This is a genomic window from uncultured Paracoccus sp., from assembly GCF_937873615.1.
In the GTDB taxonomy this organism is placed as follows: Bacteria; Pseudomonadota; Alphaproteobacteria; order Rhodobacterales; family Rhodobacteraceae; genus Paracoccus.
Map to the genome: position 1 here is coordinate 1 of NZ_CALMYP010000022.1, position 56974 is coordinate 56974.

A 56974-nucleotide genomic window follows, 5' to 3' on the forward strand; every position below is an offset into this window, starting at 1 on the left:
ACTACTACACGCTGACCATCCGCGACCACGGCTTCAACGCCAACCTCGGCAAGGCTGCGAACCAGGACGATCTGTCCCTGCAGGCCGTCATCCCCTGGGGTCCCAAAGACGCCGCTTAAGCCAACGGCCAGACCGCTCCGGCGGTCTGGCTTTTTCTCGTTCCGGGGAACTAGGCCTCGGCCAGCGAAATACCGGTATCCGAAGGATGCCGCATATTTCGGACGCGCACGCAGAGGCGGATAGTCAGACTGGATAGGTCGCTAACGCGGCTCTAATCGTTCTGTTGAGGGACAGCGCGGATCGCGCGAACCCTAGTCGGAACAGAATGTCCGCAGGGAGAGCTGGCAGCCCGCCGAGCGAGGCAAGCGCACCCCTTCTCTCATTCGAGCAACCCGCGCCTGGGTCGTGTTGGCGAAGCTGCCGGGGCGCCGAACTCACCTTGTGTCGCGAGGGTGGAAACCGCAGATCAACGTCATGCGTCCGCGGGGCAATGTCTCACGTAAGGGTCACCGCCGCGCGCCTTTCCGTCGACCTGTTGGCCTATCAGATCGCTAGCCCGGGGTCGAGCGGCCGGCAACGCCGGGGGCAGGTTTCTGGACGGCTGGCGCCTTGAGCGCTGCCGAGGCATCGCTCACAACAAACCTGCCCCCGGCGTGCTCCATTTCATTCCGCCCCGTGCCGGGTGCAGCCCGCTCTCATGCCCCCGGTCTTTTCCACGATCCGTCCAACGACGATCAACGGAAAGGATCACACCATGACACTCGAACAATCCATCGACCTCGCCGAGCTGCAAGCCGACATGGCCTTCGAGGCCTACCTCGCCGCCTTCGATGAAGACGCCCATCCCGAGACCCTCGACAGCCTCGAGACCGAGGCGCTGATCGCCCGCAGCCGCTACGACGATCTGCGCAATCAGGGACTGGGTCACTGACCCAGACACCCCTGCGGGTCTTCGGATCCGCAGGGGTCTGACGTCGACTCTCAGAAGCATCGTGCCGCCGTCAGAGGGTGTGACCCGCGCTAGCTCGCGGGCCGTTTTCGTGTTCCTGGTGGCCAATCCGTGGTTGGTTCGGGCGCTCGGACTGCTCGTCGTCGCGTGCTGCTTGAGCGCAAGTTTCGGAAGATTTTTCGACCTGGTTGTCCTGCATCGATGAGGGCGGGACCCTTTCCATGTCGTGCCGCCACGCGGGGTCTTGATGGCGCCCAATGTCCGCAAAAAAACACAACGGGCAAAACGTATTATTGCACAATGTGACGTATTGAAGTATAAGCGAAGGAGAGAAGGAAGACGTTGGCAGGATATGGCCAATGTTTGCACATTTTGTCTGAGGGGTCTGTCATGGGCGTTTACCGCAAAGTTGAATGCTCCGCCGCACGCGAACGCGATTGCGGGCAATCGCTGCCTCGCGCGCGTCTGCGCATGCATCCTTTTCTGGGGAGCGGGAGAACGTCCTAGTGCCGAGGCCAGCAAAAAACCTGAAGCTTGAAGAGCGCATCGAAGTGGCGCGGCGCTTCGCGGCGGGCGAGAGCGCGAAGGAGCTGGCGGCGGTGTTTGGCATCTCTCCGCGCCACGTGAACCGGCTCGCGAAAGAGGAGGCGGGCGAGGGCATCGCGGTGCGCGATCCGAGCGAGACGGTGGCGTTCCGGGCCAGTCAGACTGAGCTTGCAGCGTTCGATGCGGAGTGGCGTGAGCGGGGCTTTGCCAACCGATCCCAGGCACTCAACGCGGTGCTCCGCGGGCGGTGCGGATTTCTTGATGTGCCCCGTGACCTGATTGCGGAGTTCTGCGCCGCATGGCGTCAAGCGAAGGATGTGAGCGACGCTGGACTGGTGCTCGCCAAGGCGGTCCATCGCGGTCGATTGGAGGTCTCGGAGGCGGACCGCGCGGTGTTGATCGAACTGCTCGATCTGGCGCAATCGATGAGCCGTGAATTGGGCCGGATGAAGGATGCGGCGCAGGCGCTGCGTCATCAGGAGTGGCCGCAAAAGGAAGAAGGGCAGGGGGCGGAGAGCGCGGTTCTGGAGGATGGTCCGCGCACGATTGAACGCGGATTGAGGCTGGTGCGCAATGGCTGACCCTCTCGCCCTCTATGCCTCGGTCATGGGCCGGCTCTGGGAGGATGAGCGCATCCGGGGTCAGGCTGCGGCGCGGATCGACGCGCGGCTGGCGGGGCGTCGCCAAGGGCGGAGTTTCGCGCGCGTCGGATCCTTGTCGGCGCGCAACGCGCTGAAGGCGGCGTCGGGTCAGAGCCGGGCGGCGGTGTTCAAACGGATCCGGGCCGGGGGCTGCAAGACGCGCGCCTCGCTCGGGGCGCAGATCTCCTACATCAACGACAAAGCCGTCTACTCCTACTCGACGATGACCAACGCCCTGACCGATGCGGCGGTGCTTTCTGAAGAGCAAAAAGAGGACATCATCGAGGATTGGGCCGGGACCTGGCGCGGCTCGACCAAGCTGGGGTTCACCTCGCACATGCTGCTCTCCTTCCCGATCGACGTAACGGTCGACCAGGTGCGCGACATCGCCATGGACTGGACGGAGCATTTCTTCGAGAGCGGCGAATATGGCGATCAGTGGGACTATGTCCTCGCGGTCCATGACGACCGGGCGCATAAGCATGCCCACATCATCCTGAACAATCGCGGCGTCGAGAAGGGCACCTGGTTCTCCTGCTGGGCCGAGGGCGTGATGTCGCCGCAGCTCATGCGCGAGAAGCAGGCTGAGATCGCGGAACGCTACGGCGTGATGCTTGACGCCACCACCCGGCTCGAGCGCGGCATCTTCGAGAAGCCCGCCGGGATCGAGGAGATTTACCGTGCCAAGGAAGAGGCCCGCCTGCCGCGCGAGATCGTCATGACGGCCCAGGAATCCGCCATCGCGCAGGCGCAGGTGGTGGGCTTCGCCAAGGACTACAAGAACCTCGCCGACCTGCTGGACCGGATGGACCAACGCCACATGGCGCGCGCCGTCCGCGGCATGGCGGACGGGCTTGGATCCGGCACGCCGTGGAACTTCACCGAAGGAGAGATAGACATGAAGGACATCAAGACCGTCGGTGACGCGATCGACTATTCCGAGCGCACGATCGAGGCGCTGCGGCTCAAGGCCGAGGAACTGGACCCGGCCGACCGGGCCGCCTTCGAGGCCAAGGCCGCGCCGATCATCGCGGACCTCTCGCAGATGGTGCCGGACCCGGAACTTCGTGCGCGTTTCGGCAAGCAGCTCGAAGAACCCTATCCGCCGGGGGCGGGCAGTGAGGTTCTGATCGCCGCGCTGCAGTCCGGCAATGACGAAGGGCTGCGTGACGTGCTCGAGCGGGCCGAGGAGGTCGGGATGGATAGCGAAGAGTTGGTGGCGCGGATCAGTGCCGGCGGCACGAGGAACTACGGCATGGCGCAGGACTGGGTCGAGCGGGACATGAACGCGGTGCTGGCGAAGGACGGTCTCAGCGTCGAAACCGCGGGCGACGACCAGCTCGATGCCGCGCTGGAAAAGGTCGACGGGGTGCTGGACGCGCTGATGGAACGCGCGAAGGAGATGGGGGTCGAGATCGGTCGGACCCTTGCGGAAGAGGAACAGGAAATCCTGCCGCTCATCGACGAAGACGACAGGACGCCCAATCCCTACCTGCAGGACCTCGCCGACATGTTGCGGGACGGCAAGCTCACCGAGGAGCAGGAAGAGATTGTCGAGCGGACCCTGCAATCCGAGCTCTTCAAGGAACTGGGCGAAGAAGGCTTGGCCGAACTTCGCCGCGGCAACTACGAGGTGCTGGATGCGGCCCTGCCGAGCAAGCTCGATCAGATCACCGTAACGCAGGAGTTCCTTGAGATGACCTTTGAGGAAACGGGTGACCAGGTCTTCACCGATCGCGCCGCCGGATTGCAGCAGGACAAGGCGACGGAGGTTGTACGACTGCGCGGCCAGCAAGAGGCGCAGGAGTTGGGGCGCGATCTGGGCCGTGACCGCGGTCTCGATGACGAAATGGAATTCTGAGGGAGATGACCACCATGACCAAGACACTTCCCCTCTGGGCCGCGCTCCTCTTCGGTGTGACCTGTGGCGCCGTCATCGGCACCATCGTTGCCGCCTTCTACCTGACCCTTGCCCTGAAAACCGGATTTCAGAGCTTCGACATGCTGGCGCTTTGGAAGGCGAGCGCCGGCACCCGCGCGGCGCATCCCGAGGCCTTTAAAGTCGGCTTTGGCGCTGTCGGCTTCGGGGCTATCGGGCTCGGCACCCTGGCGCTCGCATGGACCTGGAAGAAGGAGCGGGACGATTATGGCTCGGCGCACTGGCAGACAAAGGCCGAGCTGAAGAAGAACGACATGCTGCTGGCCCCGGGCAAGGGTTTCGTCTGCGGCAAGCTGGGCGCGCCGACCTCGAAGGCCGAGTTCATCTCTTCGACCACGATCCCGCATGTGATGATGGTGGCGCCCACCCGCGCCGGTAAGGGTGTGGGTTTCGTGATCCCAAACCTTCTGAGCTTTGCGGGCTCGGTCGTGGTGCTCGACGTGAAGGGCGAGAACTTCGAGAAGACCGCGCGGCTTCGGACGCTCAACGGCGACGAGGTCTATCGGTTCAGCCCCTTCGACTGGGCCAATGCCACGCACCGCTACAATCCGCTCGCGCGGATCGCCAAGGCCCCGACATTTGCGCAGCGCTTCACCGAGGTCTCGATCTTGGCCGACCTCTTCCTCGACAAGGACAACAAGACGCTCGATACCTTTTCAGAGGCTGGCAAGTCGATCTTCGTCGCTGCCTGCCTGCTGGCGATCCAGCGCGGCGCCCCGAACCTTGGCGCGGTGAACCAGATCGTCGCCGGGGGTGAATACAAGAACGCCCAGTACAAGACCTATTCCGACGAGGCTGAGGAAGACATTCTGCGCGAACTCTGGACCAACGCGGCCTCGGCCTCTTCGCGGCTGCTGACCTCGAACATCCAGGCGCTGATGACCGCCGGCCTCAAGCAATGGGACAACCCGGCGGTGCGCTCGGCCACGCAAGACAGCGACTTTGATTTCTCGACCTTCCGAAAGACCCCGCAGTCGCTCTACATTGCGGTGTCCGAAGATCACATCTCCACCCTCGCCCCGCTCCTGCGCCTGATGTTCGCGGATCTCATCGCTTCGATCCGGCTGAACGAGCCGGGTCCGGACGAACCCTGGCCCGTCATGATGATGATCGACGAATTCCAGCAGATGGGCGCGATGCCCTATCTCGAACGCGCGATCCACTCGCTGGCGAGCTATGGCGGCCGCGTCGCGATGATCGCGCAGTCGCTGGCCTCGCTCGACCGAATCTACGGGCCGGAGGGCCGCGAGAGCCTCGAGAACGGGGCAGGGCTCAAGCTCTACATCACACCGCGCGACCAGCGCACGGTGAAGGAGGTCTCCGCAGCCGTCGGCAGCACGACCCGCGAGGCGGTGACCCGCATGTATGGCCGCAACAAGGGTTTCCTTGGTGCGACCTCGACCTCGACGCGCCTGGAAGAGCGGCCGCTCCTGTCGGAAACTGAAGCACGCCTGATGGACCCCGACGAGGTCATCATCCTCGCCTCGCCGCAGCATCCGATCAAAGCGAGCCGGATCAAGTATTATGACGATCCCTTCTTCAAGGCGAAGTTGATCCGCCAGGAGGGCAAGCCGTTCCCCTATCCTCCGAGTGTGCAGGGTGCGGGGCCTTGGGGTTGCGACGGTGGTGATGAGGCCGGCGGAGACGAGCAGGCGAAACCAGCCGGGCGCGCGCCTGTCCGGGATCGCTCGCAGCGTCGCGAAGCGCGCGCTATGAGCTTGAGGACGATGGAGGCCGGGCGCGGGCAGCCCGGGCCCGAGACGCTCGAGCGGGAAGCCGCCGTGCCGAAGGAATGGGAGGCGGCGCTCGACCGGCAGGAGGATTTCATCGAGGAGTTGTTGGGCGGGTGAGCGCCGTCGATTCGTCCCTATGCGTCGTAGTAGAATTTCAAGTCGCGTCGCTCTTTCAATTGGGCAGGTCGGTAAGGCTTGACCTCGCCACACTGGGCGACGGCCTTGGCTCGCATGCGCTCTTCGACTGAAGGATGGAGTGGGAAGTCGTCGCCAACTGCGCGAATTCCCTTCTTCCAGCGGATGCGGAGGGGTCCAAAGGCTACCATCGCGTCTTCGCGGTGCTGCAAACCCAGAGGGTCAGGGGCGCGGTTCAAGACGTTCTCGTTGATCTGGATCGACGGAACGCAGTCTTTCAATTCGTCGACCATCCAATCGAGGGCGATGTCGCTCAGGCGGGACTCTGCCTCTGGATAGCTTCCGCCAATGTCGCTATGGCAGCCTGGGAACCAGACCTGCTTCAGCCATTTCGGCTTTCGATCTTTGGTCTCAATCGCGGCCGCCTTGGATGCCCATCCGACCCTTGGAAAGTCAGCACGGTCTTCGTCGATCGCCATGGCGTGACGAGCGTGTTGTACATCGGGATCCAGCCACTTGTCGTAGTTGCGCTTGTTCCAGGCCGCGAAATGACCCGTCTTGAGGATCTGCGGCCAATCCGTTGGGCGCCAGAGCTTCAGTTTGCGGTCGGGATCGTCCGAGAAATACTTGAAGTTGTCGAGCAACAGGGAACCAAGCTGCCAAAGAAGCGCAGCTAGTAGTAGGCCGAGTGGAACAACCAAAAGCCAAGGCCACCCGAATGCAACGCCTGCGGCAAAAGCCGCTCCGGCCCCGAACGTGACGCCCCAGACCAAGGTGCGGACAACTGCCGTTCGCAGTGATGCCACCGTGTCGAAGACCCCGATGAAGGTAGGCTGAACGTTGCCTTGGTTATCGTCACCTTCAATGGGAAAGCTCGAATACTTCTTGCGGAATCGTTTGCCGAGCTCTTCGCGGTTTACAAAGTATGGGTTCTGTGTCCGCGGTTTTCCAGCACCGTGATTATACACGAATTTCACAGCGTCCTTGGCGATCTTGCGCAATCCGGGACCGTGACGCGGGACCGGCGAACCATCCGGCATCTGCGTCGGGACACCGCAGAGGTTCATAACGTTTGCCAGTGCTCTTACTGTGTAGGCCCCGCGCGAGAACCCGAACAGCAACACACGGTCGCCGGGCTCGTAATGGGCGATGATCTGCTCGTAGCAATCGATGATGTTGTGGTCGATGCCAGTTCCGACGGCGCTTTCCAGGATCGGCTTGATCCGACCGAAAAACCCACCGCGTTCTCCTGTTCCCAAGCCCGGGTCGTAAAAAGCCACTTGGTCCTTCGGGCTAATTGGTGAATCTGGGCCGGGACGCATGGCTCGATACATCTTGTAAACATTCGACAGCCGTTGGTCCGGCCTGGCGCCACCCATCTGGCCGGTTCCGTCCGAGAATATGCAGATGTTCTTTACCATTTGTCGCCCTATTCAAGAACACGAAGTACAGTCGAAATCCTAAACCTGCAGCAGTTCTGCCAAGCTAGGAGAGAGTGCAGCGGAAATGTTTCGCCCGAGTCGGGAAAAATTAGAACATAGTGGAAACACATATGTCTACCTGATATTGTGACACATGAGAAGGGATTGCCCAATATGTTGGATACGATGCAGCAAATGGAAGTGTTCCCGACGACAGTCGATCTCAAGCGGGTCGACCTGTCTCTCAACATGCGGCGCTTCTATAGAATGAGTGTTCAACCAGACCTGTTTGGCGGCGCATGCCTCGTGCGGGAATGGGGCCGTATCGGGTTTCGAGGGCAGATGATGATCGAATTGCATGATGACGAGGGCAAGGCTGTCACGGCGCTCATGAAGCTCCATGCTACCAAAAAGCGGCGAGGGTATAGGGCAGCTGTGGCGCAGAACTAAGATTGAATTTTAGAGAAGAAGATTTCGCATAGCATGTATTTCGCGTTTGTTTTTGGCAACTGGATCCTCCACCTTTCGGCGGTCCAGAATCCGTAGGCAGCTTAAGACCAACCGGGCACCAGTCATGGCTGGATCAGAGCCCAGTGGCAGGTCTCCGCACACCAGGAAGAGCATAAACTCGAATACGAGCCAATTACTGAGCGATAGCCATTGGCAGCTCTGTGTCGATGATCAGTAACACGCCCGAAAGGAGAATTTTTCTGTCGTTCCATCGACGCGGTTGACCCAGAAGCAGCGCGTTCCGTAATCCGCCGTTCTTACACTGAAGCTTTCAATTCCCGGGCCGATCTTTTCGGCGGCTTCGGGATGCATATGCATGAGATGGGTGAGTAATTCGGCGTCTTCACTGGTTACCTTGTCACCCAGTTCATATTTGTACAGCATATCCCTAAAAAAGTCGTTTGCGTCTCCTTTCCTCGCGAATGAGAGCGATCCGATCTCTACTGGCTTTGCGGGCATAATAGCTTCCTCTCTACTCTATTCGCTGATTTCGTGGCCCGCTTCCGAATCATCAAGGCCCGATACCTGCAGCGTTTCCCTGACGATAAGGTTAGGCAGGTCCATCCCGGCGAAATTCGGGCCATGCTCATTAATCCAGGCCAGGCAACCTTCCTTGTCCAGATCGTCGCGCGCAATCTTCTCATACAAGGCCACCGCAGACATGCGGGAGAGCCCCAGTTCCATCAATGAGAGAAGCGTGATGCTGGAGACGCCAAACTCAAGCGCTATCCCGATGTCAAAGTCTTCATCAATCAGGTCCTCGCGCTCGGCTTCAATCAAGAACAGGCGGAGGACATCTATATACGCGGAAATATACTTCGGTGCCTTGAATCTTGCTGTCTCTTCCACCATGCTCATCGTTTCGCGAATGAGCACTGGAAGCTTGAACGATCTGTTGTTTCGCTGCTGATACTCTATACGCTTCCTGATAATTGCAGCCAAAGACAATCCTTTCAGCCACTCGACAACCACGAGCGCGTGCAGGGGAATGAGACTGTCTGGCAGGAAGACAGGATACAAATTCGCGTTAATCCGACGCATGACGGTGACGTACCTGTCGTACGCATCGACGCTTTCCGAAGGCGCGAGCAGCAGATTTTCGATATTGCCTTCGTACTTTCGAAAAGCTTCCAGCAAACGCTGCAGGCCCACCGCGCTGACGCCTGGATGTCGGACTAGAACATCCTGCGTAATATTGATCAGCGCCGAAATACCTTCGAGGCTTCTATCGAGTTTCCGGAGCGTATCTGGAGAATGCCGCTTCGCAAATGCGGCATCGGAAAGCGTACCAAGACGAATATATGTATTGAGGAGGTAAGCCCCGACCTGTTCGAATTCCTCGCCTTGCGCAAGATTGGCCAAAGAGTCGATGTTTCTGTTCTCAAGATACGCAGCCAGTTCATCTGTGGAAGATATAACGACGTCAGTTTCCCTCTTGATCGGATAGCGTGAGCGCTTCGGCACGCCGACGGGCCATGCTTTCTCATCCTTTGGATCGATACAGATTATATTGCCTTGGAATTCGTTTCCCCAGCGACCGGCCCGTCCCGCGAGGTTCCAGAAGTCGTGCGGCTCCATCGGGTTCCCACGGCCCTTCCGGGGACCGCGCACAACGATGGTCCTGCAAGAGAGATTTACTCCCTCAATCAGCGTCGAGGTGCAGGCAAGAAATCTTATCTTGCCGTCGCGGAACAGCCTCTCAATCTCGGTGCGGATGAGAGAGGGCATGTTTCCATAGTGAAAAGCGACACCACGTTCGACCAGCGGCGCGAGCTGATAATTACGGTGGACCCCTTTGCGGGCCAGATCAGCCAGCTCCAGCAATTCCTGATCATCTGTCTTCTCCGAGCCTTCCAACTGGCTGATAAGGAGCGCGACGTCCTCCGCTTCAGCCGCGCCGTTGCAGTAAACCAGTGTGCCGCCGCGACCGCCTGCCGCCGCTGCGATGAACGCCAGTCTTTTTTTCAGGCCCGCAGGCTTGTTTGACAGTTTAAGCGTACCCAGTGGTATGGGTGAATCGCCCCAGACAAGGTCCAGCGACCACTCCTTGGGCTTCCGAGGCACTTGCTCGGCTAGGATCACGTTCTGCAGAACGGTTGGCATATCGGTATTGACCGACGTTTTCGGCATATCGTTCGGCGCATCCTCAAGCAGTTCTCCGGGATTTTGTGTCGAAGGACTTACAAACACGACCTTCATCATCGGGTTCTGCCGAGACACCCGCTCGATTGCATCCTGCAGTATTACACCGCGCTGATTGTCTCCGATCTTGTGCGCTTCATCAACAATGAGAAGGTCTACACTGAAGTCCTCCCCGAGAAGATTGACAAGCAGGTGCAAACGCTCCTGCGTGAATACGAAGACGGCTTTCTTGTCTCCCGTCGTGGATGAGAAATAAACTTCCGTCAGCGGTAGCGACGTGATCTCGATGCCGGTGTCCGACTGACATAGCTCCTTCAGACTGAGTTCAATCTCACTCACCAAGGCCCGGGTTGGGGCCAGGTAAACGGCGATCTTTGTCTTGCTCGTGCGAACGTGATCGAGCAGCCACTGCAAAACGAGGTAAGTTTTTCCGGACGCGGTTGGCGCGGACGCTGAAAGCCAGCCCGCGCCGGAAGAGGCGCCCGCCCATAGTTCTCTCTGAAAATCGTTGACGCCTATCCATTTTCCGCTCGATTCAAGGAGTATCGAGTCCTCGAAACGTCTTCTGTTGGCTTCAAGGCGCATCGACACGCCCAGTCTGCCCTCAAGATCGGGAGCGATCCGGTTTCGCCGTATTGCCAGCTCGACGGATCTGCGGTTGGACAGTTTTTCGAGGAGGACAGCCCCCGCATCCCGCACTTCCGGCGAAGTTTCGAGTGTGACGGCAGCGGTTGCGATCCGCAGCGCCGCCTCCTGATGTGCTCGTTCGATTGATCTGGCCAAAAGGCTTCCGGCCAAAAGAAGCTGCTGCCAGTCAAAGCTCTTCTTTGGGTCGGCGGATTCATTGATTGCGTCCAAATTTGTTATCTCGGTCGCCACTGTGATCTGAGCCAACCTGATGATATCATCACGAAGAGCCTCACCTGTCAGCCAATCAAAGAGTTCGGTATCTTTCATTTGTCGATACCCAGCGCCTTAAGGAACGATGCGCGAAACCCATCCGCCGAAGGCACTGGCACGCAGAAAAATTGAATGTCGAATTTGTCGAGCTTCTCCACCGATAGTCTCTTCTTTACATTCTTCACCCATTTTTCCATTTCGTCATTCGCCGCCTTCAGGAGGTCCTCCCCGATGCCTTTTGCATCATCTTTCGGATAGAAATCCGCATCGAAGGCGATAAGCGCTATCCCGCAATATTCGACCCTGTTTGATAGCGGCGAAGTCCGGTCGAAATACTTCCGGAATGCAGCCGTAAGTCCCGGATCACTGAGATCGGCTTTGTCGCTAAGGAGCACGAGGTCCCGCTCGCGATCAGCGCCTTCGTGGTCCGTCTCCACGAGGAAAGGGGCCAGCGACGCAAGGCAATCTCTTATGGCCGCTGTAGGGTCGCCGTACACCTTTGACTCGCCCCAGAAAAGTTTGAGAAGGCCGTCTTCGTTTACGGAAGCATAGACGCCGTCCGCACCATGATAGTGCATGTGAGAGTCTGTCTTCAGGTCCATCTTACAGAGCACCTGAGGAACCTTGAGAAAGCGCTCTGCGAGTAGGAAGAGCAGCATCTCACCGCCTTCGCCAGTATTGGCAAGGTCCGTAAAGGTGCCGATTGCCTCGTGGTGCAGGGCTGCAACCGCGCTTCCGGACTTGAACCTGGCGTCCCGCGCCCGCGCGTCATCCAACCGCGATTTCGGGACGGCATAATCGATAATTGAGTTGCGCATAAATTCTGCAAGACGCTCTGGCTTGACGCGTCCATTCCCATCCACAGTCAGGCAATGACAGTGAAGACGGGCCACGCAGTCTTTCAAGATCACGTCCCGTTGAACAAGCTGGAGATGAACACCCAACTCTTCTGGATCGCCCGAAACTATATTAACCAAATCTTCTGGAAGTACTTGAGTCAGTGGTCGCCTCCTTTCGTTTTAGATTGGTTGTGCCAGCCCAGCTGCTGCTCGCATAGAGAGTATCATATGTAATTCCGATAGTTAGGTTTTTCTTCGCGCTGCGGTCAAAGAGATTGTGCGACATTCCTTCAATGACCCAAGGTCCGGAGTGTCACCGTTGCCCGTAACTAATACGTCAGATATCGCCTTATGGCGTGACCGCCACACTTCGCCTTGCGGACGTTCAGGTCAGCGTTGCAAACGGCAGCATTGCGCCGTCTATGCTGGTAGTTTTCACGACCCCGGCAGATAGAACTCCGTAATCCCCCGCTTCCCCTCTGCTCGTCCCAGCTGGACGATCACATCGATGGATTTCCGGATGTATTCCCGCACCTCGGCAAAGGTCAGCGGCGTCCCGGCTTGCAGTACCATGATCGCCAGCCGGTCGATGGCGAGTTCTGCAGTTTCGGCGTGGATGGTCGAAACCGACCCGCCATGGCCGGTGTTGATCGCCTCAAGATAGGTCAGGGCTTCGGCCCCGCGCAACTCGCCGACGATAATCCGGTCGGGGCGCATGCGGAGGGAGGCCTGCAGAAGGGCGTTGGCGCTACGTTGTGAACCGGCACCGCGGTCGGCCAGGAGGGCGACGGTGTTGGGCTGGCCGGGGAACAGCTCGAAGGCGTCCTCGATGGTGATCAACCGCTCGTGCTCGCTCACATGCGTCAGAAGGTGGCGGGCGAAGGTGGTCTTTCCGGTCGAGGTGCCGCCACTGATCAGGACGTTGAGCCGCGCTTCGACAAGGGTCTGCAGTGCGGCCTCGAGATTTTCCTCGGCAAGACTGGCGATGTTCTTCATCTTCTCGGCGCGGAGCGCATCCAGCGAGACGGCCTTGCCGAAGAGATAGGCCGGGGCGTAATCTCGGACGCTGCCCGAGGCAAAAAGGCGGATGGTGATCGAAGCGCCGCGATCGATGGCAGGCGGCACGGCGACTTGGACCCGAAGCGGACGGCCTGCATATTCTACCTTGCCGGAGACGAGGGGGTTCTTTTCAGAGACGCGGGCCTTGGCATCGCCGACGATGGTCTGGGCCATGTTGAGGGCTGTGGTCCGATCCACGGTCTGACCTTCGTGGCGCATGGTGGCGTCGCCTGCGACCTCAAGCCAGACCTTGCCGTCCGGGTTGATCGCGATCTCGACCACGTCATCGCGTCGCAAGAGGTCGCGGAACGGGTCGAGATAGCGCTCGAGATATGAGGCTGGCGATGCCTGATCCATCAATAAATCACCACATCCCGGTCGACGAGCACGGTGACCGAGGCTCCCTGATCGACATAGATCGTCGGCGCGATCGACACCTGGTCGGCGATGACCGAGCCGACGGCATCCTGCAGGTCGCTGCCGACATCGCCCAGAACGATGCTGGTGGTTTCATTGTTGGCGCTCTCGGCTGCCACGGCCGGTGCCGCCCCGATCACGGAAATCAGCGCCGCACCTCCGAAGCGCTCGGCGAACTTGGTGTCGACGAGGCCGGTGAGGCCCGACCGGCCAAGCTGGTCCCCGCCAACAGCGGCGATTTCCATTGAGGTTCCGTCCGGTGTCAGGACGCGGGTCCAGAGAATGAGGATGCGTTTCTGGTGCATCTCGATGCCAGAGCGGTATTGGCCAAAAAGGCGGGAGCCCCGGGGGATCAGGATCCGGTCCCCGGAAAACGCCGGGACCGGTTCGGAGACAACCGCCACAACGGAGCCCGGCAGGTCGCTGTTGATGGCGGTCTGGAGCGCGGCCTGGATGACGGACCCTTGGGTCAACGTGCGTTCGGGGTGGGTGAGGCGGGTGGCCTCCTGCACTTCGAGCGGTCGCGCACTCTGCAGGAACGCCTCATTGCCCGAGAGGACCGGCCCCTCGGTGCCTGCGGCAGCAGGATCGGCCACCGCCGCGCCACTTTGGCCGCCGCGCGGACCGTCGGCATAGACCACGGCGGGGGATTTGATCTGCGCGGTCAGAAGCTCCTCGGCGACCCGCTCGGCCTCGCGCTGGCGCTGTTCCTCTTCCTGACGACGGCGTTCTTCGAGTAGGCGCTGATCGGCGATCAGCCCCTCGCGATCGAGCTCAGCCTCGAGCCCCTCGCGCTGCGCCCGCTCGGCGTCGAGCATGGCCTGCAGACCTTCGATGCGGGCCTCGGTCTGGCGCTGCAGGTTGGCAAGCTCTGCCTCCTTCTCCGCTATAAGTGCTTCCAAGGCCGCCTTCTGCTCATCGAAGGCCTCGCGCAGGTCGGCAACGGCGGACTGGATTTCCGAGTTGCGGGCGGCCTGGCTGGCGGCAAGGGCCTCGCGGAGCTTGGCGATCTCGGCCAGCACCTCGGCGCTCGGTTCGGGGGCAGGGGCGGCGGGCACATCAAGCGCTTCTTCGACGGCGATCAGCGCGTCATTGACCCGTTGTTCGGTCTCATCGGGTGGAAACTCCAGCCGCCCACCGGTGCCGGGGCGGCGGTCCTGGAAGGTTTCAACATCGGAGGTCTCGAGTGCGCTGTCGCCCTCCTGCAGGCCGGTGGCCAGGAAATACGCGACCCCGGCCCCGCCAAGGGCGAGGGCAGCGGCGAGCGCGCCGACCCCGAGGCTGTTGCCCCGGCGTTTGGATTTGCCGCGCTGGTTGAACTGGTCGAGGCGGTCCTGCAGATCGGGAGGGTTTTGATCGGCCATGGTCAGTTGCTCACGTAGATCGCGCTCTCGTCGCGCCAGGCGCAGATCGCCTCGTCGCCGATGCGCAATGTCCAGTAGGTGTTCACCCCGAGCACGCGAACGGTATTGCCTTGTTGGGTCCAGTTGACCGTGCGCTCGCGGCCCTGGTCGTCAGCCTTGAAGAGGGCGGGCTGGCGGCCGTTCTCCGGGAAGACGAAGTAGGTATAGCGCCCGTCGTCATAGATATGGCTGGGGCGGAAATCCCCCTCGCCCGAAACGCGGTAGTTGTAGTTGCGCGGCGCCTCGAACCCTTTCGGCTGGGAAGATGCCGATGGGCGGCGTTCCTCGTCGGGGTAGCGAAAACGGACCTCGAAGAACATGCCGGTGCGGTTCGGGATCGAGCCTTCGCGCAGGTGGAAGGAATAGGTGCGGCGGTTGGTGATCACCGTCATGTTGGTCGAGGCATTGGCCACATGCGGTTTGATGGTCAGCACGTTGCCAAGCTCGGGGATCGGGTCGACCTGGAAGCTTTCGGTGTCGCCGACAATCACCGCCTCGAAGCGCTCCCCCGCCCCAAAATGGATCGTCGTTGAATGCCGAAGATCGGTTTCGATCCTGTAGACCTGGTTCTCATTGTAGACGGCGGTGCGAATGCGGATGTCGAGCGGGCCGCCTTGCGGCGTGGCCTCGGCGAGTGCGGCAACAGGAAGGGCAAGCGCTAGGAGAAACGTGGTAAGGAGCGCGGGCAGGGGTTTCATTTGGGTCAGTTCTCCAGGGTCTCGGCGTCGACGCGGTAGGAGGTCACCACGAAGCCCAAGGGGTTGGCCCAGACGTCCTGAAGGCGCTGGCGGGTTTCGGGTTGGAAGTCGTAGCCGACGGTGGCCACGTAAGACCGTGTGACGGTGCGGGTGTCTCGGGGACGACGCAGCGTGCGGGTGAAGCGGACCTGCGCCACGCCGCGCTCGATCTGGTTCACGGACTTGATGACCACCTCGATCTTGGCGTCGCGTCCGTAAACGGTAATCGGATAATCCTCGTTGGTGGAGGACCAAAGATCGCGCAATGTGCGAGCGGCGTCGCCATCCGAGCGGTCGAGGACCGAGTTGATACGCTGCTCGCCATCGGTCAGGTCATAGGTCTCTCGATCGTCGACATAGGCTACGAGATTGGCCTGGATGATGGCGTCACTTTCCGAGAGCGTCAGCGCCTGCACGGCGGCGACCCGGTCCATCTCGCCGGTCTCCTTGTCGACCACGACCACAAAAGTCTTGGTCGTCTTGAGCGGAAAGAGGCTCGCGCCAGCGACCATACCGGCGACGCCGACAAGCACGCCTGCGGCCGCGACGAACCAGGCGAAGCGCTCGCGCCGCCTTGGCCCGTAGATGAAATCCGCTTCAAAGGCATCGCGGTCAGGCGCGGAGGAACTGGTCACAAACTTCTTCAATTCAGTCGTCTTTCAAATCAGGGTTTGCGGAAGGCCTTGGCGGCGGAGAGAAGCGCGCCGGGGCTTTGCCGGATCAATTCGCCGGTTTTCACCACGCCCGCATTGGCCATCTGGTTCAGCTCCTGCGGGGACTTGCCGGTAACGAGACGCGAGGCGGCACCCGTGCCATATTGGCGCGTGTTCACGAAACCCTGGCGTGCAAGGCCCGTTAGACCCACGGCATTCGAGGCAATGCCGACAACGCCGGTGAGGTTTGAAGCGATGTAGGGCACGGAGGCCATGATCCCGGCGCTGAGGATCAGGATGACGAGGAAGGGCAGGATCAGGCTGACGGTCTCGACATCGCCCGGATCGGCGGAAGCATCCCCAATGGCCTCGGCGATGGCCACGATGATGCCCGCAGCCCCGGCAGCGGCGACGGGCATGAGCGCATAGCCGATGGTGGCGCGGGTCCAGGCCTCGAAGAGGGACTGGGTCGGTTTGAAGAGCGAGGTCACGATCATGAAGGGAGCGATCACGATCATCAGCGCGAAGACAATGCGGGCGAAGGCGATGATCCCTGCGGTGACGGCCGCGAAAACGGCGGAAAGGACGAAGAAGATGGCACCCAGAACCGCGCCGAAGACCCAGCCCGCGCGATCCCCGATCGTGTCGCCATAGGCGGTGATGCGGGCGACCATGTTGTCGAGGCTTTCATAGACGCCAGCTTCGTCGCCCGAACCGGTGAGGGCAAGGATCGAGGCGCCGACAGAGTCCGGCACCCGTGTAACGATGTCATAGATGACGCTGAAATTATCCCAGCTCTGCGCGAATATCCCCACCAGGGCCACCTTCATCCCGAAGGCAAAGCCGGTACCGAAGGGCAGGGGGCGGAGTTGCATCACGGCGTTGATGCCGAGGAGGACGACAAGGAGCGTCGCGCCCGCCGAGATGACATTACCGACCGAGGCCGCCGAGGAGACAAAGCCGTCCTGCGCTACGGTGTTCACCGCGGCGTCGACTTGGCCAAGGATGTCGCGAATAACGCCCATCTACTCCTCACATGCCTCCGCGATTTGCGCCTCGAGCGCGTCGGCTTGCGCGTAGAGATCGAGCACCTTGAACGGCAGGCGCGGGTTGTCCGAGGTCTGGAACCGGGGCAGGGCGGTGAGCGCCTGTTCCCAAGTGAACTGATCCAGCAGGCAAGTGCAGGTTTCCGAGGCGAGCGCTTCCTCGGCGATCAGGATACGCAGGATTGCGCGGTAGCCATTGCGCAGATAGGCGGTCTCGGCCAGATCGGCGGACGGCTTCGGGACACGGCAGGCGTCGGCCTCGTCCCGCGCGATCGCCATCGAGTTGAAGGGCGTGTCGGTGGAAGGGCTCATGCTCGGGGTTTGGGCCAACGCAACACTGGGCAGGGCGGCCACGACAAGTGCTGCGAGACCAAGAGACCGGATTGGCGCCAAGCTACGGGTCATGGATTGCCTCATGGATCCACCGCCATCGACCGGAACTTGCGCTCATCCGCGAGCGTTGCGGCATCGACGACGCCAAGCTGGCCGGCGCTGACGCCTTGCGCCGCTTCCAGCCGCCAGATCTGGGTCAGGATGATGCCAAGCTCGGCGGTGACGCGGGTGTTGAGATCGACCGCGGCCTTCAGCCCGTCCTGATCGTCGATCAGCCCGACCATGGTCTCGAGCCGCTCAAGGCTTTGCCCTGCCTCTTCATGGCTTTCTTGCGCCGCGACGGAGAGCATGGCACTGGCCCCGGCCGAGGTCGCGATGCGGTTGTCGGCGGACTGATCCGATCCCGAGAGCGTGCTCAGGCGCTCCGAGGTGAAACCACTGCCAGACAGCACCCGTTCGACCGAGGCCGAAAGCTCGGCGCCGGGGTTGAAGCCGCTCAGGAAATCGCCGCTGGCCAGCGATTGCGCGGTGTTGAGAGGAGCCACCAGCTTGCCGCGCAGCGCGCGGAACTCTTCGACGGTGGCAAAGAGTTCGCCGAGCCCGCTGCTCTCGATGAGCGAGGTCAATTGCGCCTCGAGGTTCGTCAACTGCGACAATTGGGTCTCAAGCTCCAGCCGCATGGTGGCGAGCTGCTGCATCTGGACGTTCAGGTCCTCGGCCATGTGCTCGAGCTGGGCCACGAGTTGACCAAGCTGCGATCCGTCAAAGGTCGGCACACCTTGGGACGCTGCGGGCGAGGCGAGCCCGAGTGTGGTGATCGCGGCCACGGTCAGGAGAAGATGTCTCATTCGGGAACTCCCATCTGCATGAAATCGCGCTCGGCCAGCCGGTCGGCGACGAGGTGCTGCGCATAGGCCGCCTCGCGTTGCTGGTTCGCGGCCATCAGCCGGACACGAAGATTGAGGATGCGGCCGATCTCGGCCTTGGCGTAGGTGTTGAGTTCCCAGGCCGCCTTGGCATTGGGCTGCGCATCGATCTGCAGGATGATCGCGCGCAGGCGGTTGATCACTTGCTCGGTCGTTGCCGAACTGTCGGCGGCGTAATAGACGCCGGCGTCAGAGATGCTGGCATATTCGGCGAGGGCGAAATCCGAGGGCGAGAGTGTGCCGAGCGCATCGGCGCCGCCCACGACGGCGAGATATTCGTTGTAGAATTTCGAGATGTTGCGGACGTAGCCTTGGGTCTCGGCAAAGGGCGGCACGCCGCCATACTCGATGACCCGACCCGGCCCCGCGTTATAGGCAGCCAGCGCATGGGGGACGTTGCCGAAGCGATTGAGCTGGGTGGTGATGTAACGCGCGCCGCCGCGCAGGTTGTCTTTCACGTCATAGCGGTCGACGCCGAGATCGGAGGCGGTGCCGGGCATGAGCTGGGTCAGGCCATAGGCCCCCACAGGGCTTTCGGCAGCGACGTTGAAGCGGCTCTCCTGCTTGATCAGGGCCTGGAAGAGGCAGCGCCACTGGGTGGCGGAGAGGCCGGCGCGGGCCACACCCGGCGCGCCTGCGAATTCGCCCGCGACCTCGACAATCATCATCTCGACGGTCTCACGGCCTTCGCCGAAGAGACGGCTGTTCATCGGGCTTGGATCGGTGTTCGGGTAGACCGCCGCGACCCCGAAATCCGCATTGCCCTCGAGCGCGCGGATATCGAAGCCGGGCCCGGTGATGGCGGCGGTCATCTCCTCGAGGACGCGGAGCTGATCGGCCTGGACATCGGCCAGCGTGGACTCGGTCCGATCCTTGTCCTGCTGGACGCCCAGATCCTCGGCAAGCGCCGTTACCCGCGCTATGGCGCGGCCGATCGCGGTATTGTCCTGCGTCGGCACCCCTTGGGCATGGGCGGGCAGGACGCTGAGGCCGAGGCAGAGCCCGGCGGATATGATCGCGGCACGGCTCATTCCGGGCGGGGCAGGGGCTCGAAGCTGCAGTCAGACTTTGCAGCTTGTTGGACCGGAGCGCCCATGGTCGAGAAGGAGAGGGCGGCGCGCGTGACTTGCGGCGCGCCATTGCGTCCGAAGCAGGGCGAGGTTTTCTCGGTGTATTTCTCGCAAGCGGCGAGCAGGCTCGCGGCTGCGCAAAGCGCCAGGAGGGGTTTTGAACTCATATCACATGTCTCCAGAAATCGGGATTGGCGCGCCAATCGGCGGGTACGCGGGCCTCGCCGGTGGCACCGCCGCCAAGGATGGGAAGGAAGGTGCCCAAGGCGGAGAGGTCGGCGTCGACGAAGACGCTGTCACCCGCCGAGCGAACGAGCGCGATGCGCTGGCCGATTGTGGGCTGGACGAGAAGGGCGGCCTCCTTGGCGTTCACGCGCAGGAAGTCGTAATCCGAGACGGTGGCGCGGTCGTTTGGGAAGAGGATCTGGGTCGGCACCGTCTCGACGATGGTTTTGCCGACGCGGGACTCTCGCAGCTGGCTCGGATATTGCGTCATCATGATCACGACGCAGTTCATCTTCCTGAGCGTCACCAGCCAGTTTTCCAGCCGTGCACCAAAATATGGATCGTCCAAGAGCTTCCAGGCCTCGTCGAGAACGATGATCGTGGGGCGTCGATCCTCGACCACGCGTTCGATCTGGCGGAAGATATAGGAGAGTACGGCCATGCGCTCGGTGGTCATGTCGAGGATCTCGGTCATGTCGAAGCCGATGATGTCGGAGGCCAGTTCAAGCCCGGCGCCATATTCCGGCTCGTCGAAGACCCAGCCATAGCGCCCACCCGGGGCCCATTCGGCAACGCGGGACTGTAGCTCGCCATCGTCATCGAGCGACTGAAACAGGGTCTCGAAACTCGCGAAGCGTCTGAGCGAGCCTTCTGCATGGGCATTTTGCGCGACCGCGCTCTGGATGTGGCGGGATTGTTCGCCCGTGAGGGTTCCGCCCCGGGAAAGAAGGGTCGCAAGCCAATCCGAGAGCCAGGCGCGCCCACGCTCATCGATCTCGGTATCAAGAGGATTCAAGCCCGAAGGCACCCCGGCGCGGATTTCGTTGTAGCGGCCACCAAGGGCGCGGACGGCCATCTCGAGGCCGCGATCTTTATCGAAGAAGAAGAGCCGGGCCCCGACCCGCTGCGCTTGGGCCGCGAGGAAGGCGGTGGTCAGCGTCTTGCCAGTCCCGGTGCGCCCCAGCACGAGCGTATGGCCGACGGTCGGTTCCTTGCCCGGGTTGCCCGCCTCGTGAAAATTGAACCGATAGCTCGAGGTGCCGACGGTTGGCAGGACCGAGATGGTCTGACCCCAGGGCGACTGATCTGGTCCGCGTCCCTCGACGCTGCCATGAAGTGCTGCGAAATCGGCAAAGTTGATCGAGGAGATCGGGGTTCTGCGCGCCCGGTAGCCGAAGTTGCCGGGCGACTGCGCGAAATACGTGGCTTTCAGCGCCATGTTTTCGCGCACGATCACCGACATGATCTCCTGTCCGACGCGTTTGATCTGGGCAGTAGCGCGCTCGAGCGTGTCGCGGTCGGGCGCATAGACCGCGATGGAAAGGTGATGATCGCCAAAGGCGATGCGTCCTGCTTCCTGGTCATCGGCGGCCTGGCCCAGTTGTTCGCGCAGGGAGACGGCGGCATCGTCGGAGGCATGCATCTGGCGGATAATCCGCTGGATGCGTTCGGCCATGATGTTGTTCGGGATCGGGCTGAAGGAGTTCGTCAGCACGATGTCGAGCGGCAGGTCGAGCGCGTCGAGAAGCGTGACATCCGTGAGTGCGGGATAGGTCTTCATCGAAAAGAGCGCGCCGTATTTGACCTGTCCGGTCGCGGCGTCGGTCAGAGTGACGACATCGCCATCAAAGGTGGCGCGGCAATTGCTCAGGGTGTGCGAGAGGGGCAGGGCGCTCTGCCCGAAGGCGATGGGGGAGAAGCTGCCGGCGTTCAGCGTATTGAGGTAGCCCAGCCATTCGCCGCCCGCGCGGGTCAGCCGGACCGGATTGGCCGAAGACAGAGCCACCTCGAAAAAGCCCATGACCTCGTTCAGCTCTTGCAGGCGCGTCGCGCGGTCCTTGACCCAGGCCTTTCGGGCCAGCGCGCGCAGGAGCGGAATGCGGGCGGAGATATCGGGGCGCCGGATGACGCTGAGATAGAGTTGGCGCTTGGCTGGGCGCAGGTCTTTGACATGGGTCTGCCAGCGCGCGTCGATCGCGGCGGCGAAGCTGTCTTCCTCGATGGGGCGCATTCCGAGATCCTGCGGCACGGAGATCCGGTGGATGTAGAAACCGAAGGCGTTTCCGGTCTGGGCGACGATGGCCGCGACCGCGCGTTTGAGCGCGTCGAGCCGGGCGTCCTCAGTGGTCATCGGGTTCAGACCATCAAGGCGCAGGGTCGCCAAGAGGTCGCCCTCGCGCAGCACCATGACATCATCATCCGCGAGCGCGAAATACGGCAGATGCTCGGCGAGATAGCTCTCCCGCGCGAATTCCCCGCCGCCCGCTTGATGCAAGGCTGCTCCGTGAGTGAAAAGCGTGCCTGCATCAAGCGCCAAAGCTGTCGCCTCCATGAAGGCTGCGGTTCTTCGTCAGGCGCACCGATCCATAGGAGACGCGCAGGACCTCGAAGAAATGCGGCTCTCGGTCGGCGACAAACCAGAGGATCGGATAGGCGACGAGACCAATCAGGAAGAAGACCATCGACTTCGTCCAGATGAACGGCAGAACGACCCCTGTCGCCAGCACCACGAGGTATCCTACGGGCAAGCCCAGATACTTGGGCGGACGGGCGAGGCCCAGAAAGAGGGGGGATCGTTCTGCCACTGATCTGCTCGGTTCTCAGGAGAAGCCGTCAACGATGGTGCCGGCCGAGAAGATCAGCACGATCCCGATGATGACCGAGGCGAACCAGCCCCAGTTGAGCCGTCCCATCATGCACATGAAACCGGTGCCGATGACCGCGAGCGTGGCGACCGCGATCCCGATCGGACCGGTCAGCGCGGCCTCGACGGTTTCCAGCATGGTCTGGATGGGTGACAAGTCTTGCGCGAGAGCAGGCGTAGCGAAAGCCGCCAGGGTTGTGGCGGCGGGCAAGAGGCGGCTGAGGCGATGTCGAAGCATGCGAAGTTCCCTTGTTTTACTGAAGATCGATGAGGACCGGCGCGCGGGCGGGCACCTGGTCTGCGATCCGGGTGTCCGGCTCGGCGACGGGTGCGCCCGCAAGCCGGGACCGGATCCGGTGGATGCGCGCAATGTAGTCACGGGTCTCGGCGAAAGGCGGGATGCCGGAATACTTGAGCACCCGGTGCGGCCCGGCATTGTAGGCTGCGAGCGCCAGGTCGATGTCCTTGAACGTGGCGAGCTGCGCGAGCAGGTAGCGCGCCGCGCCGTCTAGGTTCTGGGACGGGTCGCGCGGATCGACGCCGAGGGCACGGGCCGTGTCCGGCATCAGCTGGCCCAGGCCATAGGCGCCCTTGGGGCTAACGGCAGTCGGATTGTAGCTGCTTTCGGCCTCGACCAGGGCGCGGAAGAGGATCTGCCAGTCCTGCGCGTCGAGACCGACGCGACCCAAGGCATGATTGCCCGCATGGCGCTCGGCGGTGGTGCGGATCAGCGCGAGAATGTCGTCGCGACCGGAAGGCAGCGAGGCACCCAACGAGGCCAGAACGACCTCGGCCTCAGCGCTATCATCAAGACCAGCCCATGCAGGCCGCTCGCCATGAAAGGTCCAGCCGGAGGTCCGGGCGGTGCCGTTGCGGCCGAAGGCGATGACGTCAGCCGCGCTCCTCGAGGGTGATGCTGTAGTCAGGACCAAAGCGCAGATCGCGCCCGTCACCGAACTCGAGATGATGTTTGAAGAGCCCCGGCCATATGTTGAAATACCGCGGCTCAGGTCCGTGTGGGGTGATCCGGGTCGAGACCAGAATGGCTTCCGGCACGCCCGCGCGCAGGTAAATGCACTGGTAGCGCGGCTTGCCATCGTCCGTGAACCCCACGAGTTCATACCGGCAGCGGAACGCGATGCCTTCTTCTTGAAGGTCTTTCACACCATCGATGGTGATCAGGATTTGGTTGCGCGCTATCGGCATGTTCGGACTCTCCCGTTGAGAGCCCTTCTACTTCACGACACTAAGGCCATAAAGTCATATAGAGTCAATACGACATATTGCAGAATAATACAAATTGCACGATAGTTGCCGCAACTTTTGCGGGAGAGTGACATGAGACGACAGGCGATGGCGGCAGCTTTGGGGGTGATGGCGGTATTCGGAGCGCCGGAGAAGGCGCGGGCCTATGATATCGACTGCGCCATCATGCTCTGCATGGCAGGTGGTTTCCCCCCGAGCGCGGTTTGCGCGCGGGCCTATCGCACGATGATTCGTCGGATTACCCCCTGGCCGAGCCTGCCGCCCTTCGGGGTTTGCACATTTGCCCATGTGCCGGTCGAACTGGGCGGGCCCGGCGGGGAAGGCGAACTCGACACCAACCTGCCGGAATACGAATGGCTGAATCGCACGCATGTCATCTGGTTCTCTGGAAGATCCTACCAATCTCGTGACGAGCCGCGGCAATGGGACTGGTCGATCCGCTCCTGTGATCGCGAGAACCGGACCTGCCGCTACATCCAGCGGGTCTACGGATCCTACGCGCCCTGGCCCGCGACATTCATCTCGGAAAGCGGTCAGGAGATCGCCTATCCGACGGGTGGGGGCCTATGGCACTTCTATTCTCGCAGCATCATGGTCGAGTACGGCGACTACGAGGGCAACATGGGCCACTCGGAGTGGTTTTCCTACTGATCTGAGCTGTCACTGGGCGTCAGGGAAAACGGGCGCACGATGGCAAGACTGGCATCAAAGCGTTCCGGATCGACATGCCAACGACGGCTCACCGAGCCATCATTCCAACGGTAATCGGTGAACAGGTGAATCTTCTGCGTCCCGTCGTTCAGAAACCCTTCCTGGAAAGGCCAGCCTGTCTTTCTCTTCGCCATGTATCCGCGCCACTCGTACTGTTCTTGCCGTTCTGTCTTTCGTGTTGGGTGGCGGGATCAAAGCCTCAGGAAACGGACTTGCGCTTCGCGAAGAGTTCTTCGGGGTCGACATTGAGCGCCTTGGCGATGCGTTCGAGAAGGTCGAGGGAAGCCGCGAACTTGGCGTTCTCGACCTTGCCCATATGGCCGCGGCTCACATCGGCCCGATGAGCAAGCTCCTCCTGGCTGAGGCCGCGGGCGCGTCTCAAGTCTTGGATGTTCAGTGCTACACGGTCCCGCAAGTTCATGCCCGTGAAACGGACACGGTGCGCGAAATATCGCCACGCGATATATGTTACATTCGGAGGCGCAGAGAATAATTCTTGGGACGGCGCGAGATCGCCGGAATGGGATTCCTGCCGATACGCAGGTCACGGGATGATCCGTCTCGCAAACATTATTTGCCGCTCAGTTGCTCTTTCGGAAAAGGGCGGCACCGGCAATACCGGTGCCGCCAGTCGGTCGTCCACTGGGAGGTTGTAGAAGACGAATTCTACTCGGGATTCGGAAACACTTCGGGTCAGGGGGCGCAACATGAAGGCCCATCGCCGGCCTGAGACGGGGTATGTGAACCGCTGTCACGCTATTGCGAATTCTTCTACGATAGGACGCTCAATCATGCAGGGTTCATGAACGTACCGGTCGAGATATTGCCGATATGCTTCCAGATCTGGGATTGGGCGGGTAGCGACCCCACTTGTCATCGCAGCCTTGGCGACAGCTGGCGCAATTTCGAAGATCAGACGTGGATCGAAGGGCTTGGGAATAAGATAATCGGGACCAAAAGAAAAGCTGTCAACCCCATAGGCTTTGAGCACCAAGTCCGAAACGCCCTGCCTTGCCAAAGCAGCGATCTCGCGCGCGCAGGCCATTTTCATGTCTTCGTTAATCTCTGTCGCGCCAACGTCCAGCGCACCGCGAAAGATAAACGGGAAGCAGAGCAAGTTATTGACCTGATTGGGGTAATCGGAGCGTCCCGTAGCGATTAGCACGTCGCTCCTTGCAGCCTTCGCGACTTCCGGCCTGATTTCAGGTTCCGGATTAGCCATGGCAAGAACTACGGGATCGGGCGCCATCGAACGGACCATGTCCTCGCTCAAAGCACCCGCGACCGACAGGCCCAGGAAAAGGTCCGCACCCTTAACCGCATCGGCCAGAGTCCGCGCCTTCGTATCACCGGCGAAGCGCAGCTTTGTCTTGTCCATAAGGGGGCCGGGCCGACCTTCATAGATAACGCCGCTTCTGTCGCATACGGTGATGTTGCTGCGCTGCGCACCGAATGAGATCAGCAATTCCAGGCAGGCGATCGAGGCCGCGCCGGCCCCGTTAGCGGCAATCCTGATTTCCGAGAGGTCCTTGCCGACGATCTCCATTGCGTTGAGGACGGCAGCAGCAGCGACTATGGCGGTGCCGTGCTGATCGTCGTGGAACACCGGAATGTTCATGCGCGCGCGCAGGTTGCGCTCGATCTCGAAGCATTCCGGTGCTTTGAGGTCTTCGAGGTTGATGCCGCCGAAAGTCGGCTCAAGCGGGGCAACCGCGTTGCAGAACGTGTCGACATCGCACGCATCGAGTTCGAGGTCGAAGGCGTCAATCCCCGCAAATTGCTTGAAGAGCGCCGCCTTGCCTTCCATCACCGGTTTGGAGGCAAGGGGACCGATGTTTCCAAGCCCAAGTACTGCAGTGCCATTGGTGACAACCGCAACGAGGTTGCCGCGCATGGTGTAGTCGAACACCTTTCCAGGGTTACTCGCTATCTCGTTGCAGGGCACCGCTACGCCGGGGCTGTAGGCGAGAGAAAGCTCTTTCTGGGTCATCATGGGCTTGGTCGGAATGACCGCAAGTTTTCCCCGCGGCTCGACAGCATGATATTGGCGGGCTTCTTCTTCAAAAAGGCTTTTCATTTGGCTTGTTCCGTTGGGCGTATCAAAGATGTGCCAGGCTTCGCGATATAGTTTCCCGGAAATCGTTGCGGGTCATCAGCCCCCTTTCGACGACAATGTCTTCGACAGTGCGACCGTTCTTTTGAGCGTCTTTGGCTACCGTGGCGCTGGTCTCATAGCCCAATGTGGGCACTAAAGCCGTCACAAGGACCAGACTACCGGCCAGAAGCGCGGCGCACCGATCGCGATCGACAGTGATCCCGTCCACGCAACGCACCCTAAGCGTTCGCAGGGCGTTCTCGAGAATTCGGATGGATTCAAGAAGGTTGTAGGCGATCACGGGTTCCATGGCGTTGAGCTGAAGCTGGCCGGCCTCCGCCGCCATAGTGATTGTCAGATCGTTGCCGACGACTTGGTAGGCCACCTGAGACACTACTTCGGGGATTACAGGATTGACCTTGCCCGGCATGATCGAAGAGCCTGCCTGAACTGCGGGCAGGACGATCTCGCCGAGCCCGGCCCTTGGCCCGGAACTGAGAAGTCGCAGGTCGTTGCAGATTTTCGAGACCTTGATCGCGACGCGACGCAGCAGTCCCGAATAGGATACCAGCGCACCCATGTCCGACGAGGCGTCGATCAGGTCGCTGGCGCTGCGCAAATCGTGACCGGAAATCTCGCTCAAATATTTGACCGAAAGCTCGGCATAGCCATCGGGGGCGTTGATGCTGGTGCCGATGGCCGTGCCGCCGAGATTGACGACACGCAAGATCTTGGACAGGTCCTCGAGTCGCGAAATTTCTTCGGTCAACGCCGCCGCATAGGAGGCGAATTCGCGGCCGACCGTCATTGGTACTGCGTCCTGCAACTGAGTTCGTCCGACCTTGTGAATATCCGCGAATGCTCTGGCCTTGGCAGCGAAGGAGCCCAGAAGTGCGCGCTGTTCGCGGATCAGACCCTCCGCCTTGGCAAGAACGGCAAGACGAATGGCGGTAGGATAGACGTCGTTCGTCGACTGCGAGCAGTTCACGTGGTCATTGGGATGGATGAAGTCGTAGACACCCTTATCGCGACCGGCGAGCTCAGCGGCTAGGTTGGCGATGACTTCGTTGGCGTTCATGTTCGTCGAGGTGCCCGCGCCGCCCTGAATCATGTCCACCACGAAGGAGTCATGATGCGCGCCTGTGATGATAACGCGGCACGCCTGTTCAATGAACTCGGCCCGCTCGGATTCCAATGCGCCCAATTCGCGGTTGGCCCGACACGCCGCCAATTTCACCTGGCACAGGGCCGCGATGAATTCCGGGAAGTGGCTCAGGGTGACGCCAGTGATTGGGAAGTTCTCTATGGCGCGGGCCGTGTGGACCCCGAAATAGGCGCCGGATGGCACAGATAGAGTGCCGATTGAATCGCGTTCTGTTCGTTTGGTCATGACGGGCGTTCTTTCTGTACGGGCCGAGATGTCAGGCTTCCTGATCTACGAGTGTCTTGGCCGTTTGGTTGATTGCGTTCAGCCGCTCCGCAGGGTCGCTCTTGGCGAATGCCGCATCCAGTCGATCAGTCTCGGCCCTGATCAAGTCGAACCACCGGACACATTCAGCCGTCGGGAGTGCCTGGCGCTCGTACCTTTCGACGAACAGTTCGGCAATGCTGGCCAGCAGGCTCCAGGCTGCGACCGATTCAGGGTTGTTTGCAGCCCGCGTCCGCGCGACATCGGCGGCTATGCTGAAAGCGTGGGTGCTCTTGCCGTAGTTTTCCAGGGTCGCAATGAGTTCGCTGAACATGCTTATCTCGTTTGTTCCAGAATGGAGGTGGCGCCGCCATGGTCGGCGGACCAGGCCAGTGGTTCGGTCAAAAAGGATTCTATCTCTGCAAGGGTCGCAGCGTCGAAAACACTGGTCTCCTTGGCGACGATCAGCACGTCCTGCCAGGTGGCAAGACTGTGCAGCGTGAGCCCGTGCTCGGTGAGATTTCGGCGTGTTGCGGGAAAGATATCGTAGAAAAACAGCATGATCGTATGGTCCACGACCGCCCCAGCCCTACGAAGGGCGTTGCAGAAGTTGATCTTGCTGCCCCCGTCAGTGGTCAGATCTTCAACCAAGAGAACCCGTTGTCCGTCAATGAGATTGCCTTCGATCTGCGCGTTGCGTGCGAATCCTTTCGGCTTCTTGCGGACGTAGTGCATGGGCAACCCTAGGTCTGCCGCCAGCCAGGCCGCGAAGGGAATGCCCGCGGTCTCTCCGCCGGCGACGCAGTCGATCGTTTCGAATCCGACCTCGCTCATCAGAACCGACCCCATAAAACTCAACAGGGTTTCCCGTATGCGGGGGAACGCGATGACCTTTCGGCAATCGATATAGACCGGGCTTGCGATGCCCGAAGTGAAATGAAACGGCGTGGTCTTGGAATAGTGGATCGCGCCTATTTCGAGCAGCATTTTAGCGGTGTCGCGGGCGATCCGATCCCGGTCGGGAAAGCCGTAGGATTTCATTGCTTGTCCCCTTGTACCTGTGATCGCGGATCGACCTGCCAATACAGCGGGAAGCCGGGGTCGAACACGGTGACATAGTCCTCACCGACACCTATGTCGGTCTCGAATTCAATCGGAGTATCGCGCTTGATCAGACGAATTTTTTCCGCATTCGGAGTAAGGCCGTAGAACCGCGCGCCATATTGCGATGTGAAACCTTCCAGCAGGTCCAGTTTGCCGTCTGTTTCGAAGACACTGGCAAGCACCGGCATCGCGTTGATCGCCGTAAACATCCCGGCACAGCCGCAGGCGCATTCCTTGGACGACCGAGAGTGCGGCGCGGAATCCGTGCCGAGAAAGAACCTCGGGTCGCCCGAGGTTGCTGCAGCGCGAAGGGCAAGGCGATGCGTTTCGCGCTTGAGAACCGGGAGGCAGTAATAATGCGGGCGGATGCCGCCCGCCAGGAGGGCATTTCGGTTCAAGACGAGGTGATGAACGGTCAAGGTGGCCGCAAGGTTGCGTTCGCCGGCGATGACGAAATCCACGCCGTCCTTGGTGGTGACGTGCTCCATCACGATACGAAGGCCGGGCAGCAGTTCGCGCAGAGGCGCAAGAACCCGGTCAATAAAAACCGTTTCGCGGTCGAAAATGTCGACTTCGCGGTTCGTCACTTCACCGTGCACCAAAAGGGGCGCGCCGATTTCGGCCATCTTCTCTAGGACGGGCATGACCTTTGTGATATCGCTAACGCCCTTGTCGGAATTGGTCGTGGCACCGGCGGGGTAGAGTTTCACCGCCTTGATCACCCCGGCCTTGAAACCACGGGCGACCTCGTCGGGCTGCGTCATATCCGTGAGATAGAGTGTCATAAGCGGTTCGAAACGGTCTTGGGTCGGAATGGCAGCAAGGATCCGGTCGCGATAGGCAAGCGCGGCATCGACGGTGGTCACCGGCGGCACAAGGTTCGGCATGATGATGGCGCGACCGAAATCGCGGGTCGAATGTGGCAGCACCGTTTGCATCATCGCGCCGTCGCGCAGATGCAGATGCATGTCGTCGGGGCGCGTCAGTGTCAGTTCATCCGTCATGGATCGGTCCTTTCATGAGATATGAATAGATGATCGACGTGCCCGCGAGGAAATCGTCGATTTCCATGGCCTCGTCTGGGTTGTGTGACCCATTACGGTTGCGGACAAAGACCATGGCAGTGGGCACGCCCGCATTGGCAAAAACCGCCGCATCGTGCCCCCCGCCCGAGGCCATGACCATGGGTGCCTGCCCGTTTCGCGCCATCGCCTTCTTCAACCCGGCGACGACACTATCGTTCATCAGGGCTGGGGCCGTGGTGTTGACCTCGTCCAGCACGAAGCGCACGCCCCGTCGATTCTCTGTCTCGGCGACTTCGCGCAACAGCATCGCGTGCATGCCGTCCAGCGTTTCCTGGCTTTGACTGCGGATATCGAGCGAGAAATCCACTTGATCGGGAATGCGCGACATGGCGTTCTTGTCGGGATCGGTATGCACGACGCCGGTCGTCAGGACGAGGTCGCCGCCTTTCTGGACGATTGACAGCCAGGCTTCGTCCAGCCGCGACAGAAGATCGGCCATGGCCAGCACCGGATCGCGCCGGAAGGCGCGCGGCACGGCGCCGGAATGACCGGGTTCACCGATGCAGCGGATTATTTTGTATCGGAAATTGCCGCGAATGCTCGACACCACGGCTGCCGGGACATCCTTGCCGATCAGCAAGGGACCCTGTTCGATGTGCAACTCGATGTATTCGAGGATGCGATCAGCTTCCATCAGCGGCGTTCCGGAGCGCACCGGGGCCATGTTAATGCCGACACTCTCCATGTGTTCGTAGAGCTTGCGCAGATCCCCCTTGTGGGTGGCGGCAAGCTCGGTGCCCTTGAGCGCGCCCATCAGTGCTTTCGAGCCGATATAGCACGGCCCAAACCAGGCGCTCTCCTCTGCGCGCATGGCAATCACCTTGACAGGGCGGGCAAAGCGCGTGCCGCTGCCCTGCGCGCGAAGAAGGCACATGAGGCCCGCGATCACACCGGCCAGGCCGTCAAAGTTGCCACCCATGGGCACGCTGTCGACATGGCTTCCGATCAGCACGTACTCTTGGGCCGTTGCATCCTCGGGTAGGCTCATCAAGAGGTTCTGGCCGGCGTCGAAATCCGCGACCAGCCCATGCGCCTCGCAGACGGATTTGAGGTAGTTCAGCGTCGCTGTTTCGACCTCGGAAAAGGCAGGGCGGCTGACCCCGGCCTTGTCCGGGCTGATCGCGGCGATATCGTCAAAGAGCCGTGCGGCAAACGCCAGCTCATTGGCGACCATCGGTAGGTCCGCGACGTCGTTCATGGCGCCGTTTCCATGAAGACGACGGCGTCGGCGGCATCGTCATCGCGGACCGATCCGATCAGTTCAGACAGATCGGCGATACCGTGCTTGGTCATGTAGGCTTCCAGCCCGCTGATAATGTTCGGCATTGCCGTCGGGTTGATGAAGGTCGCCGTTCCGACCTGCACCGCCGATGCCCCGGCGATCAGGTATTCGACCACGTCCTCGACGGTGGAAATGCCGCCGCAGCCGATCACCGGAATGTCCACGACCTTGGCACATTGATACGCCATGCGCAGCGAGATGGGCTTGAGCGACGGGCCCGACAGTCCGCCCATCAGGTTGCCCAGCTTGGGTTTGCGCGACTGGATGTCGATGGCCATCGACAGAAGCGTATTGGACACGACAAGGGCATCTGCCCCGGCCTCCTGCGCGGCCAGGGCAACCTCGACCGTCTCGCCGGTGTTTGGCGAGAGCTTGGCCCAGAGCGGCAGGTCTGATGCCCCGCGCAGCTTGGTCATCACCTGCTGCGTGGATGAAGGGCGCATGGCAAAGGCCTTGCCGTTATCCTCGATGTTGGGGCACGAGATATTGATCTCGATCGCATCCACACCGGGTACTGTGATTGCCTCGCAAATGCGGGCGAAATCGTCCGCGTTGTGGGCGGAGATGCTGACCACAAGAGGCACATCGTAGTCTCGGTAATAGGGAACGACATTCTGGATGAAATGGTTGATCCCCTTGGATGGAATGCCAATCGAATTCAGCATCGATCCGCGCACCTCGCAGACGCGGGGCGTCGGATTGCCGCCGCGCTTCTCGTAGGTGATCGTTTTGGTCACATGCGCGCCGAGCGCGTTCATGTCGATCACACCGGCCAGATCCTCGGAAAAAGTGCCAGAGGCCGGCATGATTGGGTTCTTGAGCGTGATCGTGCCCAGTTTTGTCGTCAGGTCTACCATCCCATTGCCTCCTGCATGTCGAAGACCGGGCCTTCGCGGCAGACCCGTTCGTGGACGATCTGGTTGTTACGGCGGAACGAGCGAACGCAGCACTGGCACATGCCCAGCCCGCAGGCCATCTGCTGCTCCAGTGCAATCTCGCCTGGGATCCCGTGTTCTGCGCCGATCTCCTGCAGCAGAGTGAGCATCCTGTTGGACCCGCAGGTATAAAGAGCGTCGACCTCTCCGGCGCCGATCTTATCTTGGATGATGGCCTTGATGTTCTCCATCCCCGAAGAACCTTCGGCATCCGTCACGGTGATCACTTCGGCCCCCATCTCGCGAAACAGTTCCACCGACATCAGCACCTCGGGCGAGCGTGCTGAACAGATTGCCGTCAGCTTCCGGCCGCGCCGCTGCGCTTCCTGCGCAAGCGGGGCGAGGGTGGCCAGGCCGACCCCACGGGCGACCAGCAACAGCTGCTGCCAGTCGTCGCGGATCGAGTAGCCTTTGCCCAACGGTCCGAGAACGTTGAACGTATCACCGGGCAGCAGTTCCGCCAGCGCGCGGGTGCCTTCGCCCGTGACCTTGTAGAGAAAGTGCAACTCGCTCTTTTCGGGGTAGAAGCCGTAGATGCTCATCGGGCGGCGAAGGTAGGGCGCGTTCTGCGATGTCACGGGGCAGAGAAGATGAAAGAACTGGCCGGGCTGGCAATCCAGCACCTTCTGCGGCGCATCCAGGATCAGCAGGCGGTACTCTCCGTTCACCTCGTCGTTGCTCTTGACCCGGGTTTCGACTTCGAAGGCTTCCCCGTTCGCCGAGGAGGATACCCCGACGCTCTTGTCGAATTGTTTCATGGTATCTTTCCTTGTTAGCCGAAGATCAGCTTCGGAATGAAGAGTGAGATGTCGGGTACGTAGGTCACTATCAGCAGCACGATCAGGTTGACCGCCACGAACGGCCAGACGCCTTTGATAATCTCTACCACCGGTTTGCTCAGCGTCGAGGAGGCGACGAAGATGTCCAACCCGAATGGGGGGGTGATCATTCCGAGCGAGATGTTAAGCGTGACGATCATCCCGAAGTGGACCGGGTCGATGCCAAGCGAGTTGGCAACCGGGTAGAGAGGCGGCACCAGGATTAGCAGGGCCGAATTCGGGTCGATAAACATGCCCGCAATCAGGAAGCACACGTTTACCACCAGCAGGAAGGTCAGCGGTCCGGCCTCGATCATTGTCAGGAAGTCGGTGATCTGGTTCGGCACCTGCGCCAGCGTCACAAAGAACGAGATCAACCCGCCCATGGCCAGCAGTACGAAGATCACCGAGGTCGATATCGCGCTTTGCTCGGTGATGCGGACGAGGTCGCCGAATTTAAAGTTCCGGTAGACGACCATCTCGACGAAAATAGCGTAGATGACGCTGACTGCGGCGGCCTCGGTCGGGGTGATGGTGCCTGAGTAGATGCCACCCAGGATGATTGTCGGCATACCGAGCGCCCAGCCAGCGGTCTTCACAGCTTTCGCGCGTTCCGCCCAAGTAGTCTTGGTATCACCAGTGATGCCTGCGCGGCGCGCTTCGATCATGACGTAGATTGCAAAGGCCAGGCCCAGGAACAGTCCAACCGCCAGACCGCCGGCAAAGAGTCGTGCGATTGAGGTCCCGGTCATCCAGCCGTAGATGATGAAGGTGATCGACGGAGGGATCAAAAGCGCGGTTTCCGCGCTGGACACCAAAAGACCAAGGCTGAATTTTTCGCTGAAACCCGACTTGCGCATTTCAGGGTAGACCATCTTGCCCATAGCGGCAACGGTGGCCGGCGCAGAACCCGAGACGGAGCCGAAAGCCATCGAACCGCCGATCACGGTATGGCCCATACCGCCGCAGGTATGGCCGATAAGAGACCGGACAAGCTCGGTCAGGTTGCGGGCGATCTGGCCGGACCCCATCAGATGCGCGGCAAAGATGAAGAATGGAATGGCAAGCAGTGTAGTATGGTCGATCCCGCCAAAAATCTTTTGGACCACCGCAGGGTCGGGCAGTTTGCCGAAATACGCTTCCTTGATGGCCAGGGCCGGAAGGCCGAGGACAAAGAACATTTCGAAGCCTAGGACCAGAAGGACCAATGCGAGGACGGCGATAAGAGCGATCACGATCAATGGTCCACTTCGGGCTGGTCGGGTGTCGAGAAGCGGTCGATCACGCCGAGGAAACTCAGGGCGTAGCGCAGGGCGAGAAGGGCAAACCCGATAACCGGCGCGAGATAGATGTACCCGGTTTGAAGGCCCAGCGTTGGGCTGGTTTGGCCGGTGCCCAGGACGAAGGTGACAAGCCCGTATCCCAGCCAGACCATGTAGACCGAGAACAGGAAGCCGCTGGCGTCTATAACCTTGAGCAGGACCTTGCGCGGCGCATCGGGCAGTCGGTCGCGCAGTGTGTCGATGCCCATATGTTTACCGCGCTCCAAGGCGAGTCCGAGGCCGAGAAATACCAGAAAGATGTTCATGAACCGGACGGCCTCTTCAATCCAGGCGAACTTGCTGGCGAAGGTTCCACCGATTTCACGGGTCACGACACTCAGAAAGAAGATACCTGACATCGTCAGAAACAGGGCGACCAGGGCCGTGCGCTCGGCCATTCGCAAATAGGTCAACATTGTGAGAACCCTTTCAACGTGAGGGGAAGGACGGCACGGTCCGCAACTATCCAGCCCGTGCGGTGCCCCGAACGCGTCGGCCGGAATTGCCGGGCGTCCGGGGTGCGTGCAGACTCAGTTAGCGACCTGCTTTTCGTAGATAGAGATCAAGGCCGCGCCTTCATCACCGGCCTGTGCGACATAGGCGGCTTTCGCAGGCTCAAACATCTTGTCACGCAAGGCGGCCCGCTCCTCCGGCCCAGCCACTCGAACGTTGATGTTACCGCTGGCTTCGATTTGTGCCAACGCATCCGCGACAGCCGCCGCCTTGTGCGCGGTCAGCTCCGGCACCACTTCGTTAAATGCGACGGTGATGATAGAGCGGTACTCGTCAGGCAGACTCTCCCACCAGAGCGGATTGAACAAGACGACGTCTTCCATTGCGCCATGCTCCGACACGACGAGATATTTCTGTACCTCGTGGAACTTCATGCGAAGAATTGTATCGAGCGGGTTTTCCTCACCGTCGACGACACCTGTCTGGAGCGACGTGTAGAGTTCGCCGAAGGGCAGCGCAATCGCGGAAGCGCCGAGGGCGTTGAACTGCTCGATCAGGATACGGCTGTCCATGACACGGAACTTCTGGTCGGCGAACGTTGCCACGTCATCAAGCGGTCTGTTCGAGGTGAAATTCTTCTTGCCGTTGGGCCAGAGTGCGACCCCAACGAGCCCACGCCGGTTGAACGACTCCAGCAGAGCCTGTCCGAAGGGCCCTTCGCGCAGGGCTTGAGCTGCCTCGGGATCTTCCGGTATCAGGTACGGGATGTCGAGCACGGACACGACGGGATTGAAGCCGCCGAGGAAGGCTGCCGGCGAAACAGTTGCCTCGAGCGTGCCTAGCTGCACGCCTTCCGTCATCTGGCGCTGATTGCCTAGCTGGCTGGACGGAAAGATCTGAAACTCTACGTTTCCGTCGGTTCGCTCGGACACGAGCGCTGCGACCTTCTCCAAAAAAATGTGGCGCGATTGCGCTTCCGACTCAAGGTGTCCGATCCGGGCAACGAAGTCCTGCGCAAACGCCGGGATGGACGCCAGCGATACCGCGGCGAAGAGCGCTCCGCCTAGGATTGTACGGGTGAGTTTTGTTGATTCGATCATGGAAACCTCCTGTTGGTAGTGCGCATGAAAACAACCGACCGTATCATTGTCAATAAAAATCTCAATATTGCGACATACAAAGAGAGGGTCTCGGCATTGAGAAGCGCGCCCTAATACGCTAAGTGATTGGGTGTCAAAGAGGTCATTACGATAATGCACAGCCAGTTCGACTCAATTCTCCAGGTAGGGGAACGCCTTAGGTCTTATCGCCTGGGTCGTGGGCTGACGCCGGACGACGTAGCGAAGCATACCGGGGTGTCGCGCGCAGCTATCTATCGCTACGAGTCCGGGCAACCCATCAGGGTGGACGTACTCGGCAAGATTGCCGACTTTTTGGATGTTTCGCTGTCGACGCTTCTTGGCGTGGGGTCTGAATACACGGCATCCGCGCTCACTTTCTTTGAACGGATGCGGCAGATCGAAGCCACAGCGGACCACATTTCAGTGCTCTTCGGGCCGGTATCCTATCTTTTGACAACCGACGCGTTCGACGATGCACTGCGGGATATATTGCAGGAGAGCGCGCCGAAAGAGGTAGTCGATTGCGAGCACTTTCGCGAGGAACTGGATCAGATCCTGGAAGTCCTGCGCGCGCGAAAAAGAGCATATCGTGCGCGTCGACCAGGCATACTGAGCTTGGTGTCGAGCGCCGAACTGGAGCAATTCGCCACGTTGGGTTTTGTCGGTACACATGACGTGCGCGAACCTGAACGTTGCCGTCGTCGCGAGATTGCGCGCGCCGAGATCAGAAACATTATGACGCTTATCACTGAACAGCCGATCGGCGTTCAAATTGGCATTGTGGAGGATTCGATGCCCGGAACGAGCTTTCAGCTTTTTCGCCAAGGAAAGCATGCACAAGTTGCTGTCAGTCCTTTTCGTCTTGGATTGTACGCTAACGTGAGAATCGGTGTTGCATCAATCTCCAGTGACCAAGAGTCTCTCGCACTTCACCAGCGCGCAACGGAAGGCTTGTGGAAGAGAAGTCTAAAAGGCGTAGAAGCGTTTAAACGGTTGGAACGCATACTCGTGGAGTGCCCCCCTGAGGTGGTCCATCAACTGGGATAGATTGGTCTCGTTTGGAGCGCTCCCGCGTACACCCAATGTCGCCGCCGGCAAGAGTAAAAGAAAGGGAAGCCCGGTTGCCGGGCTTGAAAGGATAGAGAGAGTCTCTTCCGGGTCCGGCGTGACAAGGACACTGACCATGGCCAAGACCGCGACTCGCCCGAAACCCGCCACCACGAAGAAGACCGAAACCGCCGGATCGGCCGCGCCTGACGGCGCAGGCGACATCCGGATGATCCCGCTCGACCAGCTGGAGCCGAGCCCGCTCAACGTCCGCAAAGTCGCCGCCAGCGCCGTAAGCATTCGGCGTAGGCCGCGGTCATGCGGCGAGTTGGCGCTCCGATGGCTGCCAGTTCCATGGCAACAGACCCGGCACGCGGGATGGCGTTGCGCTGGGGAGCTTGGCGAGGACGTCAGCAAGCCAGGCCTGGGGAACGGCGTCATTCACTTTGGCCGTGGCGATCAGGGAATACATGAAGGCAGCGCGGTCGCCGCCACGTTCCGACCCCGCGAAGAGCCATGATTTCCGGCCGAGCGCCATCACCCGTTCATTCTGCCCATGTCGGGGAAGAGCGGGAAGTTCATTATCGTTGGCATCCTTATTTCGGCCTGAAAGTCAGCGTGCGGCGGGTGGAGCAGCGCGTAGCGGGGCAGTTTCTCAAGGTGGAAGGCCCGTCTGGCGTTGTCGTCTCGATCGCTGACTGGATGTTGGATCCCGTCGTCTGCGCCGAAATGAGCATTGGCAGTCCACAGGTTGATCTCGCGGCGTTGGCGGAACTCAGGAGGCTGATGACGCCGGCCACTGTTTTTGGACACTCCCGAAGCGAATGTGGAATCGCAAGGGAGGACGTTGATGAAACAGCACGACATGTCGGTGCCGAGCTCGGGCAGGCAGCTGAGCCTGGTGTTCGAGCCTCGCAAGGTGGACGGGATGAACGACATGGAGCGGGCGGAGGCGACAATTACACATGCCCAGCTTCTGATGCAGGCCGCGGGCCTGATCGGTAAGCGGGCAACCGAGGCCGTTCAGGGTTGGTAGTTCCAGGGCATGAGTTGGTCGATCTTGGCGCGCGGCCATTGGTTGGCGATGCGCTGGAGGGTCTGAGTCAGCCATGCGACAAGATCGACGGCGTTCATTTTGCAGGTCTGCAGAAGCGTGGCGATGGTGGCCCATGTTCGGCCCCCGCCGTCGGACCCGGCGAAGAGACTGTTCTTTCTTGTTATTGTCTGGGGCCTGATGGCGCGCTCGACGATATTGGAGTCGAGTTCGACGAGACCGTCGGTGAGGAAGCGCTCGAAGATTTCGCGCCGGGTGATTGCATAGCGCAGGGCCTCGGCCAGCTTTGATTTCCCCGATATTCGTGGCAGGGTCGCCTGCCACAGCGCGAACAGCTCCGCGACGATCGGCGCCGAGACGGCCTGACGGGCGGCGATGCGCGCCTCCGGGCTCTGGCCGCGAACCTCTGCCTCGAGCTTCCAGAGATCGGCCATCCGCAGGGTCGTGTCGGTGGCCACCTGCGAGGCACCGGCTTTGTGCAGTTCATAGAACCGACGCCGGCTATGGGCCCAGCACCCGGCCAGGCGCGGGCCGTCATTGCCGCCATCCTTGCGCACGAGCTTGTTGTAGGCGGCATAGCCGTCGACCTAGCAAATGCCGCGATAGCCGGTGAGATGGCGCTGTACGCAGTCGCCGGACCGGCTGTCCTCGAAGCGGTAGGCCACCATGGGCGGCCCGCTGCCGCCGAAGGTGCTGTCGTCGCGGGCATAGGCCCAGAGCCAGGCCGTCTTCGTGGCGCCGGTGCCGGGAGCGAGGGTTGGCAGGCTGGTCTCGTCGGCGAAGATGCGCGCGCCCTTTCGGACCTCGCCCAGGACATGATCGGCAAGAATGTCGAGCTCGAAGCCGACGCGGCCCATCCATTGCGCCATCAGCCGCCGGTCGATCTCCACCCCGTCGCGGGCATAGATCCCCTCCTGGCGGTAGAGCGGCAGGCCATCGGCATATTTCGAGACGGCGACCTGCGCCAGGAGCGCCTCGGTCGGAATGCCGCCCTCGATGATGTGCGCCGGGGCCGGAGCCTGAATGACCCTGTCGGCATTCTTGAAGGCATATTTGGGCCGACGCGTGACGATCACCCGGAACTTCGCCGGGATGACATCGAGGCGCTCCGAGACATCTTCGCCGATCAGCACCTTCTGTTTGCCGGCGTGTTCCGGCAGGTCCTCGGGCTCGATCACCACCTCAATCCGTTCCAGATGCGGCGGAACGCCCTTGCGCGGGCGCGGCGAACGCTTCTCGGCAGCGGTGCTACCCTTGCCGACCTGAGCCCTGAGAGCGGCGATGCCGGTCAGGGTCTCCTCGAAGACGAAGGCCCGCTGTGCGTCCGCGTCACCGGAGAACGCGCCGGCACCAAGCTTCTCCGAGCGCCGCCCGAACCGTGCGCGATCGTAGGCCTTCAGGGCAAAGGCGCGGCGGTGCGGGAACTGGTCGGCTTCATGTGGGCCATTGCCCGGACGGAACCGATGGAAGTCTGATCCGAAGAAAGCCAGACCGTATTACCGCGCATGGCGGCGGGGGCGCGGCAACGACAGGGGAATTGCCGTTAGCGCTTTGTGGCCGGCAACGCCGACGCCCGTTGTAAGAGAGGACCAGCCCCGGAAGAATATATGGACATGCGGTTCCGACCCGCGCATCAGAGCTTGTTCACCAACGTCCCGAGCCGCGTCCCCACCCCCATGCGCACTATCACTTCGAGAATGGCGCTCTCCACCGCCAGACGCCTTCGCTCGCCTCGGCACTTGACGAAGGACATAAGAGCGCTGGGTGTGACCGCTCTGCCGGAGAACCTACCGCGTCGGTCGCCTATACCCTGATCGAGACCGCAAAGCTCAACGGCGGCGATCTCCAGATCTGGTTTGCCGACACCATCGCGGGCATCCCAGTCTACAAGACTACCCGCGCGTACGACATGCTGCCTTGGAACCAGTGGTCACACCGCTTACATAGACTCTATCAAAGCGACCGGCGGAGGGTCAGTTCGCCGGCCTTCCCGTAACAGCCAACTTGCCACCCGCACCGCACCGGGATGTCCTGCTCGAGACGGGCGCAAAAAGTTGAACCGCGCCGGAAGTTGGCGGAAACCCCATGGGGCCACAAGGCGGCCCGCATCGATGTCAGCCTGCGCGAAGGCCCAGGCAGTCACCGCGATGCCGAGCCCTCCGGCGACCGCCTCCAGCAGGTAGGTGTTGTGTTCGAAGCTACGCGTCTGCGACGGCTCCGACAGGGTCACACCGGTCTCCGCCGCCCATTGATCCCATCCGTGCGGAAAGGTCTCGCTGCTCAAGCGCGCCCTGCGCAGCATCCGTTCCGGGGTGCGACCGTCAGCCTCGAACAACGCGGGCGCGATCACCGGGCCATAGGCGTGATCGAGGAACGCTGTCGCGGTGACTCCGGCGGGCGGTGGGCCCTCGCAGAGGCGGATCGCGGCTAGGGCGCCATCCTCGCCCCCAAAAAGGCTGTCTGACGAGCTGGTTTCAGCAATATGGACCCGGATATCTGGGTGCTGCTCCGTGAACCCGGCGAGACGCGGAATGAGCCACTTCATCGCAAATGTCGCCGGCACGGAAATGACAAGCTCCTCGTCTTCGTCCGACCTGGGCAGACCCGCCGCAATCCGGTCGAACCCGTCCCGAAGCGCATCGGCGAGGTTCCGCCCGGCCTTCGTCAGCCGCAATGCGTGACGCGGCCCGGTCAGAAGCTCCGTTCCCAGAGCGCATTCCAGCGCCTTGATCTGACGGCTGATCGCACCGTGGGTGACGCAGAGTTCCTCGGAAGCCAGCACCATTGAGCCGGACCGGGCGTAGGCCTCGAACGCCCGTAGTGCGTTCAGGGAAGGAAGTTGGCGTCTCTTCATGTGACCTCAGCTCACAGCTTGCGCCTGTTTAGTCGATTGCCGGATATGGCGCAACGCGGCTAGCTCACCGGGACGGCAACCCCAAATCCGAAGGACGCACCATGATCCCTTTCGCCCACCGCTTCATCGCTCTTGCGCGCGAGCGCTCCCCGCTCTGCCTCGGTATCGACCCTTCTGCTGAACTGCTCGATCATTGGGGCCTGTCTGATGACGCAGAGGGCGTGCGGAGGTTCTGCGGGATCGTCTTGGACGCCGCCGTCGAACTCGTTCCGATGATGAAGCCTCAGATGGCCTTCTTCGAACGCCATGGCTCGGCTGGATACGCCGAAGCCGCGGCGGCGGTGGCGCAAATTCGTGCCCAGGGGGCGCTCTGCCTCGTCGACGCCAAGCGCGGCGACATCGCAAGCACGATGGAGGGCTACGCAGCCGCGATCTTCGAAAGCACCGACGGGTTGGGTGCGGATGCCGTGACTCTCAACCCCTATCTGGGCTTCGAGACGCTGGAACCCGTGATCAGCCGCGCGCAGGTGACTGGCGGCGGCGTCTTCGTGGTGGTCCGCTCGACCAATCCGGGCGCGCGGCTTCTCCAGACCGCGCGGCTGTCGGACGGACGCTCCGTTGCCGAAGCGTTGGCCGACGAGATTACTGCGCACAACGCCTCAATCGGCGGTGACATTGGTCCTGTCGGTTCAGTTATCGGGTCGACCCTTACGGAAGAGGACACCACCATCGTGAAACGGCTGCCACGGTCCCTGATCCTGGCACCCGGCCTGGGAGCGCAAGGCGCGGAGATGTCGGACGTTGTGCGGAAATTCGGTGCAGTGCGCGGCCGCATCGTCCCGACGATATCCCGAGGCATCCTGCGCCATGGCCCCGACCGCACCCACTTGCGTGACGCGATCAAACGCTATCGGGACGCCGCCTGGTCGATCTGGGACACTGCTCAGGCGGGAGCGTCGGCCTGACATGACGAACCGAATACCCGCCCTTATTCCAAGTGGTCCGGGCCATCAGTTCGTGTTCTACGGCGACAGTTGTTCCGGCGTGCCCGGTGCGCCACACGAACGCAGCCACCGGGCGGTCAACGAGGTGGTCAAGCGGTTGTCGCCCGCACCCGAGTTCATCGTCTTTCCGGGCGATGAGGTGATTGGCCTGACAAACGATATGGCCGCGCTGCGCGCGCAGTGGCGGTATTGGCTGAACGAGGAAATGGCCTGGCTCGACCGGACCAGGATCCCGTTGTTCAACGCAACCGGCAATCACACGACCTACAGTGCCGAGAGCGAGGCGGTTTTCGCGGAAATGCTCCCGCACTTGCCCGCGAATGGGCCGGACGGACAGAAGCGCCTGTCCTATTTCGTCCGCCGGGATGACCTGCTTCTGGTTTTCGTTCATACAGCCTGGTCGCGACTGGGCGGCGAAGGCCATGTCGAGACCGAATGGCTCGACGAAACCCTGAAGGCAAATGCCCATGCAAGGTGGAAATTCGTCGTCGGTCATCACCCCGCCTTTCCCGTCAATGGCTATGCTGGCCCCTACGCACGCACAATCGGTGACGAACACGTCGGGCCGTTCTGGGGCATCCTGCGCGACAATGGGGTCCTGGTTTACCTTTGCAGCCACATCCTCGCCTTCGATGCCCAGGTGCATGACGGGGTTCTTCAGATCACTTCCGCGGGGGCGGGTACCGCGCACCGGATGCCGGAAGAGATCGAATATCTTCATGCCGTGCAAATGGCCATCGATGGCGGCGGTCTCCGCTATCAGGTGCTGGGTACTGCCGGGGAAGCGCGGGAACAGCTTGTCTGGCCAATGCGACTGCCGGATTGGCGGACGCCCCTTCCGCATGGTCGAGCGTCCGCCCGAATTCGCGGCGAAAACCAAGTCCTTCATCTGCACATCAACGGAACGATGGAAGACCAGGTTGACGGCCGAAGGCAGACCTTTCTAGCTGCACAGTCCAAGGGGGGCGATCACGATTCGCTTTGGATCGGCCTATCCGGAGAAAAACGCCGCCTGACCGTCACCCTGCAACCTCTGTCCGGTCGCAGCCCGCATTACTGGTTCGGTCCTGAAATCGGTGCCGCCTTCGACCTGCACCTTGCGTTGCACTCAGGAATGGGCCCTGGAGGGATCATGCTTCGCGGGCATGGCGGCACCTGGACTTCACTGAAGACATCGTCGGCATGGGGCCTGGAACGCCTTGGCTGGCCAGACGAATGGTCTGTTGCCCAGGACACCGTGGGCCAATGTCGATTCACAGGAACCAGTCTTGAAGTTGCAAAGGGATGATACGCAATAGCCGCCGAGCGCCATGTGGAGCTTCCCTGTCGGGCAGCCAATCCAATGAAGGATCGTCCGGCCTTGTGTTCAGGAGTGCCATATGAGCAGACCAGAAGTGCCGTCGTCCAAGCTGTTCAACCGCGATGCCGAGGGTTACGATGATCTGCGCAGGCGACTGATCCCCTGTTTCGATGACTTCTATGGCACGGCATTGAAGCTCATCGAGGAATGGCAGGCTGTCGAAGAAATCGAAGTGCTCGACTTGGGTGCGGGAACGGGCTTGTTCTCGGCGATGGTGTCGGCACGGTGCTCGGTCGGACGGTTATGCTTGCTCGATGGGGCTGCGGACATGCTCGAGCGGGCGCGCAGTCGCTTTCCTACGGGCGATCGGATTGAATATCGTGTAGACGATATGGCCGAAGCCGACCTCGGCGACGAAAAATGGAATCTCGTGATTTCGGCGCTGGCTATTCACCATTTGCCCGACGAGAAGAAGCGCGATCTGTTTCGCCGCATTCGCCGAGCCTTAAAACCTGGAGGGTTATTCGTAAACGCCGAGCAGGTGGCCGGTCCGAACCCGACGGCGGACGACCGCTACTCGCGCGTCTGGCTTGAGCAGATTCGTGAACTCGGCGTCACAGAGCAGGAAATTGAAAAGGCCCGGGAGCGCATGTCCTACGACAAGTGTGCTCCAGTTGGCAGTCAGTTGAAATGGCTTAGTGATGCCGGATTTTCCGACGTGGATTGCAGCTTCAAGGCATGGCGGTTTGGTGTTCTCAGCGGCCGCAACTGATCTTGCCGCCGAGTGCTTTTCGCCGCTCCACTACTCTGAAAGATATCCTTGAAGTTGAATATTCGGACCTCCCCGTAAGTTCATCTCATTGCGAATGCGATCGGTGACTTGGAGTTCTTAGCCACTCTTTCCAAGGATGAGGGACTAGCTTTGTTAGTGCCAGAGAAAGGGAAGCCCGGGTGCCGGGCTTGAAAGGATAGAGAGAGGCTCATCCGGGTCCGGCGCGACAAGGAAGCCGACCATGGCCAAGACTACGACCCGACCGAAACCCTCCACCGAAAAGAAGACCGAAGCCGCCGGATCGGCCACGCCTGACGGCGCCGCCGACATCCGGATGATTCCGCTCAATCAACTGGAACCGAGCGCGCTCAACGTGCGCAAGGTTGCGGCAAGCGCCTCCGATGACGCCGAGCTTCTCGCCAGCATTCGCGAGACGGGTATCAAGCAGAACCTCGTGGTGCACGCGCTATCAGAGACGCGGTTTGCCGTCGATGCCGGCGGGCGTCGTCTTAGGGCGCTGAAGCAGCTGGCCGAAGACGGCGTGATTCCTGCGGACCACCCGGTGCCTTGCCTCGTCGAGGACGAGCGCAATGCCATCCTCACCTCCGCGACAGAAAACCTCCAGCGCGCGGCAATGCACCCCGCTGACCAGTTCGAGGCCTTTGAGAAGATGATCGCCGAGGGTCGCAGTGAAGACGAGATCGCGCTGAAGTTTGGCGTCTCGGTCGACTTGGTGCGCCGTCGGCTCAAACTCGCCCGTGTCGCGCCCGAGATCATCGAGCAGTTCCGTGCCGGCGACCTGACCCTCGAATGCGTGATGGCGTTCACCCTGACCGACGATCATGATCGCCAGTTGGCGGTCTGGAACGCAGTGAAGGGCGGCTATCACATCCATCCGCAAAGCATCAAACGCCAATTGACCGAGACAGCGTATTCAGCGAACTCGGCCTTGGGGCGTTTTGTCGGCATCGAGGCCTATGAGGCTGCGGGCGGGGTTCTGCTGCGTGATCTCTTCGACGACCGCGCCAGCGCCCATATGGAAAACCCTGACCTTCTGGAACGCCTCGCCATCGAGAAGCTGCAGGCCGCGGCCAAACCCTTCGAAGGGACGTGGAAATGGGTCGAGGTGCACCTCTCGGTGGATTACGGTGCGTTTCGCAGTTTCGGACGGGTCTATCCGCAGGATGTCGAACCCGATGCGGACCTTCTTGCTGAGGAGGAGCGTCTCATCGCGCGCGAAGAAGACCTGGCGGCGCAGAATGACGGTGAGGACTGGACGGACGCCGAGACCGAAGAATATTACGCCATCAAGCCGCGCCTGCGCGAGATCGAAGCCTTGCAGCGCGACCGGCAGCCCTACGCGGAAGAAGACCGGGCAATCGCCGGTGTCGTTCTGACCATCGGCCATGACGGAGCGTTGCGCGTCGAGAAAGGCTTGGTGCGACCCGAGGATATTCCCGCCGCGCCCGAGCCCGACGAGCCCACCGCAGACTCAGGTGGGGCCTCCTCCCCTGCCCGGCCATATGTGACGCCGCCGACCTCCTCAACGCCGGTGCCGGCCTCCGACCCTGCCGCGACCTTGCGCAAGGCGGATGGGATTTCGGCGAGCCTGGCCGACGATCTGCGTGCCACGCGCCAGCACATCTTGCGGGCGCATCTGGCGGCGGATTTCGACGTGGCGTTTGACGCGATGCTCTATGCGCTCTGCGAGCAGGCTCTGGGGCGGTCCTACAACAACGAGGCGCTCGACATCTCGATCCGTCCCTTCCAGGCGCAAAATCGCGAGGTGCTGCATGCCGATACCGTCGCCCAGAAGATGCTCGAGGCGCTGGAACAGGACCTTGCCACGGACTGGATGAAGCTCGAGAAACCTGAAGACTTCCGGGCGATGTCGGCACTGCCAATTGCGGACAAGCAAGCGCTCTTTGCCTGGGCGACGGGTCTCGCGGTCAAACCCCAGCTTTCCTCCGACAATCGTCCTTCCCCGATCATCGAGGAGATCGGCGCGCGGCTTGATGTCGATGTGGCGGCCTGCTGGCGTCCGACTGCCCAGAACTACTGGGGCTGGGTCAACAAAGGGCATGCGGTGGCTACGGCGCGCAAGCTCATCGGCGACGACTACGCCGAGGATCGCAATCGCGAGCGCAAAGGTGATCTCGCCGCCGCGATGGAGCGGGCTTTCACGGAAACCGCAGGTGAGACGGAAGGCTTCGACGCCGCAACGGTTGCCAGGACGACGCGCTGGCTGCCTGACGGGATGGTGTTTGTCCGTGGGACGGAGGCCGGTACCGACTTGGGCAACGATGCGCCCGGGGCCGAGGACGGGGATGTCTCCGCCGAAGATACTCTGACCGATGCCGAGAGCGAAGAGCCGTCGTCCTTGCCCGCCTTCCTCAGCGGCGATGCAGCCTGACGATGCGAATACCAGTCTGATCACGACATGTGCCTTGGGCCGTCCTCACATCGAGGGCGGCCCTTTCCGGCTGACGGGTTGCCTACAGTCGATAGCGGATCGGCTGGCCCGTCCCGGAGACATCCCATGACCACCACACTCGACCTTGACCCTGTGCGGGAAGCCGCATTGATCGCCGTGCAGAACGACGCGTTCCGCCGCTCCATCCTCGGAAATACGCCCCTCGATGATGCACCGAAGGGCCAGTTTGTGATGACACACGCCGTCGCGGGGCTTGGGCCTGACGCCCAACTGGAGCTATCGCGCCGCGTTGCCGCGTTTGACGCGTTCAACGCCGGCAGCGACCCCCATGGCTGGCACGAGATGGGGGTCATCGACCTCGATGGGACCACGGTCTGGTTCAAGATCGATTTGTACGACGTCGACTACCAATATGGCTCGCCTGAACCTTCGGACCCCGAACAGACGCGCCGGGTTCTGACCCTGCTTCTGCCGTCGGAATACTGACGGCTCCAATCCCCACTCACCACCCCGGATCGCCCTTGCACAAAGGGCGGTCCTTTCGCGCTGGCGGGTTCCAAGGGTTGCGATGGTCGCGCCCCGCCTGCCGCAGGAGACCAGAAATGGCCAAGACGCTCGACTACCAGATCACCCTCTACCCTGCGCATCGCGATGGCGCGTTTGTTGTAACCCAGTTTCAGATGATGGCGAACTACCCCGAAAAGCGCATCCAGGCCGCGGGCATGGATGACCTGATCGACAAGGTGACGCAGTTCGCGATGGAGCATGGGATCGGCTGCAGCGCCTCGGTGCGCTGCCTCGCACCGCGCAAACCGCCGGGGTTCAAGCGCGCGACCGAGAACCTCTATTTCAACCTCGTTGACCGGACGGCTGAGCAGCGCGGCGACGCTGCGGCCTGAAGCCCCGCAGGAAACTTCCTGGGCGACCCCGCGTAAAGGTCGCCCTCCCCTTTCCTCAATTTCAAAGGATCAAAGACATGACACAAGAGACTGATTTCTACGCGCAGATGCTCGAATCTCAGAGACGTGCGGCCGAACAGCGGGTTGTAACCCGCGCTGCCCTTCTCTCCGAGTTGCGCGCCCTCGGCGTGACCGGCATCGAAGTGCAATACGAAGGCTATGGCGATTCCGGCAATGTCGAGGAGGTCGTCGTGACGCCTGACACGATTACCCTGACAGAAGACCTGCGGCGCCGGGTTGAAGATTTCGGTTGGGACTTTGCCTATGCGCTGAGCCCCGGCTTCGAGAACAACGAAGGCGGCTATGGCGAACTGACCTGGTCACTTGAGACGGACAAGATCGATGTCAGTCATTCGAACCGTTATATCGAGACCGACACCACCGAACATGAGGGGCTCTGACATGGCACATCCTCTCCACCACGCCGAAAGCTCGGCCCGAAAATTCGGTGGTGTTCCAGATGATTATCAGTTCGTGCATGACTGGTTTGACTCATCCAAAGAGCATCTTGGCCTCTTCGTACACAGAGCCCAAAAACACCATACGGTCGGGATCTTCGAGGCCGAGCGTCAGTTCGGTCGCAGCTTAACCAACAGCGCGGGGCGTGTCGTCCCGATCCGTTGGATCGGCGAGCAGCATGTGCGCGAGGACTGCCAGGGGCGCATTCCGTCGCTGGCGGACTGGCTCGGGCGGATTCAGCCGGAACCTTGGATGGCCAATGGCCGGATCGACAACGATCCGACGCAGATCGGCAGCGATCCTCGCGCCGTCTGGGTCGAGGCGGTTGCCAATCACCAAACCATTCTTGGCTTCGAAGATTGGCATCTCATGGTCTCGGTCGAGCACGTCCAGCATCGCCAGAACCGCGCCGCCGCCTGATCCGCCGGGCGGCAAACTCGCCAACCACATGACCACGCCCAGATCGACCCGCATGTGCCTTAACCGGCCTGGCGGGTCGATTTCGTTTCAAGAAAGGACATCGACATGCACCACCCTGTCTTTGAGGAGGCCTACCAAGGCCATACCATCAAAATCTTCCACGACCCCGACGCAGAAAGCCCACGGGAGTGGCCCAACCTCGGCACGCTGATCTGCTGGCATCGACGCTATCGGCTGGGCAACAGCCACCGGTTCGACAGCCCCGAAGCGTTCCTGCGCGATCTCGCCGATGTCTCGGATCAGAGCGATCTCTCGATGGCGCAGTTGCGCGAGCTCGCCGAGCGCAAGGCAATCATCTTGCCCGTGTTTCTCTATGACCATTCCGGTCTCACGATGAACACCATCGGGTTCCACTGCCCGTGGGATTCCGGCCAGGTCGGTTTTGTCTACGTGACGCTCGAGGCAATCCGAAAAGAGTTCGGCGTGAAACGAGTCACCAAAGCGCTGCGCGACAAGGTGGCAGACGTCCTGCGCGACGAAATCGTCAGCTATGATGCCTATCTTGCCGGGCGGGTCTATGGCTATGTCATCGAACGTGATGGCGAGGAGCTCGACGCCTGCTGGGGCTTCTTCGGGCGCTATGAGCTGGACTGCCTGTCCGAGGCGCGGGCGTTTGTGGACCAGCTGATCTTGCGAGACGTACACAGACCCATCGCCGCCGAACAGGGCGCAAGCCCGCCCCCGAGTTGAAACGCGCGTGATACTCATATATCTTATTCATGCGTATTTCGGAGATGAGCATGGCGAGCACAAGCGTCACACTTGGCCCCCATTGGGACGAATTCATCGCCCTGATGCTGAAGGAGGGGCGCTACGGGTCAACCAGCGAGTTGATCCGCGCCTCTTTGCGCCTGATGGAAGAGCAGGAAGGCCAGCGGGCGCGGCTTCGCGTTGCGTTGATGGAGGGCAAGCAATCCGGTGATGCTGGCCCGCTCGACATGGACGCAATCAAGCGCGAAGCGCGGAGCCGCTCCGGCGCTTCTGATGCGTGAAATCCATTACTCCCAGGCGGCAAAATCCGATCTAGTCGACATCTGGGTCGAGACAGACCGACAGTGGGGCGGGGTGCAAGCGGACCGCTATCTCGACGACATCGAGCGTGCTCTGAAGGGGCTCATCGCCAACCCGCAAATGGGATCGGACTGCTCCGACCTCCTGCAGGGTGCGCGCAAACTGATCACGGGTCGGCACCTCGTGTTCTACGAGGTGGACCCAGACAAGATCTTCGTGATCCGGGTCCTTCATCAATCCATGGACGTGCCGCGCCATCTGCGGACGGCCTGACACCGGCCAAAGACGCGCCGGGGCTTTGCCATGAAAGAGCAAGAGGCAGGGCGGGAGTGGTGACCCCTCCCGGGTGAGAGAGTGCGCGCGGGGCTCGGGGCCAACCCTCAACCCCGGAGATTGCCGATGAACGCTCACCCCCATTCCGTCCAGCTTGCCGCCGAGCCCGAAGCCCCTGCCTTGCGAGAGGCCTCGGGCTTCGCCCAACACCTAATGCAGGCTGCTTCTTCCCTTGTCCCTTTGTTCGAGGCGGGCCGCCCCATCGACGCCGCTGCCCTGCGCGCCGCGATGGAGGAGGCTTTCGGCGCAAGTGACACCAGCGGTGCCTGGGTCTGGAAGGACGCCTATGAGGCCGCAGAGGTCGCCCAGATCCTGATGCTTACGCGCTACGGTGCGCTGATGCAGCGGCAGGCGGCCACGCCGCAAGCCTTCCTCACCATGATCGAACGTCTCGCCACCTTGGCCCCCTCCCACACACGACGCTCTGAGGACAGTGTGCGCTTGCAACAGTTCTCAACCCCTTTGCCCCTTGCGGCCATTATCGCGCAAGCGGCGGGGTTTCGCGGGGGCGACCTGGTGCTGGAACCCTCGGCGGGCACCGGCATGTTGGCGATCTTTGCCCGAATTGCGGGTGCGCAGTTGGCGCTGAATGAACTTGCAGAAACTCGCCGCGCCTTGCTGGGACAGTTGTTTCCGGACGCGGTGGTCTCGGATCACGATGCTGCCTCGATCGACGACCGTCTCGATCGGTCGCTCACCCCTTCGGTCATCGTGATGAACCCGCCGTTTTCGGCTGCGAACCATGTCGAGGGTCAGTTCCGGCAGGCCACCAGCAAGCATGTTCTGTCTGCCCTTGCTCGCCTCGTGCCCGGTGGGCGTCTCGTTGTCATCACCGGCGAGAGTTTTCGCCCTTCCACCAAGAGTTTTCAGTCGACGTTTCAGCGCATCGCCTCGTGTGCAGACATGGTGTTTTCCGCAGCGATCGACGGCAAAGTCTTTTCGCGGCATGGGACCACGATCGACACGCGGCTGACGGTAATCGACAAGCGTGCCTCTGGCGCTGAAGAGACCTCACCGGTCGACATCGCGGCCGCCTATCATCCAATCTGCGTGACCACGGCCGATCTTCTCACCGCAGTGCTCACCCATTGCCCCGAGCGCCAGAGTCCCCGGCCCTGCCCGACGAGTTCGGCCCTGTCGGTTCCGTCTCGCCCGCCCCGCACCAACTTGAACGCCCTGCGCAACGCCGCGCGCCGCGAAACCCGCGCCCTTGCCGAGGAACGCGCCAAACATCCGTTCGACAGTATCGAGCCCGCGCCCCTCGACTACCTTCCGAAAGCCTGGAGCGAACCCGAGGGCGCGTTGCAGGATACGGTCTACGAGGCCTATGACTTGCAGGCGATCCGGATCGACGGTGTGGCGGCGCATCCCACCGCGTTGGTGCAATCCGCCGCCATGGCCTCGGTCCAGCCGCCTGTGCCGACTTACCGTCCGCTCCTGCCGAAGTCCCTTGTCGCCGACGGCCTCCTTTCCGCGCCGCAGCTGGAAAGCGTCATCTATGCGGGCAATGCCCACGAGACGCACCTGAAGGGCTGGTTCAAGCGCGGCGAGATCGAAGGTCGGCTGATGGCAGCGTCTGAAGGCGACGAGGGCGCTTTCCGTCTGCGCAAGGGCTGGTTCCTAGGCGATGGCACGGGCTGCGGCAAGGGACGGCAGGTCGCAGGTATCATCCTCGACAGTTGGTTGCAGGGGCGCCGTCGGGCCGTTTGGGTCTCGAAGAGCGACAAGCTCATCGAAGATGCGCGGCGCGACTGGATGGCCCTCGGGGGGCGTGAAAGCGATATCGTGCCGCTGTCGAAATTCCGCCAGGGGAGCGACATCCGCTTGCCCGAAGGCATCCTCTTCGTCACCTATGCCACGCTGCGCTCGGCAGAACGTGAGGGGAAGGCTTCGCGCCTCGACCAGGTGACATCCTGGCTTGGCGAAGCATTCGACGGGGTCATCGCCTTCGACGAAAGTCACGCCATGGCCAACGCCGCCGGAGAAAAGTCCGACCGCGGCGACAAGAAGGCGTCCCAGCAAGGTCTCGCCGGCCTCACGCTGCAGAATGCCGTGCCAGATGCCCGCGTCCTCTATGTCTCGGCCACCGGCGCCACTGTGGTCGGCAATCTCGCCTATGCCTCCCGCCTCGGCCTCTGGGGCACCGGAGATTTCCCTTTCGTGACGCGGGCAGAGTTTGTCGCCGCGATGGAGGCCGGGGGCATTGCCGCAATGGAGATGATCTCGCGCGACCTGAAGGCGCTCGGGCTCTATCTCGCACGTTCGCTTTCCTATGCCGGGGTCGAATATGAGATGCTGGTGCACGACCTGACGCCCGCACAGGTCGCGATCTATGACAGCTATGCCGATGCCTACCAGATCATTCACACCCATCTCGAGGCGGCATTGCAGGCTGCTGGTATCACCTCCGAGACCGGTACGCTGAACCCTCAGGCAAAATCTGCCGCACGCTCGGCCTTCGAGAGCAACAAGCAGCGCTTCTTCAACCATCTCATCACCGCCATGAAATGCCCCTCGCTGATCCGCGCCATCGAAGCGGACCTCGCGGCGGGCCATTCGGCGGTGATCCAGGTGGTTTCGACCAGCGAGGCAGTGATGGAGCGCCGGCTCGAAGAGATCCCACCCTCGGAGTGGAACGATCTGCAGGTCGATTTTACGCCGCGCGAGAACATCATGGACTACCTGATGCATAGCTTCCCGACGCAGCTCTTCGAGCCTTACACCGACGAGAGCGGGGATCTGCGCTCGCGCCCGGCCGTCGATGGCGATGGCAATCACATCATTTGCCGCGAGGCGGAGCGGCGGCGGGACGAGCTTGTCGAGCATCTCGGTGCTCTCGCCCCAGTACAGGGTGCCCTCGACCAGATCCTTTGGCATTTCGGGGGCGATGCGGTCGCCGAGGTCACCGGACGCAAGAGGCGCATCGTGAAAACGCAGCAAGGGCGGCTCAAGGTCGAGAACCGCCCTGCCTCTTCTAACCTCGGCGAAACTCAAGCCTTCATGGATGACGCCAAGCGCATCCTGATCTTCTCCGATGCCGGTGGCACCGGGCGCAGCTACCATGCTGATCTCGGAGCCAAGAACCAGCGCCTCAGGGTGCACTACCTTCTTGAGCCCGGCTGGAAGGCCGACAACGCCATCCAGGGACTGGGGCGCACCAATCGCACCAATCAGGCGCAGCCGCCGCTGTTTCGACCCGTCGCCACCAATGTGAAGGGCGAGAAGCGGTTTCTCTCCACCATCGCCCGCCGCCTCGACACGCTCGGGGCGATCACCAAGGGGCAGCGCGAGACCGGCGGTCAGAACATGTTCCGTGCCGAGGACAACCTCGAGAGCCCTTACGCACGCGCGGCGCTGCGCCAGTTCTTCTACAAGCTGCGCGCGGGCAAGATCGAGGCCTGTTCTTATGCGAGGTTCCAGGAGATGACCGGGCTGACGCTCGATGAGGCGGATGGCACCATGAAAGAAAACCTGCCGCCGATCCAGCAGTTCCTGAACCGCTGTCTCGCGCTCCGCATCGACATGCAGGACGCAATTTTTGATGCCTTCGGCCGGTTTCTCTCGGCCATCATCGAGGACGCGCGCCAGGCTGGCACGCTGGACGTCGGCCTTGAGACCCTGCGCGCGGAGAAATTCGAGATCACCGATCGTAAGGTCATCTTCGAACATGAGGCGACGGGGGCGACGGCCACCGCCCTGACCGTTGAGCGCACCGATCGCAACGATCCGCTCACCCTGCCCCGGGTCAAATCCATCTGCGCAGATACGAAGGGCGCGACGCTGTGCTGGAACTCCTCCTCCAAACGCGCGGCGCTGATGGTGAAGGCACCGGCCTTCATGGATGAGGACGGCGTGCCGATGCTTCGGGTGAAGCTCCTGCGGCCCATGGCGACTGAGATTCTCGCCCTCACCGAGTTCTCGAAATCACACTGGGAAGAGATCGATGATGCGATGTTCGAGCAGCTCTGGCAGATTGAGGTCGAGGCGGTGCCGGAGTTCACGACGTCAAAAATCACGCTGATCTGCGGGTTGCTCCTGCCGATCTGGGACCGGCTGCCCGCCGACAACATGCGCATCTATCGCCTGCAGACCGAGGATGGGGAACGCGCCATCGGCCGTCTGGTCAGCCAGGAGCAGCTTCTCAATGTCTATGCGCGGCTCGGGCTTGATTGTCAGATCACGATGACGCCGCAAGAGGTCATCGCCGCAGTGATGGAGGCGCGAACGACCCTGAGCCTCCTTGGGGCCTACCAGCTGCGCCGGTCGCTGGTCATGGGGCAGCCGAGACTTGAGCTGGTCGGCGCGTCGGGCGCGGCCCTGCCCCGTCTGAAAGCGATGGGTTGTTTCACCGAGGTGATCCAGTGGAAGACGCGGGTGTTTATCCCGGTGGATGCCACCGAGGTCCTGGCTCGACTGCTCACCGAACATCCGGTTGGCGCCAACGCCGCGGATGCCGCCGTATGAGCGCGCGGCGCAGCATCGCAGACCTCTCGGCCGATCTGGCAGACCGAGCCGAGAGTTTCTGCCGCCAGTATTTCCCCGAGGGACGCAAGCAGGGCAATTATTGGCAGGTCGGGGATACCTCAGGCGCGAAGGGCAAGAGCCTCGCCATCCGACTTCAGGCGCAGGGTGGGCGCAAGGCTGGGTCCTGGACCGACTATGCGACGGGTGAATATGGCGACCTGATCGACCTGCTGCAGGAACGGCTTGGGTCCGTGACGCTCAAGGAGACGCTGAGGGAGGCCCGGTCCTTTCTCGGCGAGGCCCCCTGCCCTTCCTTACCTCGTGAAACCCAGAGGGCTGAGCGCCCCGATGCTGCCTCCAGCAAACGCATTGCGCGGGCGCGCAAGCTCTTTGCCGCTGGCAAGCCGGTTCTTGGCACCTTGGCCGCCACCTATCTGCAAGGGCGCAGCATCACACGGCTTGGTCCGGCCCTCCGCTATCACCCGCGGGTCTTCCTGCGGCAAAGCGAGGACGATATTGATCCACCGCAAAGGGTCCCTGCCCTGCTCGCAAAGATCACCAACAATCGGGGTCAGATCACCGGCTGCGCACGCTCCTATCTCGACCCGTCTACCGGCGGGTTGGCCACGATCGAGAGCCCGAAGCGGATCCTCGGACAGCTGCAAGGCGATGCAATCCGCTTTTGGTCCGGCACTTCTCGCACCGACCTCATCGTCGGCGAAGGTCTCGAGAATACCCTCTCGGTCGGCACGGCGCTGCTGGAGTTTGACCTCGCCTCCTGTCTCACTGCCACCCACCTCGGCCTCTTCATCCCGCCGCCGGGCGTCAAGCGTATTTGGATCGCACGGGACAATGACGAAGCTGGTCACAATGCATCCATGAGATTGCGTAACCAACTGGCATCACTTGGAATTGTCTATGGTGATCTCGTGCCAAACATGGGCGATTTCAACGACGATCTGCGGGCATTTGGCAGAGAGGCGTTACGCCGGTCCCTGCTCAATTCCATGAAAGCGCAAGGTCTGGAGATCGAGGACGGATGAGCGCCAGGCTCCTCTCGTGATGCCTGAGGGGGCAAAGGTTCCGCGGGCTCGATCTGATCCCGTTTGGATAAGGGGAGCGATGGACCGGCGGGTCGGGGCTGAGTGCCCCTCGCCCGGGCAGCAATGCGCCCCGCTCCAGAAAATTCCCCTGCCCCTTCGGGTCATTCCTCGCGGGAGCAATTTTCCGGCCCGGGTCACATTCTCCGCTGCGCTCCGATCCTGACGGATGCGGCCCGGTCGCCGCCGGTCCTGTTATCGCCCCATCCAAATCGGGTCAGATCAAAAAGAGGAACCAGAAAATGCCCCATCAGACAGACATCCAAGAGGAGACCGGCGTAACCTCCGCCATCCTCGACCACCTCGCACTTCACGGCGCAACGCCCGGGCCCGGCGAGACCGATCATCGCCCCCTGCCCCAGCCCGACGAGGTCGAACTCGCCATGGCGACACTGTTCGAGACCACCATCGGCCTCCTCACCGGCAGCCAGTTGGAAGAAAATATCGAGGAGATGCTCTGGTCCCTCACCTCGATCTTCCATCGCCGGCTCTCCCATATCCAGAAGCTCCTCGACGACAATGAATTCGAGGTCCGGGAAAGTCTCGGCATCCAAGACGGCTCCGAGGTTGCCTCGGTTGAGCTCGAGCGCCTCCAGATGATCGGGCTGAAGCTCTGGGACCACCGCGACGCTTTCGAGCAGATGCGCGATCTGGCCGTGGACCACTTCTCGGCCGCCACCGGTTCGCCCTGGCTGCCCCGCACCGGATCACGCGTCTCGCATCGCGGTCTCACCTCCGCCGTGGTGGACAGCCGGGCCTATCTCTCGGCTAAGCGCCGCAAGGAAACCGAGGTGCACTGCCCCGAAGGCACGCGGATCGCCTTCTCGGGCGGGGACTATCAGGCCTACGATCTGATCTGGTCTGTCCTCGATGCCACCCATGCCAAGTACCCTGACATGGTGCTGGTGCACGGTGGCACGCCCAAAGGCGCCGAAATGATCGCGGCCCGCTGGGCAGATACGCGCGGCGTCACCCAGGTGGTCTTCAAGCCCGACTGGAAGAGCCACGGCAAGGCCGCCCCCTTCAAGCGCAACGACAAGATGCTCGAAACCATGCCGCAGGGTCTGATCGCAACGCCGGGCTCCGGGATCACCGAGAACATCGTCGACAAGGCTCGCAAGCTTGGCATTCGTATCAAGAGGATCGGGGCCTGAGGCCCCGGTTCATTCCGGCAAAGCGGTTTGAATGCGGACGATGGGTCTGAGTCGTGACAATGACCGGACTGCGGACCAAGCTGTCGTTTCCAATGAGCGTCATGCTTGCGAGCCGAGCTCGCGCTGCGCTACTGTGAGAATTGATCGGGAGAGTTCGTGAAGCTGGTCGGCGGCCAGCCGATTGATCTGCCAGAACAGGTGCCGCTCCAGCATCTGACCGGGGGCCAGCTCGACCAGATCTCCGCGCTCGAGATGGCGTCTGGCGAGCTGCACCGGATTGAGAGCCCACCCCATGCCGGCGAGGCTGCCTTCGAGGAAGCTCTGGGTGGAGGGGAGCCAGTGCGTGGGGAATGACATGTCTTGCCCGAAAACCTCGCGCGCCCAGACGTTCTGGAGCCGGTCCTTCTGGTCGAAGGTGAGAGCGGGCGCGCAGTGGAACGCCTCCTTCGTGAGGCCGTCAGGGAAGTATCGGGCAACGAAGTCGGGGCTCGCCGTCGCCTGATAGCGGAGCGCACCGAGCGGCGTGACACGACACCCCTGCACAGGGCGTTCCAGCGAGGTAACGGCGGCAAGCACCCGGCCACGCCGCAGCCAGTCGGCCGTATGGTCCTCGTCGTCGATGGCGACGTTCACGAGATAGTCGGTGGTCCTGGTGAAGGAGGCGATGGCTTCAAGAAACCA

At 61.6% G+C, this 56974-nt stretch carries 54 protein-coding genes and 3 pseudogenes (1 of these 57 cut by a window edge); 23 read left to right on the forward strand and 34 right to left on the reverse strand.

What is annotated here, in order from left to right; translation table 11 throughout:
- Positions 1-754: 754 nt before the first annotated feature.
- From Q0330_RS06645 to Q0330_RS06660, 4 genes are all read left to right on the forward strand, one after another.
- Entirely contained in the window at positions 755-931 is a 177-nt protein-coding gene (locus Q0330_RS06645) for a hypothetical protein (protein ID WP_176828165.1), read from the forward strand.
- 524 nt (positions 932-1455) lie between these two features.
- Positions 1456-2076, forward strand: coding sequence for a helix-turn-helix domain-containing protein (locus tag Q0330_RS06650; protein ID WP_366518312.1), 621 nt, complete (start codon positions 1456-1458; stop codon positions 2074-2076).
- Positions 2069-3997 carry a relaxase/mobilization nuclease domain-containing protein gene (locus tag Q0330_RS06655; RefSeq protein ID WP_299476282.1) on the forward strand — a complete coding sequence of 643 codons (1929 nt, stop codon included), beginning with the start codon at positions 2069-2071 and terminating at the stop codon, positions 3995-3997. The genes Q0330_RS06650 and Q0330_RS06655 overlap by 8 nt, the downstream gene beginning before the upstream one ends.
- Before the next feature lie 14 nt (positions 3998-4011).
- Positions 4012-5925 carry a type IV secretory system conjugative DNA transfer family protein gene (locus tag Q0330_RS06660; protein WP_299476285.1) on the forward strand — a complete coding sequence of 638 codons (1914 nt, stop codon included), beginning with the start codon at positions 4012-4014 and terminating at the stop codon, positions 5923-5925.
- Positions 5926-5942: 17 nt separating this feature from the next.
- Here Q0330_RS06660 and Q0330_RS06665 read toward each other — a convergent pair whose 3' ends face one another.
- Positions 5943-7364 (reverse strand): DUF2235 domain-containing protein, encoded by a 1422-nt coding sequence (locus tag Q0330_RS06665; protein WP_299476288.1) that lies wholly within the window; start codon positions 7362-7364, stop codon positions 5943-5945.
- A 174-nt stretch (positions 7365-7538) separates the two neighbouring features.
- Between Q0330_RS06665 and Q0330_RS06670 the strand changes: the two genes are divergently transcribed.
- Positions 7539-7814, forward strand: a complete 276-nt coding sequence (locus tag Q0330_RS06670) for a WGR domain-containing protein (protein ID WP_299476291.1) — start codon at positions 7539-7541, stop codon at positions 7812-7814.
- Positions 7815-8045: 231 nt separating this feature from the next.
- Here Q0330_RS06670 and Q0330_RS06675 read toward each other — a convergent pair whose 3' ends face one another.
- The 16 genes from Q0330_RS06675 to Q0330_RS06750 form a co-directional block, all read right to left on the reverse strand.
- On the reverse strand, positions 8046-8333 hold the full coding sequence (locus Q0330_RS06675; protein WP_299476294.1) for a DCL family protein: 288 nt from the start codon (positions 8331-8333) through the stop codon (positions 8046-8048).
- Between the two features lie 18 nt (positions 8334-8351).
- Positions 8352-10973: a DEAD/DEAH box helicase gene (locus Q0330_RS06680; protein ID WP_299476297.1), complete on the reverse strand. Its 2622-nt coding sequence runs from the start codon at positions 10971-10973 to the stop codon at positions 8352-8354.
- Positions 10970-11860, reverse strand: coding sequence for a DUF1837 domain-containing protein (locus Q0330_RS06685; RefSeq protein ID WP_299476300.1), 891 nt, complete (start codon positions 11858-11860; stop codon positions 10970-10972). The genes Q0330_RS06680 and Q0330_RS06685 overlap by 4 nt, the downstream gene beginning before the upstream one ends.
- A gap of 330 nt (positions 11861-12190) precedes the next feature.
- Positions 12191-13171 carry a P-type DNA transfer ATPase VirB11 gene (virB11, locus tag Q0330_RS06690; RefSeq protein WP_299476303.1) on the reverse strand — a complete coding sequence of 327 codons (981 nt, stop codon included), beginning with the start codon at positions 13169-13171 and terminating at the stop codon, positions 12191-12193.
- Entirely contained in the window at positions 13171-14595 is a 1425-nt protein-coding gene (locus Q0330_RS06695) for a TrbI/VirB10 family protein (protein WP_299476306.1), read from the reverse strand. The genes virB11 and Q0330_RS06695 overlap by 1 nt, the downstream gene beginning before the upstream one ends.
- 2 nt (positions 14596-14597) lie before the next feature.
- On the reverse strand, positions 14598-15332 hold the full coding sequence (locus Q0330_RS06700) for a TrbG/VirB9 family P-type conjugative transfer protein (RefSeq protein WP_299476309.1): 735 nt from the start codon (positions 15330-15332) through the stop codon (positions 14598-14600).
- 5 nt (positions 15333-15337) lie between these two features.
- Positions 15338-16018 (reverse strand): type IV secretion system protein, encoded by a 681-nt coding sequence (locus tag Q0330_RS06705; protein ID WP_366518309.1) that lies wholly within the window; start codon positions 16016-16018, stop codon positions 15338-15340.
- A gap of 17 nt (positions 16019-16035) precedes the next feature.
- Positions 16036-17049 carry a type IV secretion system protein gene (locus Q0330_RS06710; protein ID WP_299476315.1) on the reverse strand — a complete coding sequence of 338 codons (1014 nt, stop codon included), beginning with the start codon at positions 17047-17049 and terminating at the stop codon, positions 16036-16038.
- Complete coding sequence (locus Q0330_RS06715) at positions 17050-17382, reverse strand: hypothetical protein (RefSeq protein WP_299476317.1); 333 nt, start codon at positions 17380-17382, stop codon at positions 17050-17052.
- A gap of 101 nt (positions 17383-17483) precedes the next feature.
- A complete protein-coding gene (locus Q0330_RS06720; protein WP_299476319.1) occupies positions 17484-18251 on the reverse strand; it encodes a type IV secretion system protein in 768 nt (255 codons plus the stop codon).
- On the reverse strand, positions 18248-19360 hold the full coding sequence (locus Q0330_RS06725; RefSeq protein ID WP_299476320.1) for a lytic transglycosylase domain-containing protein: 1113 nt from the start codon (positions 19358-19360) through the stop codon (positions 18248-18250). The genes Q0330_RS06720 and Q0330_RS06725 overlap by 4 nt, the downstream gene beginning before the upstream one ends.
- A 202-nt stretch (positions 19361-19562) precedes the next feature.
- Entirely contained in the window at positions 19563-21956 is a 2394-nt protein-coding gene (locus Q0330_RS06730) for a type IV secretion system protein B4 (protein WP_299476322.1), read from the reverse strand.
- Entirely contained in the window at positions 21931-22209 is a 279-nt protein-coding gene (locus Q0330_RS06735) for a VirB3 family type IV secretion system protein (protein ID WP_299476325.1), read from the reverse strand. The genes Q0330_RS06730 and Q0330_RS06735 overlap by 26 nt, the downstream gene beginning before the upstream one ends.
- A 15-nt stretch (positions 22210-22224) precedes the next feature.
- On the reverse strand, positions 22225-22506 hold the full coding sequence (locus Q0330_RS06740) for a TrbC/VirB2 family protein (RefSeq protein ID WP_009574106.1): 282 nt from the start codon (positions 22504-22506) through the stop codon (positions 22225-22227).
- 16 nt (positions 22507-22522) lie between these two features.
- On the reverse strand, positions 22523-23041 hold the full coding sequence (locus Q0330_RS06745; RefSeq protein WP_299476331.1) for a lytic transglycosylase domain-containing protein: 519 nt from the start codon (positions 23039-23041) through the stop codon (positions 22523-22525).
- Positions 23042-23159: 118 nt separating this feature from the next.
- Positions 23160-23474, reverse strand: coding sequence for a hypothetical protein (locus Q0330_RS06750; RefSeq protein WP_299476334.1), 315 nt, complete (start codon positions 23472-23474; stop codon positions 23160-23162).
- Between the two features lie 132 nt (positions 23475-23606).
- Here Q0330_RS06750 and Q0330_RS06755 point away from each other — a divergent pair, with 132 nt between their 5' ends.
- The gene (locus Q0330_RS06755; protein WP_299476337.1) at positions 23607-24185 is read left to right on the forward strand and encodes a hypothetical protein; all 579 of its coding nucleotides are present in this window, start codon (positions 23607-23609) and stop codon (positions 24183-24185) included.
- Here the strand turns inward: Q0330_RS06755 and Q0330_RS06760 are convergent.
- The 13 genes and pseudogenes from Q0330_RS06760 to Q0330_RS06820 form a co-directional block, all read right to left on the reverse strand.
- The gene (locus tag Q0330_RS06760; RefSeq protein ID WP_009804208.1) at positions 24179-24379 is read right to left on the reverse strand and encodes a hypothetical protein; all 201 of its coding nucleotides are present in this window, start codon (positions 24377-24379) and stop codon (positions 24179-24181) included. The two genes, Q0330_RS06755 and Q0330_RS06760, sit on opposite strands and share 7 nt — an antisense overlap.
- A 65-nt stretch (positions 24380-24444) precedes the next feature.
- On the reverse strand, positions 24445-24666 hold the full coding sequence (locus Q0330_RS06765) for a helix-turn-helix transcriptional regulator (RefSeq protein ID WP_067264667.1): 222 nt from the start codon (positions 24664-24666) through the stop codon (positions 24445-24447).
- Positions 24667-25074: 408 nt separating this feature from the next.
- Positions 25075-26322 (reverse strand): annotated as a pseudogene (locus Q0330_RS06770) (malic enzyme-like NAD(P)-binding protein); the annotation flags it as partial.
- A gap of 22 nt (positions 26323-26344) precedes the next feature.
- A complete protein-coding gene (locus Q0330_RS06775) occupies positions 26345-27730 on the reverse strand; it encodes an aspartate ammonia-lyase (RefSeq protein ID WP_299476347.1) in 1386 nt (461 codons plus the stop codon).
- Positions 27731-27761: 31 nt separating this feature from the next.
- Positions 27762-28082, reverse strand: coding sequence for a hypothetical protein (locus Q0330_RS06780; RefSeq protein WP_299476350.1), 321 nt, complete (start codon positions 28080-28082; stop codon positions 27762-27764).
- 2 nt (positions 28083-28084) lie between these two features.
- The gene (locus tag Q0330_RS06785; RefSeq protein ID WP_299476353.1) at positions 28085-28789 is read right to left on the reverse strand and encodes an orotate phosphoribosyltransferase; all 705 of its coding nucleotides are present in this window, start codon (positions 28787-28789) and stop codon (positions 28085-28087) included.
- Positions 28786-29856 carry a dihydroorotase gene (gene pyrC, locus Q0330_RS06790; RefSeq protein ID WP_299476356.1) on the reverse strand — a complete coding sequence of 357 codons (1071 nt, stop codon included), beginning with the start codon at positions 29854-29856 and terminating at the stop codon, positions 28786-28788. The genes Q0330_RS06785 and pyrC overlap by 4 nt, the downstream gene beginning before the upstream one ends.
- On the reverse strand, positions 29846-31135 hold the full coding sequence (locus tag Q0330_RS06795) for a Zn-dependent hydrolase (RefSeq protein WP_299476359.1): 1290 nt from the start codon (positions 31133-31135) through the stop codon (positions 29846-29848). Before Q0330_RS06795 ends, pyrC begins: the two co-directional genes overlap by 11 nt.
- Positions 31132-32076, reverse strand: coding sequence for a dihydroorotate dehydrogenase (locus tag Q0330_RS06800; protein ID WP_299476362.1), 945 nt, complete (start codon positions 32074-32076; stop codon positions 31132-31134). Before Q0330_RS06800 ends, Q0330_RS06795 begins: the two co-directional genes overlap by 4 nt.
- The gene (locus tag Q0330_RS06805) at positions 32070-32912 is read right to left on the reverse strand and encodes a dihydroorotate dehydrogenase electron transfer subunit (RefSeq protein ID WP_299476366.1); all 843 of its coding nucleotides are present in this window, start codon (positions 32910-32912) and stop codon (positions 32070-32072) included. Before Q0330_RS06805 ends, Q0330_RS06800 begins: the two co-directional genes overlap by 7 nt.
- A gap of 14 nt (positions 32913-32926) precedes the next feature.
- Positions 32927-34207 carry a TRAP transporter large permease gene (locus Q0330_RS06810; RefSeq protein WP_299476369.1) on the reverse strand — a complete coding sequence of 427 codons (1281 nt, stop codon included), beginning with the start codon at positions 34205-34207 and terminating at the stop codon, positions 32927-32929.
- A 2-nt stretch (positions 34208-34209) separates the two neighbouring features.
- Positions 34210-34692, reverse strand: a complete 483-nt coding sequence (locus Q0330_RS06815) for a TRAP transporter small permease (RefSeq protein ID WP_299476372.1) — start codon at positions 34690-34692, stop codon at positions 34210-34212.
- Positions 34693-34824: 132 nt separating this feature from the next.
- Entirely contained in the window at positions 34825-35847 is a 1023-nt protein-coding gene (locus Q0330_RS06820) for a TRAP transporter substrate-binding protein (RefSeq protein ID WP_299476375.1), read from the reverse strand.
- Positions 35848-35973: 126 nt separating this feature from the next.
- On the opposite strand from Q0330_RS06820, the gene Q0330_RS06825 reads away from it, so the two are divergent.
- Positions 35974-36915 carry a helix-turn-helix transcriptional regulator gene (locus tag Q0330_RS06825; protein WP_299476378.1) on the forward strand — a complete coding sequence of 314 codons (942 nt, stop codon included), beginning with the start codon at positions 35974-35976 and terminating at the stop codon, positions 36913-36915.
- A gap of 316 nt (positions 36916-37231) precedes the next feature.
- Here the strand turns inward: Q0330_RS06825 and Q0330_RS06830 are convergent.
- Positions 37232-37453 (reverse strand): annotated as a pseudogene (locus Q0330_RS06830) (transposase domain-containing protein); the annotation flags it as partial.
- 312 nt (positions 37454-37765) lie between these two features.
- Between Q0330_RS06830 and Q0330_RS06835 the strand changes: the two are divergent.
- A complete protein-coding gene (locus tag Q0330_RS06835) occupies positions 37766-37951 on the forward strand; it encodes a hypothetical protein (RefSeq protein ID WP_299476383.1) in 186 nt (61 codons plus the stop codon).
- Here the strand turns inward: Q0330_RS06835 and Q0330_RS06840 are convergent.
- Positions 37939-39369, reverse strand: a pseudogene (locus Q0330_RS06840) (IS66 family transposase); the annotation flags it as partial. The gene Q0330_RS06835 and the pseudogene Q0330_RS06840 overlap by 13 nt on opposite strands.
- A 413-nt stretch (positions 39370-39782) precedes the next feature.
- On the opposite strand from Q0330_RS06840, the gene Q0330_RS19220 reads away from it, so the two are divergent.
- Complete coding sequence (locus Q0330_RS19220) at positions 39783-39965, forward strand: transposase domain-containing protein (RefSeq protein WP_366518313.1); 183 nt, start codon at positions 39783-39785, stop codon at positions 39963-39965.
- On the opposite strand, the gene Q0330_RS06845 is transcribed toward Q0330_RS19220, so the two are convergent.
- Positions 39909-40823, reverse strand: coding sequence for a LysR substrate-binding domain-containing protein (locus Q0330_RS06845; RefSeq protein WP_299476386.1), 915 nt, complete (start codon positions 40821-40823; stop codon positions 39909-39911). The two genes, Q0330_RS19220 and Q0330_RS06845, sit on opposite strands and share 57 nt — an antisense overlap.
- Positions 40824-40924: 101 nt before the next feature.
- Between Q0330_RS06845 and pyrF the strand changes: the two genes are divergently transcribed.
- The 14 genes from pyrF (at position 40925) to Q0330_RS06915 (ending at position 56293) form a co-directional block, all read left to right on the forward strand.
- Positions 40925-41788: an orotidine-5'-phosphate decarboxylase gene (pyrF, locus tag Q0330_RS06850; protein ID WP_299476389.1), complete on the forward strand. Its 864-nt coding sequence runs from the start codon at positions 40925-40927 to the stop codon at positions 41786-41788.
- A gap of 52 nt (positions 41789-41840) precedes the next feature.
- On the forward strand, positions 41841-43115 hold the full coding sequence (locus Q0330_RS06855; protein ID WP_299476393.1) for a metallophosphoesterase: 1275 nt from the start codon (positions 41841-41843) through the stop codon (positions 43113-43115).
- 91 nt (positions 43116-43206) lie between these two features.
- Positions 43207-43899: a class I SAM-dependent methyltransferase gene (locus Q0330_RS06860; RefSeq protein WP_299476396.1), complete on the forward strand. Its 693-nt coding sequence runs from the start codon at positions 43207-43209 to the stop codon at positions 43897-43899.
- 241 nt (positions 43900-44140) lie between these two features.
- Positions 44141-46312, forward strand: a complete 2172-nt coding sequence (locus Q0330_RS06865) for a ParB/RepB/Spo0J family partition protein (RefSeq protein ID WP_299476399.1) — start codon at positions 44141-44143, stop codon at positions 46310-46312.
- 126 nt (positions 46313-46438) lie between these two features.
- Positions 46439-46819, forward strand: coding sequence for a DUF3768 domain-containing protein (locus tag Q0330_RS06870; protein WP_299476402.1), 381 nt, complete (start codon positions 46439-46441; stop codon positions 46817-46819).
- A gap of 116 nt (positions 46820-46935) precedes the next feature.
- Positions 46936-47232: a hypothetical protein gene (locus Q0330_RS06875; RefSeq protein ID WP_299476405.1), complete on the forward strand. Its 297-nt coding sequence runs from the start codon at positions 46936-46938 to the stop codon at positions 47230-47232.
- Positions 47233-47309: 77 nt separating this feature from the next.
- Positions 47310-47693 (forward strand): DUF6878 family protein, encoded by a 384-nt coding sequence (locus Q0330_RS06880; RefSeq protein ID WP_299476408.1) that lies wholly within the window; start codon positions 47310-47312, stop codon positions 47691-47693.
- Between the two features lies 1 nt (position 47694).
- On the forward strand, positions 47695-48171 hold the full coding sequence (locus Q0330_RS06885) for a hypothetical protein (protein ID WP_299476411.1): 477 nt from the start codon (positions 47695-47697) through the stop codon (positions 48169-48171).
- A 105-nt stretch (positions 48172-48276) separates the two neighbouring features.
- Positions 48277-48921, forward strand: coding sequence for a hypothetical protein (locus tag Q0330_RS06890; RefSeq protein ID WP_299476413.1), 645 nt, complete (start codon positions 48277-48279; stop codon positions 48919-48921).
- Positions 48922-48950: 29 nt separating this feature from the next.
- On the forward strand, positions 48951-49223 hold the full coding sequence (locus Q0330_RS06895; RefSeq protein WP_299476416.1) for a type II toxin-antitoxin system ParD family antitoxin: 273 nt from the start codon (positions 48951-48953) through the stop codon (positions 49221-49223).
- Positions 49216-49515, forward strand: a complete 300-nt coding sequence (locus Q0330_RS06900; protein ID WP_299476418.1) for a type II toxin-antitoxin system RelE/ParE family toxin — start codon at positions 49216-49218, stop codon at positions 49513-49515. The genes Q0330_RS06895 and Q0330_RS06900 overlap by 8 nt, the downstream gene beginning before the upstream one ends.
- 126 nt (positions 49516-49641) lie before the next feature.
- Positions 49642-54039, forward strand: coding sequence for a strawberry notch-like NTP hydrolase domain-containing protein (locus Q0330_RS06905; RefSeq protein ID WP_299476422.1), 4398 nt, complete (start codon positions 49642-49644; stop codon positions 54037-54039).
- A complete protein-coding gene (locus Q0330_RS06910; protein ID WP_299476425.1) occupies positions 54036-55082 on the forward strand; it encodes a toprim domain-containing protein in 1047 nt (348 codons plus the stop codon). The genes Q0330_RS06905 and Q0330_RS06910 overlap by 4 nt, the downstream gene beginning before the upstream one ends.
- A 299-nt stretch (positions 55083-55381) precedes the next feature.
- Entirely contained in the window at positions 55382-56293 is a 912-nt protein-coding gene (locus tag Q0330_RS06915; protein WP_299476428.1) for a DUF2493 domain-containing protein, read from the forward strand.
- A 99-nt stretch (positions 56294-56392) separates the two neighbouring features.
- Here the strand turns inward: Q0330_RS06915 and Q0330_RS06920 are convergent, their stop codons facing one another.
- A protein-coding gene (locus Q0330_RS06920) for a LysR family transcriptional regulator ArgP (protein WP_299476431.1) crosses the window boundary here: on the reverse strand, positions 56393-56974 show its 3' portion. It continues 324 nt past the right edge of the window; the window shows 582 of its 906 coding nt (coding positions 325-906); the start codon falls outside the window, past its right edge; it ends in the stop codon at positions 56393-56395.

Excerpts from the sequence above, each read along its gene's own strand:
- Q0330_RS06645 (WP_176828165.1), top strand. The coding sequence starts at position 755 with ATGACACTCGAACAATCCATCGACCTCGCCGAGCTGCAAGCCGACATG.
- Q0330_RS06655 (WP_299476282.1), top strand. The coding sequence starts at position 2,069 with ATGGCTGACCCTCTCGCCCTCTATGCCTCGGTCATGGGCCGGCTCTGG.
- Q0330_RS06660 (WP_299476285.1), top strand. The coding sequence starts at position 4,012 with ATGACCAAGACACTTCCCCTCTGGGCCGCGCTCCTCTTCGGTGTGACC.
- Q0330_RS06665 (WP_299476288.1), bottom strand. The coding sequence starts at position 7,364 with ATGGTAAAGAACATCTGCATATTCTCGGACGGAACCGGCCAGATGGGT.
- Q0330_RS06670 (WP_299476291.1), top strand. The coding sequence starts at position 7,539 with ATGTTGGATACGATGCAGCAAATGGAAGTGTTCCCGACGACAGTCGAT.
- Q0330_RS06675 (WP_299476294.1), bottom strand. The coding sequence starts at position 8,333 with ATGCCCGCAAAGCCAGTAGAGATCGGATCGCTCTCATTCGCGAGGAAA.
- Q0330_RS06680 (WP_299476297.1), bottom strand. The coding sequence starts at position 10,973 with ATGAAAGATACCGAACTCTTTGATTGGCTGACAGGTGAGGCTCTTCGT.
- virB11 (WP_299476303.1), bottom strand. The coding sequence starts at position 13,171 with ATGGATCAGGCATCGCCAGCCTCATATCTCGAGCGCTATCTCGACCCG.
- Q0330_RS06695 (WP_299476306.1), bottom strand. The coding sequence starts at position 14,595 with ATGGCCGATCAAAACCCTCCCGATCTGCAGGACCGCCTCGACCAGTTC.
- Q0330_RS06700 (WP_299476309.1), bottom strand. The coding sequence starts at position 15,332 with ATGAAACCCCTGCCCGCGCTCCTTACCACGTTTCTCCTAGCGCTTGCC.
- Q0330_RS06710 (WP_299476315.1), bottom strand. The coding sequence starts at position 17,049 with ATGGGCGTTATTCGCGACATCCTTGGCCAAGTCGACGCCGCGGTGAAC.
- Q0330_RS06715 (WP_299476317.1), bottom strand. The coding sequence starts at position 17,382 with ATGAGCCCTTCCACCGACACGCCCTTCAACTCGATGGCGATCGCGCGG.
- Q0330_RS06720 (WP_299476319.1), bottom strand. The coding sequence starts at position 18,251 with ATGAGACATCTTCTCCTGACCGTGGCCGCGATCACCACACTCGGGCTC.
- Q0330_RS06725 (WP_299476320.1), bottom strand. The coding sequence starts at position 19,360 with ATGAGCCGTGCCGCGATCATATCCGCCGGGCTCTGCCTCGGCCTCAGC.
- Q0330_RS06730 (WP_299476322.1), bottom strand. The coding sequence starts at position 21,956 with ATGGAGGCGACAGCTTTGGCGCTTGATGCAGGCACGCTTTTCACTCAC.
- Q0330_RS06740 (WP_009574106.1), bottom strand. The coding sequence starts at position 22,506 with ATGCTTCGACATCGCCTCAGCCGCCTCTTGCCCGCCGCCACAACCCTG.
- Q0330_RS06750 (WP_299476334.1), bottom strand. The coding sequence starts at position 23,474 with ATGCCGATAGCGCGCAACCAAATCCTGATCACCATCGATGGTGTGAAA.
- Q0330_RS06755 (WP_299476337.1), top strand. The coding sequence starts at position 23,607 with ATGAGACGACAGGCGATGGCGGCAGCTTTGGGGGTGATGGCGGTATTC.
- Q0330_RS06760 (WP_009804208.1), bottom strand. The coding sequence starts at position 24,379 with ATGGCGAAGAGAAAGACAGGCTGGCCTTTCCAGGAAGGGTTTCTGAAC.
- Q0330_RS06765 (WP_067264667.1), bottom strand. The coding sequence starts at position 24,666 with ATGAACTTGCGGGACCGTGTAGCACTGAACATCCAAGACTTGAGACGC.
- Q0330_RS06775 (WP_299476347.1), bottom strand. The coding sequence starts at position 27,730 with ATGACCAAACGAACAGAACGCGATTCAATCGGCACTCTATCTGTGCCA.
- Q0330_RS06780 (WP_299476350.1), bottom strand. The coding sequence starts at position 28,082 with ATGTTCAGCGAACTCATTGCGACCCTGGAAAACTACGGCAAGAGCACC.
- Q0330_RS06785 (WP_299476353.1), bottom strand. The coding sequence starts at position 28,789 with ATGAAATCCTACGGCTTTCCCGACCGGGATCGGATCGCCCGCGACACC.
- pyrC (WP_299476356.1), bottom strand. The coding sequence starts at position 29,856 with ATGACGGATGAACTGACACTGACGCGCCCCGACGACATGCATCTGCAT.
- Q0330_RS06795 (WP_299476359.1), bottom strand. The coding sequence starts at position 31,135 with ATGAACGACGTCGCGGACCTACCGATGGTCGCCAATGAGCTGGCGTTT.
- Q0330_RS06800 (WP_299476362.1), bottom strand. The coding sequence starts at position 32,076 with ATGGTAGACCTGACGACAAAACTGGGCACGATCACGCTCAAGAACCCA.
- Q0330_RS06805 (WP_299476366.1), bottom strand. The coding sequence starts at position 32,912 with ATGAAACAATTCGACAAGAGCGTCGGGGTATCCTCCTCGGCGAACGGG.
- Q0330_RS06815 (WP_299476372.1), bottom strand. The coding sequence starts at position 34,692 with ATGGCCGAGCGCACGGCCCTGGTCGCCCTGTTTCTGACGATGTCAGGT.
- Q0330_RS06820 (WP_299476375.1), bottom strand. The coding sequence starts at position 35,847 with ATGATCGAATCAACAAAACTCACCCGTACAATCCTAGGCGGAGCGCTC.
- Q0330_RS06835 (WP_299476383.1), top strand. The coding sequence starts at position 37,766 with ATGAAACAGCACGACATGTCGGTGCCGAGCTCGGGCAGGCAGCTGAGC.
- Q0330_RS06845 (WP_299476386.1), bottom strand. The coding sequence starts at position 40,823 with ATGAAGAGACGCCAACTTCCTTCCCTGAACGCACTACGGGCGTTCGAG.
- pyrF (WP_299476389.1), top strand. The coding sequence starts at position 40,925 with ATGATCCCTTTCGCCCACCGCTTCATCGCTCTTGCGCGCGAGCGCTCC.
- Q0330_RS06860 (WP_299476396.1), top strand. The coding sequence starts at position 43,207 with ATGAGCAGACCAGAAGTGCCGTCGTCCAAGCTGTTCAACCGCGATGCC.
- Q0330_RS06865 (WP_299476399.1), top strand. The coding sequence starts at position 44,141 with ATGGCCAAGACTACGACCCGACCGAAACCCTCCACCGAAAAGAAGACC.
- Q0330_RS06870 (WP_299476402.1), top strand. The coding sequence starts at position 46,439 with ATGACCACCACACTCGACCTTGACCCTGTGCGGGAAGCCGCATTGATC.
- Q0330_RS06875 (WP_299476405.1), top strand. The coding sequence starts at position 46,936 with ATGGCCAAGACGCTCGACTACCAGATCACCCTCTACCCTGCGCATCGC.
- Q0330_RS06880 (WP_299476408.1), top strand. The coding sequence starts at position 47,310 with ATGACACAAGAGACTGATTTCTACGCGCAGATGCTCGAATCTCAGAGA.
- Q0330_RS06885 (WP_299476411.1), top strand. The coding sequence starts at position 47,695 with ATGGCACATCCTCTCCACCACGCCGAAAGCTCGGCCCGAAAATTCGGT.
- Q0330_RS06890 (WP_299476413.1), top strand. The coding sequence starts at position 48,277 with ATGCACCACCCTGTCTTTGAGGAGGCCTACCAAGGCCATACCATCAAA.
- Q0330_RS06895 (WP_299476416.1), top strand. The coding sequence starts at position 48,951 with ATGCGTATTTCGGAGATGAGCATGGCGAGCACAAGCGTCACACTTGGC.
- Q0330_RS06900 (WP_299476418.1), top strand. The coding sequence starts at position 49,216 with ATGCGTGAAATCCATTACTCCCAGGCGGCAAAATCCGATCTAGTCGAC.
- Q0330_RS06905 (WP_299476422.1), top strand. The coding sequence starts at position 49,642 with ATGAACGCTCACCCCCATTCCGTCCAGCTTGCCGCCGAGCCCGAAGCC.
- Q0330_RS06910 (WP_299476425.1), top strand. The coding sequence starts at position 54,036 with ATGAGCGCGCGGCGCAGCATCGCAGACCTCTCGGCCGATCTGGCAGAC.
- Q0330_RS06915 (WP_299476428.1), top strand. The coding sequence starts at position 55,382 with ATGCCCCATCAGACAGACATCCAAGAGGAGACCGGCGTAACCTCCGCC.